The following is a 55,429-nucleotide window of genomic DNA, read 5'->3' as shown; positions in this document are numbered from 1 at the left end:
AGGTCGGCGAAGTCGCCGATCGCGGTGAGCAGGTCGTCCAGTTCGGACCCGGTGAGCGTCCGGTCGCGGTCGGGGGCCTGCTCGAGGGCGGCCGTCCAGACGTCGGCCTCGAGCAGGCCGTCGAGGATTTCCGGTGCGGCACCGGCGAAAGCGGCGACGACGGCGGGGTCGAACCGGCTGCCGCCGCGGGCTTCGGCCATCGCGACGGCGGCGCCGCTCCCGCCGCGCCGCAGGTACACCTCGGCGACTTCGGCGAGGTGCACCACGCGCACCTCGATCGGCAGCCGGTCGCCGCGGACTCCGGCGGGCAGGCCGCTGCCGTCCCAGCGTTCGAAGGTGCCGGCGAGCGCGGTGCCGACGGCCGCGTCCAGCCCCAGCCGGTGGGCGAGCTGCCCGGCCGAGGCGCAGTGGGAGTGGATCAGCTCGGCCATGCGGCCGCGGGCCCTGGCGAGGAACGCGGCGGCCACCACCCCACGGGCGACGGGCCCCCGGTCACGCCCGGCGTGCGAGGCGAGCAGGCGCAGGAAGGGCAGGCCGGTCCAGTCGACGCGGTAGGTGGCGGCGCGGAACGCGAGGTCGTCCCCGAACCACGCGGCCAGCTCGTGGGAGTCGGCGTGGCAGCCGATCCAGGCGACGAGGGTGGCGTAGTAGGTCGTCCCGCGCTGCCGTTCGTCGAGGCCGAGCCGCCCGGCGAGCCGCGTCGCGATCACCGCGGAGCGCAGCATGTGCTCCATCGGCTGCCCGAGTCCGAGATCGATGGCGAGCGACAGCGCGGCCAGCACCTCGGCCCGCCGCGGCCCACCCGGCTCGACGGCCATGGTCACCGCCTCTCGCGCGCCCCTGCGCGTCACTCTACGACTGCTCCTTCCGGGCGACCATCGGTAACGGCGCGGTAGCTCTCGGGGACTGACTTCACGGTTACCCCGACGAAGCGGAGGCCGTGGATGAAGGTCGACCTGTTCACCGAGATCCAGAACCCTCGGCCCTGGCCCGAAGGGCACGAGCAGGTCCGGTTCCGGCAGGCGATCGAACAGGCCGTCCTCGCCGACGAGCTCGGCTACGGGTGCTGGTGGCAGGTCGAGCACCACGGTGCGGGGGAGTTCAGCCTGTCGTCCGCGCCCGAGCTGATGCTGGCCGCGCTTTCCCAGCGGACCAGCCGGATCCGGCTCGGGCACGCCGCGGTGCTCGCGCCGGGGCGGTTCAACCACCCGATCCGCGTCGCCGAGCGGGCCGCGACGCTCGACCACCTCAGTGGTGGCCGGGTGGAGCTGGGCCTGACGCGGTCGACCATCCCCGAGTGGCGGCTGTTCGGCATCGAGCCCGACGAGGCCAGGGCCCAGACGCAGCAGGCGTTCGAAATGGTGCCGAAGATGTGGACGGCCGAGGCGTTCTCCTACGAGAGCGACGCCTACCGCGTCGACGGCGTCCCGATCGGGCCGAAGCCGCTGCAGAAGCCGCACCCGCCGCTGTGGCAGGCGGCCGCGAGCCCGGCGTCGTTCGAAGAGGCCGGCCGCCGCGGGGTCGGCGTGCTGGGCACGACGATGTGGGAGTCGCTGGAGCGCGCCGGGCGGCTGGTCGAGCTGTACCGGGCCGCGGCCGGGCGGTGCACGTCACCGGTCGGGGCGTTCGTGAACAACCAGGTGGGGTTCTTCACGTTCGTCCACTGCGCGGGCACCGACGAGGAAGCGATGCGCAACGGCGCCGCAGCGGCCGCGGCCTGGTACACGGTGACGGCCCTGACGTTCTTCGAAGCGGCGACGGAGTTCGTCCGCGTCAACGCCCGCAACGAGGAGCTGAAGCGGGCGCCGGGCCTCACGGGCGACTTCCTGCGCGGCGAGGCCTCGAACACGCCGTCGGAGGCGAACCTCCTCATCGCCAGCGTCCTGCAGGGCGAGCAGGTCGCGGACGACGAGGTGTTCGAGGTGCTGAGCGCGCAGGACTCCCTGATCGTGGGCAGCCCGGAGACGTGCCGCAAGAAGCTGCGCGCGTACGCGAACCTGGGCATCGACCGGATGATGTGCCTCCAGCAGATCGGCGGCATCCCGCACGAAAAGGTGCTGAAGAGCATCCGCCTGATCGGGGAGCTGATCCCCGACCTGGCGTGATCCCGCTCGAGTCACGCGGTGAAGCCGCCGTCCACGGGGAGGACCACTCCGGTCAGGTGGCCGGCCCGGTCGCTCAGCAGGAACGCCGCCGCCGAGCCGACTTCCTCGCCCGTGCCCGCTTTGCGCAACGGCGTTGCCGCGATCCGGGCTTCCACGCCGCCCGGGATGGTGCGGCGCAGCTCGTCCAGCATCGGTGTCTCCGTCGGGCCCGGGGCGATCACGTTCACCCGGATCCCCTGCGGGCCGAAGTCGTGGGCGGCGGTGCGCGTCAAGCCGATCACCGCGTGCTTCGTCGCCTGGTACGCGCCCATTCCCGAACTGCCGCGCACGCCGCCGATGCTGCTCACGTTCACGATCGACCCGGGGCCCGTCATCGCGCGGACCTCGGCGCGCAGGCACAGCCACGTGCCCTTCACGTTCACCGCCATGATCCGGTCGAAGTCCGCTTCGGACACCGAGTCGAGCCGGCCGCTGCCACCCATCGCCGCGTTGTTGAACGCGCCGTCCAGGCGGCCGAAGCGGGCGACCGTCGCCGCCACGAACGCGTCCACATCGGACGCCGAGGCGACGTCGCCGGTCGTGTAGGCGACGTCGTGGCCGGACAGCTCGGCGGCCAGCTTCGCCAAGGGCTCTTCGTGCCGGGCCACCAGCATCACCGACGCGCCGTCCGCGGCGAACACCCGCGCCGCGTCGGCCCCGATCCCCGAACTGGCCCCGACGACCAGGACCACCTTGCCGGTCAGCAGACTCATGCGTTTCCTCCCCGCAGGCCCAGCATCGCCCGGGCCTCGGCCGGGGTCGCGATCGGCTTGCCCAGATCCTCCACCACGGCCCGGATCTTCCGGACCTGCTGCGCGTTCGTCTCCGCCAGACGGCCCTTCCCGAGCCACAGGCTGTCCTCGAGGCCCACCCGGACGTGCCCGCCGAGCCACGCGCTGTGCGTGCCGAAGCTCATCTGGTCGCGGCCGGCGGCGAACGCCGAGAACGCGTAGTCGGCACCGAACAGCTTGTCCGCGATCCGCACCATGTGCTCCAGGTTCGCGTGGTCGGCGCCGATCCCGCCCAGGACGCCGAACACGCCCTGGATCAGCAACGGCGGTTTCGCCAGCCCGAGCTCGGCGAAGTACGCCAGGGAGTACAGGTGCCCGATGTCGTAGCACTCGTATTCGAACCGCGTCCCGGCCTCACCGAGCGTCCGCAGCGTGTGCTCGATCTTGTCGAAGGTGTTCACGAACGGCTTCGAGTAGGTGTTGAGCACGTACGGCTTTTCCCAGTCGTGCCGCCACTCCGTCACCTTGTCCGCGATGCCGGAGTAGACGAAGTTCATCGAGCCCATGTTCAGCGAGGCGAGCTCGGGCCGCAGCCGGTACGCCGCGGCGAGCCGTTCGTCCATCGTCATCGACGACGCGCCGCCGGTGGTGATGTTGATGACGGCGTCGGCCTCGGCGGTGATCCGCCCGACGATCTTCTCGAACACCTCCGGGTCGGGTGTCGGCCGCCCGTCCGGTTCGCGGGCGTGGAGGTGGACGATGGCCGACCCGGCTGCGATGGCCTCCAACGCCGCGTCGGCGACTTCGTCGGCGGACAGCGGCAGGTACGGGCTCTGGGACGGGATGTTCACCGAGCCCGTAATGGCGGTGGTGATGATGACTTTCTCGGCCGTGCGCATCAATCCTCCTGTGGTGCGAGCGCCCGGTAGGCGTCGAGCTTCGCGTCGTCGAGCGGGCCGACCAGCGTCAACGCCACCTGCGTGGCGCCGGCGTCGTACTGCGCTTGCACGGCTTCACGGACTTGCGAAGGCGTGCCGCACGCGACGAGCGCGTCGAGCAGGCGGTCGGACCCCGGCGGCGCGAGGTCGGCGTCGGTGAACCCGAGCCGCTTCAGCTTCGCGATCTGGTGGGGGAGGGTCAGGTAGTAGGCGAGCCGCTCCCGGGCCACGTCGCGTGCCGACGCCCGGTCCCGGCCCACTACCGCCCATTGGACGACCGAGAGGACCAGGTCCCCGATCGTTTCGCGGGCCCAGCGCGTGTGCTCCGGCGTGACGAGGAACGTGATCAGCCCGTCGGCGCGCTCGGCCGCCAGCCTCGTGATCCCGGCCGAGTACGCGCCGAGCACCCGCGGCACCCCGGGGGCCACCTTGTCCACGCCGTCGAGGTAGTCGCGCAGGAACGGCAGCGGTCCGACCCCGCGTTCGCGGACCGCGCCGCTGACCCCGAGCCCCAGCACGTACCGGCCGGGGTAGCCGGCGGCCAGGTCCCGCGCCGCCGACCCCGCCGACTTCGGCACGCGCTCGAGCGCCCGCGCGACGCCGTTCCCGACGATGATCCGGTCCGTGGCCGCCAGGACCAGCGCGGCGGTGGTGAACGCCTCTCTGCCGTTGACCTCGGGGATCCAGACCATGCGGTGGCCGAACTCCTCCAGCGAGCGCACGAACCGCACCGCGCCGTCGTGGTCGAGCTGGTCCAGCTCGCCGATCGACAACGCGGTGCGGGGCAGGGAAAGCGTCATGCCGTCGCGTCCCGGAACGCCCGGACCAGGCCGCGCGCGGCTTCGGCCAGCATCGTCGTGTCGTTGCTGAGCAGGACGAAGTCGCAGCCGTCCCGCACGGCCTGGGCAGCCCGGTCCGGCACGCCGCCGAACGCGAGCCCGCAGCGCTTCCCGGCGTCGTGCGCCGCGGCCACGGCCGACGCGATCAGGTCGAGCACCTCGGGCGACGCCGGCGTGCTGCCCATCGACATCGACAGGTCCGCCGCCCCGACGAACACCGCGTCCACGGTGTCCAGGGCCAGCATCTCCGGTGCCGCCTTGATCGCCTCGACGCTTTCCAGCTGTGGGATGCAGAGGACGTCGTCGTTGCCCGTCGCCAGGTAGGCGGCGTTCGGGCGCAGGCCCCAGGCACCCGCGCGGCTGGTGCCGCCGGCGCCGCGGACGCCGTGCGGCGGGAACCGGCACGCCCGCCCGACCGCGGCCGCCTCCTCGACGGTGTCGACGTGCGGTACGAGGATGCCCATGGCTCCGGCGTCGAGGATCTTCTGGATCGTCGACGGCGTCTTGTCCGGCACCCGCACGATCGGCGTCATGCCGAGCGCGGCGGCGGTGGTGATCAGCCGGTACGCCGTCACCAGGTCGAGGGGCGCGTGCTCGAGGTCGACGACGACGAAGTCGAACCCGGCGAAGGCCATGATCTCGGCGGGCTCGGTCGAGGCGATCTTCAGCCAGGTGCCCACGGGCGTGGCTTCGCGGGTGAACAGCCCGCCTCCGGTCCGCCCGCTCACGGCTGTGCCACCGGTGGCTCCGCCCCGGGCCGGGGGCCCTGCCACCCGGGGCCCCCGGAAGGCGGCATCGGGTAGTCGCCGGCGTTCAGGACCCAGCCGGGCTTCTCCGAGAAGTCCACCCGCGGCGGGCTGAAGATGTCGATCAGCTGGTTCACGCCGGGATCGCTCGCCGCGGACGTGTGCACGGTCGGCGGCGGGATGACCGTCACCGAAGGGCTGCCGATCCGGACGTGCTCGTCCTCGCGCCAGGTGGTGCTGTCGGGCAGCCACGGCGTGCGGATGTGGTGGACGTACTCTCCCCGCACGGCAAGGGAAAGCTGTTCGAAGTCGTCGTGGTGGTGCGGCGAGAGCTTGCGCGGGTCGCGCGGACCGTCCTGCAGGGGCAGGAAGTTCACCATGAACGACCGGGTCCGGAAGATCCGCCCGAACCGCTTCGGGTCCTGCGGGACGTCGGCGAGCGGGTAGCACCGGACACGTTCTTCGGCGGGCGCGGGCCACCGCTGCAGCAGCGCGACGCGCGGGTGGTCCTGCGCGTAGGCGTCCGCGTTCGTCACCTTGTCCCGCCACGCGGCTTCGGTCGCCTCGACGAGCCGCACGAGCGGGCCGTCGCCGTGGACGCTGATCCGCGACGCGCCGGGCGGGACGACGACGAGCCCCGGCGAGTCCACTTTGGTCGCCCCGTCGCCGGTCAGCACGGTGAAGGCGGGGGAGGCGTCGGTGACGATGATCGCCAGCTCGCCGTCGAGGGTGCCGTTGTCGAGGTCGTCGCCTTCGCGGGCATCGGTGTGGATCAGGATGACGTTCTGCGCCCGGACCACCGGGTTTTCGCGCAGGTCCAGGTACTGGGCGGCGGCGATGCCGTCGCCGCTGTCGGGGCGCGCCGCGGTGGCCAGCGACGAGCGGGGGTCGTCCTTTTCGTACACGGGGAGGCGTCCTTTCAGTCGTCGAGGTTCAGCAGGTAGCCGGGGTTGTCGCGGACCATCCGCCGCAGGTCCTTCTCCGGCAGGCCGAGGTCGAGCAGCGCTTCGCCGACGCGCAGCCACGCGTCGACCGGCTTGGGGTTGGCCTTCTGACCGAAGTCCGACGCCAGCACGGTGTGCTCCGGCCCGAGGGTCTCGATCCAGGTCAGCAGCTGCTTCGGGTCCCACTTCTGCGTGCCTTCGGGGTCGTACATGCCGACCTCGTGCTCGACGAACGCGCCGAGCTCGATCAGTTCGCGGCACAGCGCCGGGTCGGCGCCGATGACGAAGTCCGGGTGGCTGACGGCCATCCGCGTGATGCCGCGCTCCTTGGCCGCCTGGAACAGCGTGCGGATGTACTCGGGGTACATGTGCCCGCCGTTGACGACGGCCCCCTGCTCCTTGATCTCGTCGAGGATCTCGCCGGCCTCGGGCTTGAGGTTCCCGTTCTCGTCGACGATGTCGATGCGCTCCAGGGTCAGGGGCACGGTGGTGGTCGGGAACGCGCCGTCCTCGGGGTGGCAGTCGATGTGCCGGCCGGAGGAGATGGTCGGGAACCAGACGACCTTGCCGCCCATGCGCAGGCACATGCGCACGGCGTGCACGTTCAGCCCGCCGACCGTGCTGTTCAGCGCGATGCCGCCGAAGGCCTGCGCCTTGACGTCCGCGAGACGGCCCTTCATCGCGAGGATGTCCATCTGGGTGTTGTGGTGGTGGGACTTCGCGACCATGGCGCGCATCCCGATGCGGGCGCCGTCCTGCGCGGCTTCGACGTGGTCGAAGCGCCGGGGGAACGGGCTCGGGCCGGAGTGGACGTGCATGTCGGCCAAGCCGTCCAGGACGGTGGCGATCGCGGGGCGCGGGCTCATGAGCAGCCTTTCCGTTCACATTATGAAGTCAAAGTTCACTATAGGACCGCGTGTCAACCCTGTGACCGCTCTTGTGTATCCGGGTAGCCCTATTTAGAGTGGCTTCTGTTCACTTGGTGAACATTCAGTTCGAAGAGGCTGAGCCAACTCCGGAGGACGCCGATGTCCACACCGCCCAGCGCCGCAGAGGCGTCCGCTCGTCCCGGCACCCCGCACGGCCCGGACATGGCCAAGGTCCGGGCCGCGGTCCGCGGGGGGACCCTCGCCTACTTCGTCGACCAGTTCGACATCTACCTGCCGATCGTCGTGCTGGCGCCGGCGACGGTGTACTTCCAGGCGGCGAACCTCAGCGCGAGCACGACCGCGGTGCTGGCGTCCCTGGTGTTCGCCTCCACGCTGATCGGCCGCCCGCTCGGCGCGATCATCTTCGGCCACTTCGCCGACACCGTCGGGCGCAAGCGCACGACGCTGGTCGCGGTCGGCGGCTTCGGCGTCATCACGCTGCTGACCGCGTGCCTGCCCGGGCACGAGACGATCGGGACGTGGTCGGTCGGCATCCTCATCGCCCTGCGGTTCGTCGACGGGATCTTCCTCGGCGGCGAGTACACGACCGCCGTGCCACTGGCGATGGAGTGGAGCCCGAAGCACAAACGCGGTCTGTACGCCTCGATCATCACGTCGACCTCGCCCGCCGCGTACGCGGTGATCGCCGCGATCACGCTGCTGATGCTGCAGCTGCTGCCTTCGGCCGGCCTGCACAGCGCGTACGTCCAGTGGGGCTGGCGGATCCCGTTCTTCGTCGGCGCGCTGCTGGCCGCGGTGCTGTTCCGCTACTACCTCAAGCAGGTCCACGAGCCCCCGGCCGAGCTGACCGGGGAGAAGCACAAGCTGCCGTTCCTCCGCCTGCTGAAGAAGTACCCGCGGGCGCTCGGCCAGGTGTTCGTCCTGATGACCGGCACGTGGCTCGCGACCAACATGGAAGCCGCCGTGACACCGGCGCAGCTCAAGGCCCACCTGGACCTCTCGAGCAAAGAGGTCACGCTGACCATGCTCGTGATCAACGCGGCCGCCGCGCTGTCCTACCCGGTGTTCGGGGTGCTGTCGCAGCGGATCGGGCGCCGCCGGTTCTACATCGGCTACGGCTTCTCGATGGTCGTGATCGGCGCGGGCTCGTACACACTGCTGATGGCTTCGAACGGCGGTTTCGGCGCGGCACTCGGCTTCGGCGTGCTGATCGGCGTGTTCACCGTCGGCACCTTCGGCCCGATCGCCGCGTACCTCACCGAGCGGTTCCCGGCGAGCATCCGGTCGACCGGGTACGGCGTCGGCTACAGCCTCGCGCTGATCGCGCCCGCGTTCTACCAGTTCTACCTGCAGCGCTTCGACGGCGTCCTGCCCGCGCACCTGGCGCCGGCCGTCCTGATCGTCCTGGCCGGCCTGCTGATCAGCCTCGGCGGGTTCCTCGGCCCGGAGACGAAGGACGTCGACATGGCCGACGACAGCACGATCCCGGCGCTGTCCTGAATGGACGTCGGCGGGCTGGCGGCCGCGAACCCGGTGTGGGCCGGCTCGTCCGAGCTGACCATGACCCTGGAAGGGATCGTCGCGTGCGTCGACGCGGGGGCCGGGGCCGTGGTGGCGAAGTCGGTCAACGAGAGCGCCGCGGCCCGGCGTCAGCTCGACATCGCGGACTACGCGTTCGTCGCGGCCGACGGCCGGGTGCGGCCGCCGGGCTCGGGTGCGCCGGGCGACGGCCTGCTCAACCGCTCCGGGCTCGCGGCCGTGGACCTCGACGACTGGCTTTCCGTGCTGGCCGCCGGGGTCGCGCACGGCCGCGCCCGGGGCTGCCCGGTGCTCGGCAGCATCACCCTCGGCGACCCGGCCGCGGCGGCGCGGATCGGGCGGGCGCTGGCGTCGGTCGTCCCGGCGGTCGAGCTGAACATCGGGGCGCCCCACGGCCGTGAGGCACGTGCGGTGCGGCAGCTGACCGAAGTGGACGGTGTGCGCGACGCGGTCCGAGCGGTGCGGGAGGCCGTTGACGTCCCCCTGTTCGTGAAGCTGCCGGGCCAGGCGTCGGACGTCGTCGCGCTGGCCCGGGCGGCGCGCTCGGCGGGGGCGGACGCGGTCGGGCTGGTCGGCCGCTACCCGGGCTTCCTGCCCGACCTCGACGGCGGCGCCGTGCTCGGCTCGTGGGGCGCGTGGAGCTCACCGGGTTGCCTCCCGATGAGCCTTTACTGGGTGAGCAAGGCTTTCCGGCAGCTCGACGTGCCCCTGATCGGCACCAACGGCGCCCGCACGGTGCACGACGTCCTGCGGTTCCTCGCCTCCGGCGCGCGGGCCGTCGAAGTCGTCACGGCGTTGTGGCTCGGCGGCCCGGCGGTCCTGCGCGAACTGGTCGACGGCGTTTCCGGGGTCGGCGAAGACTTCGTCGGCAGTGCGCTGGCCGGCGCGCGCGAGTACGCCGACGTCCCACCGCCGCCGTCGCCGGCGTGGCTGCCCTACACCGCGCGCTGGACGTCGTCGGGCCGGTAGTGCCCGCCCAGCTCGTGGGTGAGCTCGCGTGCGGTGTCGACCACGACCCGCACCTCGGGCGAGTCGTCGCCCATCGACAACGTGTTGTCCGGGCCCACGATCGCCATCGACGCGCAGATGCCGTACTCGTCGAAGACCGGCGCGGCGACCGCGACGATGCCGGGCGTGCTCATCGCCGAGCAGTGACCGAGCGCGCGGACGCGGTCGACGTCCGCGCGCAGCTCGTCGCGCGCGGTGCCGGACAGGGTGCCGATCAGGCGTTCCATCGACAGCTGGTCGGCGTGGTAGGCGAGGAAGACCTTGCTCTGCGCGGTGTCCAGCGGCAGGTGGCTGCCGACCCGCACGGACACGATGACGATCGTCGAGGGGTTTTCCTCGACCCGCGACACCACCGGGCCGGTGAGCCCCCACAGGCTGAGCACGACGCTGGTCTGCGTGGCGCGCGAGAGCGCCTGCATGTGCCGCGGCGCGAGGTTGACGACGCGGCGGTGGCCGATGGCGAACGCGCCGAGCTGCAGCAGCAGCCCGCCGGGCACGTACCCGCCGTCCGCGCTGCGTTCGAGGAGCCCGGCCGCGACCAGGGACGTGCAGTACCGGTACGCGGTGGTGCGGTTGAGCCCGAGCCGCTCGGCTACCTCGGCCGCCGTCACCTCCGGCGTGGCCGGGTCGAACAGCGACAGGATCTGGCTGACCCGGCTCACCGCCTGGATGTCGGCCTGGTCGGCACGGGCGTCCGGGGACCGCGTCGGTTTGGTCACGGTGGCCTCCGCCGGGAGTCTGGAACGGCTGTTCACTTCGTGAACACAGGCTACCGGACGTGGCCGGGCCCGCAGACCCGCCGGATCACCGGCGCGTCGGGGAACCCCCCGGACCGCGGCTCTCCGGCACCGGGGCGTACGGGGCTCGCAACGCACCCGTACGCCCCGAAGCCGTTGTGGCACAAGGGAGTCAGCCGGCCAGGCCGACGTGCAGGAACGCCAGCACGGCGCCGGGCCCGACGAGCACGCAGATGCCGAGCCCGCCGAACAGCGGCTCGTCGTCCCGGACCATCTTCACCAGCAACCCGACGGCCACCACGACGGTGGCCAGCAGCAAGAGCAATACGACAACAGGCACTTCCCGGTCCTTCGCGCAGCAGTGAGCACGACGCCGGGCAACGGCGCCGCGAACGGTCTCAGCTCGCGAAGGAGGGCGGTGCGCGGGTGGAGCGCGACGTCGACGGTGCGACGTCCGGAGGTGCCTCGCCGGTGCGCTCGACCCGCGTCCGCCACGAGGTCGTGGGGGTGAGCGGCGAGGCCGGGGTCAGCGCCCAGGGGACCGGGGCGGTCGACGGCGCGCGCGGTGCGGCCTGCCGGCCCGTGACGAGGTCGTGCGTCTGCAGGGCAGCCACGACCGGGCCGTCGGGACCCGGTGTCCACGAAGGAACCGCGGCCGTCCCGCCGAAGAACAGCAGGACAGCGAGCAGCAACCCGAGGCGGTGGCGCCGCCCCGGGTTGCCGTGCTGTCCGAATCGTCCGATGCGGTCAGGCTACCTCAGCCACCGCCGTAGGTCGCCTGGGTGACCGCGAAGACGTTGCGGCTGCCCGCGCCTTCCTGCAGCGACCACAGCAGGTCGGCGGCGGTGTCGTCCTCCCAGTAGGACAGGCTCTCGCCGCTGCCCACCCACGCGAACGTGGACGGGCCGGCGGTCGGCGTCCAGTAGTAGAGCTGCTTCGAGCCGGACGAATTGAACCACCAGCGCCCGTTGTGGGACGCCACGCCGTTCAGCTTGTACCACGGCAGCTGCAGGGCCTGGCTCGCCGTCGTCGTCGCGGCGAACGTGCCGGACGACGCGAACGGGTAGCGGATCGCCCGCGGCGCGCGGTTCGGGTAGTCCGTGCAGCCGGACGAGCAGGTGTACTCCGTCATGACGATCGACTTGCTCACCCGGTCGAGGGAGATCGACGACCACGCGAGGTTCGTGCCGGAGGTGGTCTTCGACGTGATCGTGCCCACCTGCGGCAGGACGTAGGCGTAGTTGTGGGCGTAGTACGTGCTGCCGCTCTGGTGCCCGATCTGGTCGGCCGTGCCGCCGCTGTCGGTCTTGAGGATCTTGCGCATGTCGAACACGCGCATGCCCTTCCCGGTGTCGGCGACGTACAGGTAGTCGCCGTACCAGGAGACGCCGCCGGCGTGGATCGGGATGTCCTTGAAGTCCGGGGCCGCCGCCGTGCCGGTCGGCTCGACGAGCAGGACCTTCCGGTACTTGTTGGGGTAGGTGGCGTCCCAGTCGACCAGGGTGATCCGGCTGCGGGCCTGGGCGCCGCCGCAGCCGTCCTTGGTGTACCAGCTGACCACGACGAGCTGGTGCCCGTCGTAGTTGCCGCTGTTGGCGGTCCCGACCGCGTCGCGGCTGGTGGTGATGCCCTGCGGGTAGTTCGCGCAGTCGGAGTTGTCGCCGCTGTCGAACCGGAACCCGGTCGACAACCCGGCGACGCCGAACGACGACGGCAGCGCGGTGCGGTCGTGGTTCGCGTTGTCCATGACGGTGTGGACGGCCGCGGTGCCCAGAGCCGAAACGAGAGCGTTGTTGACCGTGTCGAATTGGTTGTAGGTGGCGCTCAGGGTGTACTCGCTCGTGGGCAGGGTGGTCGGCCCGGCCGCGGCCGACGCCGCGGTCGGTGCGGCGACCAGGCCCGCCAGGACACCCGCCGCGACGGCGGCTTGGGTCAATCGGTGGCGCACTGACATGAGACCCCCAGGAGTCCGATGATGCCGGTTCACGCTGGAACCGGGCTGGGTGGATGGGCAACGCTTTCCCGGCGAACGACCGGCGGGCTACCAGCTCGACGGGACGTAGGCCCAGCCGAGGTAGTCGGAACGCTGTGCGTACGTGCTCGTCTGGTACACCGACGGGCCCGTGCTGATCGCGACCCCGCCGCCGAGGGCGAGCATGATGTGCTCGGCGCTGGTGGTGCTGGTGAAGAACACCGCGGCGCCGCCCGGGGCGACCGCCGCCTTGAGTGTGGTTCTCACGGGTCCTCCAGAACGAGTTCGTCCGGCGATCGTCGGTGGCGGCCGTACAAGAGCCGTACAACCCGGCGGGCGGCCTAGTACTTTCCGCCTATCCCGGAGTCCCCGATGATCGGATGTGCGCGCCCGGGGCGGTGGGCGATCTTGGCAGCAAGAGATCGCCCTGCCGTGAGGAGAACACCGATGCACCCGGCCGCCCTGATCCAAGGCCACGAAGAGACCTGGTCGTGGCTCCTGCTCGGCCTGACCGCCGCCGTCCTGCTCGCCTTCGCCGGGTTGTTCCTGGCCGCGCTGGTCAGCATCCTCGGCTCGCGGCTGACCGGCGGCATGAAGCTCGTCTGGGTGATCTTCGCGTTCTGCGCGCCGTTCCTGGGCAGCCTGCTGTGGTTCGTGGTCGGCCGCCGTGACGCGTACCTGGCGGTGCGCCGGTGATCGTCGCGGAAGGGCTCGCGAAGGCCTACCCCGGCGGGGCCGGCGTCGAGGACCTGTCGTTCACCGTGCGGCCCGGCGTCGTGACCGGCTTCCTGGGCCCCAACGGCGCGGGCAAGTCGACGACCATCCGGCTGATGCTCGGCCTGACCCGCGGCCGCGGCCGCACGACGTTCGGCGGCCGGGCCTACGCGGACGTCCCGGGCCCGCTGCGCACGGTGGGTGTGCTCACCGACGCGGCCGCGGTGCACCCGGCGCGGCCGGCCGCCGCGCACCTGCGGATGGTCGCCGCGGGCGGCGGCCTGCCCGTGCGGCGGGTGCGGGAGGTCCTCGCCACCGTCGGCCTGGAGTCCGTCGCCCGGCGCCCGGCCGGCCGGTTCAGCCTCGGCATGAAGCAACGGCTCGGGCTGGCCACGGCCCTGCTCGGCGACCCGGAGTACCTGATCCTCGACGAACCGGCCACCGGGCTCGACCCGGAAGGCGTGCGGTGGATCCGCGACCTGCTGCGGCGCCTGGCGGGGGAGGGGCGCACGATCCTCGCGTCGTCGCACCTGCTGGCCGAGATGTCACTGCTGGCCGACGACCTGATCGTCATCGGCGCCGGGCGGCTCGTCTCGGCCGGGTCGCTCGACGGCTTCGTCCGGCAGCACGCGCACGCCGACGTCGTGGTCCGCGCCGACCAGCCCAGCGTGCTCATGGTCGCGCTGGCGCGAGCCGGGCTGCGCGTGCGGCAAGAGGGCAAGGACGAGCTGGTGATCGCCACCGCCGACACCGAGCGGGTGGCCGCCGTCGCCGGGCACGCGGGCGTCGGCGTGCGCGAGCTGTTCGTGCGGCAGAGCGGGCTGGAAGACGCCTTCCTCGCCGCGACCGCCGCCGCCGTCCGGCACCGGGGGGAGCTGCCGTGAAGCACGCACTGGCCTACGAATGGGTCCGCGTCCGCTCGCTGCGGTCGACGTGGCTGCTGCTGGCCGGCGCGGGCGTCCTGCCGTTCGCGTCGGGCCTCTACTGGGGGCTCAAGCGCGACCTGGGCACGCTCGACGCGTTCACCTCGGCGTTCGGCCTCGTCGACCGGCTCGGGGCGCTGCTGGTCGCCGCGATCGGCGTCGCCGCGTTCGGGCTGGACCACCAGCACGGCACCCTGGCGACCACCCGGCTGGTGCTGCGCTCGCCGGCCCGGATCGTAGCCGCGCGCTCGCTGGTAACCGCCGGGCTCGGGCTGCTCGGCGGGCTGCTGATGGTGGCGCTGACCGCGGCCGGGGTGCGCACCGGAGGGGGTGCCCTGCCCGCCGACGCGGGGGCGGCGGGCAGGGCGGCCGGTGCCGTGGTGCTGCTGACCGTCCTTTCCGGACTCGCCGGCGTGGCGCTGGGCGGGCTTTTGCGTCACCCCGGACTCGCCGTCGGCGTGTTCGCGGTGTGGACGTTCGTCGCGGAGACGGCGTTGGCCACCCTCACCGACGTCCCGGTCGCGGCGCTGCCCTTCAGCGGCACGGCGTTGTCCGCCTGGCCGGGGACCTCGGTGTTCGCGGGCTTGGTCGCACTGGCCCTGGGCGCGACGACGGTCACCCTGGCTCGCCGTGACGGCTGAGGGGCCGCACCCTAACCTGAGCGGGATGAAGCGGTGGCTGAGCTGGTGGGACGGCCGCGTCGTCCTGCTGGCGCTCGACGTCGCGGTGGCGGCGGGCACCATCGCGTTCAGCCTGCTCGGCGGCGACCCGCGCGACCCGCACCCGGCGCTCTACGTCCCGGCGGTGGTCGGCTCCGGGCTCGCGCTGCTGGCGCGGCGGCGATGGCCGTTCCTCGTGCTGCTCGCGGCGGTGTGCCTGCTGGCCGACGTGACGCTGCTGCCGGTGACCATCGCGACGTACTCGGTCGCGGCCCGCCACGGCGTCAGCTGGACCACCGGCGCGGCGGCCGTCGTGGCCGGGCTGACCGGCAACGCCTTCGGCCTGCTGCGGCAGCCCGCGGACCTGATGATGGTCACGATCGTGCTCGGGCTGTTCGTCCTGGGCCCGGTGCTCGGCGGGCTGTGGATGCACCAGCGCGCGGCCCTGCTGGCCGTCCTGCGCGAGCGCGCGGACGAGGCCGAGCGCACCCGGACCCTGCTGGCCGACCAGGCGGTGTTCGCCGAACGGCGGCGGATCGCGCGCGAGATGCACGACGTCGTCGCGCACCGCGTGACCGCCGTCGCGCTGCAGGCCGGTGCGCTTTCGCTGCGGGCTCCGGACGAGAAGACCGAGCAGGCGGCCGAAGCCATCCGCGCCACCAGCGCCACCGCCCTCGACGAGCTGCGCGGCATCCTGCGCGTGCTGCGCGACGACGTTCCGGCCGGCGACGTCGGCCCCGGGGTGCTCGCGTCGCTCGAGGACCTGGTGGCGGAGGTCGCGGCGACCGGCGCGCGGGTGGAGCTCACGCTCCCGGACCCGCTGCCCGCCGTGCCGGACCAGGTCGGCCGGGCCGTGTACCGGGTGGTGCAGGAGTCGTTGACCAACGCGGGGAAGCACGCGCCGCACGCGGCGGTCGACGTCCGGCTGGCCGTCTCGGGCGACCGGCTGGCGGTCGAGGTGACCAACCGGCTGACCCCGCACGGCAGCGCCGTCCCGGGCGCCGGCTACGGCCTGGTGGGCATGCGGGAACGCGTCGAACTGGCCGGCGGCGACCTGCGCACCGGCCCGACCGGCGACGGCCGGTTCCGGGTGCTGGCGGGCTTTTCGGTGGGGGAGGGCGAGTGACGGTCAAGGTCGTGCTGCTGGAGGACGAGGAACTGGTCCGCAGCGGCATCCGGATGATCCTCGAGTCGGCCGACGACGTCGAGGTGGTCGCGGAGGACACGAACGGCGAGCGGGCGGTCGAGCTGACCGACCGCTTCCGGCCGGACGTCGTGCTCACCGACGTCCAGATGCCGAAGGTCGACGGCATCGAGGTGGTCAAGCGGCTGGCCGCCCACCCGGCCGCCCCGGCGGTGGTGGTGCTGACGACGTTCGACGTCGACGAGTACGTGTACGCGGCCCTGCGCCACGGCGCGACGGGGTTCCTGCTGAAGGACACGCCCCCGCGCGAGCTGGTGACGGCGGTCCGGGTCGCGGCCCGCGGCGAGGCGATGCTGTCGCCGAAGATCACCAAGCGGCTGTTGACGGATTTCGCGTCCGGTGGCGGGACTTCGCGAGCGCGGGCGCGGCTGTCGGCGTTGACGCCGCGGGAACACGACGTGGCCGTCCACATCGGACGCGGGCTCGGCAACGCCGAGATCGCGAAGGCGCTGGTGGTCAGCGAGTCGACCGTGAAGGTCCACATCGGGCACATCATGGCCAAGCTGGAGGCGGCGAACCGGACCCAGGTGGCCATCCTCGTCCACGACGCGGGCTTGAGCTAGCGCGCGGCCCGGCGGTCGAGGATCTTCAGCGACTGCTCGCACCAGCGGAGGTTCTCCCGTTCGAACGCCAGCCCGCGCATCAGCGTCAGGTACGGGCCGACGCGCTCGGCCCCGGCGAGGTAGTCGTCCTCGAACCGGCCGTCCAGCAGGCCCGCGCGCAGCCGCTCGTAGCGGGCGATCTTCGTCTCCGCACGGGTCATCCGGTCCTCGAGCGCCCGGCGGACCGCTTCCGCGTCGCCGACGTCGACCGCCTGGACCTGGATCAGCAGCTCGTCGCGGACGACGCCCGGCCGCGGCGGGCCCGCCGTGAACTCGTGCAGGGCCCGCCGGCCCGCTTCGGTCAGGGAGAACAGCCGTTTGTCCGGGCGCTTCTCCTGGTGGACGAGCCGGGCCCGGACGAGGCCGTCCGCCGCCATGCGGTCGAGTTCGCGGTAGAGCTGCTGGGGGGTCGCCGGCCAGTAGTTCGCCACCGACGCGTCGAACCCCTTCGCCAGGTCGTAGCCGGAGGCCTCGCCTTCCAGGAGCGCCGCCATCAGCGCGTGACGCAGGGCCATACTCAACTAGTTGAGTGCTTCGCGCTGGATCCGGTCGAACTGCGCGGCCATCGCTTCCGACAGCGCCTGCGCGGCCGACAGCGGCCGGACCATCACCGTGAACTCGTCGATCAGCCCGTCGGCGTCGAAGTGCAGGAAGTCGCAGCCCTCGACGCGCGTGTCACCGATCCGGGCCTCGAAGACCAGCGCGTGGTCCCGGCCTTCGCCGCCGCTCAGCTCGCGGACGTACCGGAAGTCCTCGAACACGCGCAGCACGCCGCGCAGGATGGCGGCCGTGATCGCCTTGCCCGGGTAGGGCTTGAACGCCACCGGGCTGCGGAACACGACGTTCTCGGCCAGCGCGGCGGCCATGGCGTCGGGGTCGCGTGCCTCGACGGCCTTGCGGAAGCTGCTCATGCGTCACCTCACCTACTCAAATAGTTGAGTAGAGACTACCCGCGGCCGCGCGGGTGGCGCCGGGCCACCCGCACGGCCCCGGGTCACGACCGGGCCAGCCAGTCGGCGAGCTTGGTTTCGCCCAGCCGGGCGCCCGGCCCGGGCAGGAGGTCTTCCGCGCCCGGCACCGCGCCGAAGTACGGCGCCCGCGCGTCCGTGACGACCTCGCGCGGGTCTTCCCGCGCGGCCAGCACCGTGCGCACCCACTCGTCGAGACCGAACACCTCCGGGCCCGCGATCTCCGTGATGCCGCCGACCGGCTTCCCGGCCGCGGTCCGCGCGACGGCGGCCGACACCTCGGCGGCCGCCATCGGCTGCACGCCCGCGCCCGGCAGGCGGACGACGCCGTCGACGGTCGAGGTGTCCGCGATGCCGGCGGCGAACTCGAAGAACTGCGTCGCGCGCACGATCGAGAACGGCAGGCCCGACTCGGTGATCAGCCGCTCCTGCGCGAGTTTGGCGCGGAAGTACCCGACGCCGGGCTGCCGGTCCGTGCCCACCACCGACAGCGCGACGTAGTGCCCGGCGCCGGCTTCCTTCGCCGCGGCGACGAGGTTCCCGGTCGAGGTGCGGAAGAACGCCATGACGTCGTCGTCGGCGAACGACGGCGAGTTCGACACGTCGATCAGGACGTCCGCGCCCAGCAACACCTCCTTCACCCCTTCGCCGGTCACGGTGTTCACGCCCGTGCTCGGCGCGGCGGCGACCGCGTCGTGGCCGTGTTCGGCCAGCCGTGCGACCACTTTCGTGCCGATCAGGCCCGTTCCGCCGATGACGACGAACTTCATGTCCGCACCCTCCGTCCGGAGCCGTCCCGGCCGGTCCGGAACGACTGCACACCACCAGGACAAGACAGCGGGCTCGTTCGTGACGACCGGTCGCTACGCTGCCACCCGAACCCCGCAGCCGGAAGGATCCGCACGCATGGAGGACACCGGCCTCGACGAGGCGGCGGCGGTCTTCGCCGAGGTGCGGCCGCGGCTGTTCGGCATCGCCTACCGGATGCTGGGCAGCGCCGCCGACGCCGAGGACCTCCTCCAGGAGGTGTGGCTGCGCTGGCAGGCCTGCGACCGCGCCGCGGTGCGCACGCCCGCGGCCTACCTCGCCACGACCGCCACGCGACTGGCGATCAACGCGACCAAGACCGCCTACGCGCGGCACGAGACCTACGTCGGCCCGTGGCTGCCGGAGCCCGTGGACACCTCGGCCGACCCGCAGCTCGGCGCCGAACGGGGCGCCGCGCTGGAGTTCGCGGTGCTGCTCCTGCTGGAGAAGCTGACGCCGACCGAGCGCGCGGCCTACGTGCTGCGCGAGGCGTTCGACTACCCGTACCGCGAAATCGCCGAAGTCGTGCGGACGACCGAGGCCGCGGCCCGCCAGCTGGTCAGCCGCGCGCGCAGGCACCTCGCGGCGCAGCGGCGGGCCCCGGCCGGGCCGGCCGAGCAGCGCCGCCTCCTGACCGCCTTCGTCGCGGCGGCCCAGGCCGGCGACTTGTCGACACTGGAGAAGCTGTTCGCGGCCGACGTGGTCAGCTACTCCGACGGCGGCGGCGTCGCCCGCGCGTCCCGGATCCCGGTGCGCGGCGCGACGACCGTGGCGAAGTACGTCCGCGCGTTCCACGACCGCTTCTGGGTGGGCGTCACGGTGACCCCGGCGATGGTCAACGGCGCCCACGCCGTGCTGCTTTCCCGCGACGGCGAGGTGTTCGCCGTGCTCACCGTCACGGCGTCGGCCGAGGGCATCGACCAGGTGCTGTGGATGATGAACCCGGGCAAGCTCGCCGCCGTATAACGCCCTACACGGCGGCGTTCTGCGCCGCGTACCGGGCGCGCAGGGCCTTCTTGTCCGGCTTGCCCAGCCCGGTCATCGGCAGCGACTCGGCGACGATCACCTGCTTGGGTACGTGCACCGGTCCCTTGCGCTCGCGCACTTCCGCCTGGATCTCGGCGGTCATCCGCTCGATCGCGGCCTCGCCGGTGCCGGCGTCCGAGCGCAGCACGACGACCGCCGTCACGGCTTCGCCCCACTTGTCGTCCGGGGTCCCGATCACGCCGACCTGCGCGACGGCCGGGTGTTCGGCCACGACGTCCTCGACCTCGCGGGGGAACACGTTGAAGCCGCCGGTGACGATCATGTCCTTGACGCGGTCGACGATGAACCAGAAACCGTCCTCGTCCTCGCGGGCGACGTCGCCGGTGTGCAGCCAGCCGTCGCGGAACGTCTCGGCCGTCACCTCGGGGAGGTTCCAGTAGCCGCCGGCGAGCAGCGGGCCGGCCACGCAGATCTCGCCGGGCTCGCCGGGCGCGACCGGGTTGCCCTCCTGGTCGAGCAACGCCGTGCGCAGGAACGCCGACGGCCGCCCGCACGAGGACAGCCGCGCGTCGTCGTGGTCGCCCTTGGCGAGGTAGCTGATCGCCATCGGGGCCTCGGACTGGCCGTAGTACTGCGCGAAGATCGGCCCGAACCGGTCGATCGCCTCCTTCAGCCGCACCGGGTTGATCGACGCGGCGCCGTAGTAGACCGTCTGCAGCGAAGACAGGTCGCGCGTGCGCGAGTCGGGGTGGTCCATCAGGGCGTAGAGCATGGTCGGCACCAGCATCGTGGCCGTGATCCGCTGCTCTTCGATGATCCGCAGGACCCCGGCGGGGTCGAACTTCGGCACGACGACCAGCGAGCCGCCCTTCAGCAGCGTCGGCGCGAAGAACGCCGCGCCGGCGTGGGAAAGCGGCGTGCAGATGAGGAACTTCGGCGCCTCGGGCCACTCCCATTCGGCGAGCTGGATCTGCGTCATCGTCGCCATCGCCTGCGCGGTGCCCATGACGCCCTTCGGCTTCCCGGTCGTCCCGCCGGTGTAGGTGATCGAGACGACCTGGTCCGGCGGCAGCTCGGCGGGCGCCAGCGGCCGCGGCTCGAAGGTCGCGGCCGTCGCGGTCAGGTCCTTGCCGACGTGGGCGAGCTCGTCCGGCACCGGCCCGATGGTGAGCACCTGGGTGAGGCCGGGGACCTTGTCGAGCAGGCCGAGCGCGCGCTCGACGAAGGCGGGCACCGGGTCGATGATCAGCGTCGTGATGCCGGCGTCGCCGAGGATGTAGGCGTGGTCGTCGAGCGAGCCCAGGGGGTGCAGCGCGGTCCGCCGCGACCCCTGCATCTGCCCGGCGGCGATGATGAGCAGGACCTCGGGCCGGTTCAGCGACAGCAGCGCCACGGCCGCGCCCGTGCCGGCGCCGAGCACTTCGAAGGCCTGGGCGTACTGGCTGACCTGCTCGGCGGTCCGGCCGCCGGTCATCGTGGTCTCGCCCAGCGTCATCACGGGCGCGTCCCGGTGGCGCTTGAGGGCGGAGACGACCAGATGCCCGAGGTGGTTCGGATACCGCATCGCCTGCTCGTCCATCCCGGTCCCTTCGACGGCGTGATACTAGAACACGTTCTCGTTCTTGGCACTATACCGCCACTGCGCAATGCCTGGTGACCTCGGCGATCAGTGGAACAGGTTTCACTGCCGGTCGCGCTGGTTGAACAGTGTTCACCGAGGTGGTCGCCGTACTGTCCACATCGGACACGGATGGAACCCGTGCCGGAGCGCTCGCCCGCCTGACAAGCCGCGGCCGGGGCCGCCCGGCGCGGAAGAAACCGGGCTTTCGCCCGCCAAGCCTTGCGCGACGCCCGTGGGTGCACCAGGATCGCTGGGCGTTCTGCACGTGCAAGCGCACGGGCAAAGGGGGTGAGGGTGACCGAGGTGGCACCGGCGGTGGCCGAGGCGGCGGACGGCCCGAGCGACGCGGTCCTGATCCAAGCGGTCCGCGGTGGGGACATCGCCGCGTACGGCCGGCTCTACGACCGGCACCTGGTCGCCGCGAAGCGGGTGGCGGCCGCGATCGCGTCGGACGAGGCCGAGCGGGACGACCTCATCGCCGAAGGGTTCTTCCGCGTGCTGCGGATCCTGCGGTCGGGCGAAGGCCCCAACGAAGAACTCCGGCCCTACCTGCTGACGACGATCCGGAACACGATGATCAGCTGGCGCCGGCGCGACTCGGCGCTCTCGCTGGTCGCCGAGGTGCCGGACGTCCTGCCGGGCGAGGGCAGCGACGAGCCCGTCGGCAGCCGGATGCACGCCACCGTCGCGGCGGACGCGTTCGCGAGCCTGCCCGAGCGGTGGAAGACCGTGCTGTGGCGCACCGAAATCGAGGGCGAGTCGCCGGCGCGGATCGCGCAGGACCTCGGGATGACACCGAACGGCGTCGCCGCGCTCGCCTACCGCGCCCGGGAAGGGCTCCGGCAGGCCTACCTCGACCAGCACGTCCCCGCGGCCCGGCGGCGCACCTGCCGGATCGTCTCCGGTCAGCTCGCCCGCTGGGTGCGCGACGGCGTCGGGGACCACAAGGCGCACCGGATCACGACCCACCTGGACCGCTGCCCGGACTGCCGGAAGCTGGCCACCGGCCTCAAGGAGCTCAACGAAGAGCTGCCCGCCACCCTCGCGCCGCTCATCCTGGGCGTCCCGGTCGTGACGCACTGGCTGACCGGCTCGCTCGCCTCGTCCGGGGCCGCCACGAGCACGGGCGCGTCGGTCCTGTCGTGGGCCACGGCGGCGAAGGTCGCCGCCGCGAGCGCGGCGATCGTCACGACGGTGACCATCGGGGCGAGCTCGTCCGACATCGCCCCGCCCACGGCGCCGGGCGCGGAAGGCACGACGGTGCAGCCGGTCTCGTCCCGGCCCGGCACGCGGGCCCCGGCGGCCGGCCAGGAAGAGCCGTCCGGCTCGGCCGCCGGCCTCACGTCGGACGCGCCCGCGCCGTCGTCGGACGCGGCGGGCGCCGCGGCGCAGCCGACGGCCACCGGGGAGAACGCCGCCACGGCCACGAACGACAAGCAAGCGGCCAAGGAGTCGAGCAAGGCCGCGAAAGAGTCGTCGAAGGAAGCCGCCAAGGAGTCGAGGCAGGCGGCGAAAGAGTCGAAGAAGGCGGAGAAGACGCAGCAGCCGACCGGGTAACCCGGTCGGCAGGGTTGCGGCAGCCGGCAGAGCCGGTACTCGGCCTGGTAGGTCGCCTCGGTCGCCGGGGCGACGCTGTTCTGCGTCCGCACCCAGTTGGAGAACGCGCGCTTGGCTGTCGCGTCGCGATCTTCGGGGACGGGCGAGCGGCCCGATGGTTCCGACGGTAACAGATTTCTGCTAGCGTTGGAAATATCATCGATAACACGCCGCGGGAAGGGCAGTGCATGATCGTCATCACCGGGGGAACGGGCAAACTCGGCGCGCAGGTCGCCGACCGGCTGCTGCGACGGGTGCCGGCCGAGCGGATCGGGGTGAGCGTCCGCGATCCCGGGCGCGCGAGCGACCTGGCCGGCCGGGGGATCCGCGTGCGGCGCGGCGACTTCGCCGACCCGGCGTCGCTCGCGGACGCGTTCGAAGGGGCGGCCCAGGTCCTCGTCGTCTCGACCGACGCGACCGGCGAGGCGGCCATCGCGCACCACGTTGCGGCGATCGAGGCCGCGCGAGACGCCGGGGCGAAGCGGATCCTCTACACGAGCCACCAGGCGGCCGCCGAAGACTCGCTCTTCGCGCCGATGCCCGACCACGCCGCGACCGAGCGCCACCTGGTCGCGGCGGGCACGGCGGTCACCGTGCTGCGCAACGGTTTCTACGCGAGCACGGTCCCGCTGCTGCTGGGGCCGGCGCTCGAAACCGGCGAACTCGTCGCGCCCGCCGACGGGCCCGTGTCGTGGACCGCGCACGCCGATCTCGCCGAAGCGGCAGCCGTCGTCCTCGCCGACGAGGGCCGGTTCGACGGGCCGACCCCGCCGCTGACCGCGCCGGTCGCGCTCGACCTGGCCGACGTCGCGGGCATCGTCACCGAGCTGACCGGCCGGACCGTCCGCCGGGTCGTCGCGGACGACGACGACTGGGTGGCCGGCCTGGTCGGGCACGGCGTCCCGGCCGCGCGGGCCGAATTGCTGCTCGGCATGTTCCGGGCCGCCCGCCGGGGCGAGTTCGCCGTCACCGGCCCGGACCTGGAAGACCTGCTCGGACGGCCCGCGACGCCGCTGCGGGCGGTCCTCGCCGAGCACTATGAACGGGGTGTATAAACCCCGGCTATACACCCTGTGTACAGTTGCGGGCATGTCGATCGGACACACCCTGCTCGGGCTGCTGGAAAACGGCCCCCGCCACGGCTACGACCTCAAGCGCGCCTACGACGACCGGTTCGGGCACGACCGGCGCGTCCACTACGGCCAGGTCTATTCGACCCTGGCCCGGCTGCTCAAGCAGGGGCTCGTCGAAGCGGACGGCATCGAGGCGGGCGGCGGTCCCGAGCGGAAGCGCTACGCGATCACCGAGGCCGGGGTCGCCGATGTCGGCAGCTGGCTGGCAACCCCGGAGAAGCCGGACGCGTACCTGCACAACACGCTCTACACCAAGGTCGTGCTGGCGTTGCTGTCCGGCCGCCCGGCCGCCGACGTCCTCGACGTCCAGCGCACGGCGCACCTCGACGCGATGCGCGAGCTGACCCGCCGCAAGACCGGGGGCGACCTGGTCGACCAGCTGGTCTGCGACCACGCGCTGTTCCACCTCGAGGCCGACCTCCGGTGGCTGGAGCTGACCGCGGCCCGGCTCGACCAGCTGGCGGAGGCGGTCGCGTGAGCGCGCCGGGGGACGTCCTGCTGGTGGCCGACGGCGTGCGGAAGGCCTACGGGCCCACGAAGGCGCTGACATCGGCGAGCCTGAGCGTGCGCGCGGGCGAGGTCGTGGCCCTGATGGGCCCGTCCGGCGCCGGCAAGTCGACGCTGCTGCACTGCCTGGCCGGGATCGTCCGGCCGGACGCCGGGACGGTCCGGTACCGGGGTGGCGACCTGGCCGCCCTGACCGACCGCGCGCGCTCGGCCCTGCGCCGCACGGACTTCGGGTTCGTCTTCCAGTTCGGCCAGCTCGTCCCCGAGCTCACCTGCCTGGAGAACGTGGCCCTGCCGCTGCGGCTGAACGGCGAGCGCGGCCGGGTCGCCGCGCGGCGCGCGAAGGAGCTGCTCGCCGAGTTCGGCCTCGAGGGCGTCGCCGGCAAGCGGCCCGGCGAGGTCTCCGGCGGCCAGGGCCAGCGAGTGGCGGTGGCCCGCGCGCTCGTGACCGGGCCGCGCGTCGTCTTCGCCGACGAGCCGACGGGTGCGCTCGACTCGCTCAACGGCGAGCAGGTGATGCAGCTGCTGACCACCGTGGCCCGCGAGCGGTCGACGGCGATCGTCCTGGTGACGCACGAACCCCGCGTCGCCGCGTACTCCGACCGCGAGGTCGTGGTGCGCGACGGCCGGACGCGGGAGCTGGAGGTGATCCGGTGATCCGGCGCTGGACGGCGGATCTCGGGCTCGGGATGCGCCTGGCCCTCGGCGGCGGGGGAGCGCGCACGGCCTTGCTGCGCCTCGCGCTGACCGCCGTCGGCGTCGGTCTCGGCGTAGTCGTCCTGCTCACGGCCACGTCGGTGCCGCACATCCTCGGCGCCCGCGACGACCGGTCGTCGGCACGGCTGGCCGACGTCAGCGCGGTGGTCGACGGCGTCGACCCGGTGTTCGCCCTCGCCCGGCAGGACGAGTTCCGCGGCGTCGGGGTCCAGGGCTACCTCGTCCAGCCGACCGGACCGCGGCAGCCCGCCGTGCCGGGCGTCGAGCGGCTGCCGGGGCCGGGGGAGGCGGTCCTGTCCCCGGCGCTGGCCGAGCTTCTCCGGTCGCCGGAGGGCGAGCTGCTGCGCGGGCGCTTCCCGCAGCGCGTGGCCGGGTCGATCGGGGACGCCGGGCTGACCGGGCCGAACGAGCTGTACTTCTACGTCGGCTCGGATTCCGTGGCGCGGCAACCGGACGCCGCGCCGGTGAGCCGGTTCGCGGCCGCGCCCGCGCGGCGGAGCCTGTCCTCGCTCGAGCTGCTGCTGGTCGTCGTGGGCGCGACGACGTGCCTGGTCCCGGTGTTCGTCTTCGTCGTGACCAGCACGCGGCTGTCGGCGGCGACCCGGGACCGGCGGCTCGCCGCGCTGCGCCTGGTGGGCGCCGACCGCGGCCAGGTGCGCCGGATCGCCGCCGGCGAGGCCCTGCTCGGCTCGCTCGCCGGGCTGCTGCTCGGCGTCGGCCTGTTCCTGCTCGTGCGCGTGCTGGTCCCGATGATCACCGTGTCCGCCTTCCGCGGCGGCATCTTCGGCGCCGACATCGTGCCCGACTGGCGGCTCGGCGTGCCCGCTTTGCTGGCGCTGCCGGTACTGGCCTGCGCGGCGGCGGTGTTCGCGCTGCGGCAGGTCGTCATCGAGCCGCTGGGCGTCGTGCGGCGCGGGACGCGGACGCGGCGGAAGCTGGGGTGGCGCGTGCTGCCGGCCGTCGCCGGGGCCGCGGTGCTGGCCGTCCGCCCCGGCGAGCACGACGTCCAGGATCCGGCGGTGATCGCCGGTGTCGTGCTCGTCCTGGTGGCCGTGCCCCTGCTGCTGCCGTGGCTGGTCGAGCGGGTCGCGGGCCTGCTGCGCGGCGGGTCTCCCGCCTGGCTGCTCGCCGTGCGCCGCCTCCAGCTGGACAGCGCCACGGCCGCGCGTCTGGTGAGCGGGGTCGCGGTGGTGCTGGCGGGATCCATCGCGCTGCAGAGCGTCTACGACCGCGCCGAGCGCGAACAGCCCGCGGCGCGGGACGTCCAGGTGCTCGCGAACCACTTCGCCACCAGCCTCGCGGACGGCCGGGCGTTCACCGCCGCGCTCCACGCGTTGCCCGGGCAGCACGACCTGCCGGTGCGGACCGCCGGCCTGGTCGAAAACGCCGCCGGCGAGCGGAGCTCGGTCGTCGTCGCGACCTGCCCCGAACTGCGCGCCGAGGCCGGGATCGAGGACTGCCGCGAAGGCGAGGTCTACGCGGCGGGAACCGACGGCTACCAGCCGGCGCCGGGGGAGAGCGTGTGGTTCTCCGGCGCCCGGCGCGCCGACCCGAGCGTGCCTCCACAGTGGACGGTCCCGGCGGTGCACCGGGTGCCCGGCGCCGGCCCGGCGACGCTGCTCGTCACCCCGCCCGCGCTGGCGACGGCGTCGGGGGTCGGGCTGAGCCAGTCGGTCAGCATCCCGGCCGCCGACGCGGACCTCGTCGAACGGGTCCGGAACGCGGTGGGGTGGAACGGGACCGCGTTCTCGCTCGGCACCGGGCGGGACGGCACGTACGCGCTGATCACCCGCGTGCTGTCGGTGGGTTCGGTGCTGGTGCTGCTGTTCGTCGCGGGCAGCCTGCTGATCGCCGCGTGGGAGCAGCTGCGCGAACGGCGGCGTAGCCTGGCCACCTTGACGGCGAACGGCGTCGGGCGCGGGGTGCTCGCGCGGTCACTGGTGTGGCAGCTGGCGATCCCGGTGGCGGTCGCGGTGCTCGTCGCCGTGCCCGCCGGGCTCGTCCTCGACTGGCTGGTGCTGACGCTGGTGGTGCACCGGCCGATGGTCGTGGACCTCCCGGCCATCGCGGTCCTGGCGGTGACCGCGATCGCCGCGGTACTGGTCGTGACGGCCTTGACGCTGCCCGCGTTGTGGCGGACCACGAGCCTGGAGAATCTGCGGGAAGAATGAACCGGAACGGTGGCGGGTCCGGATTTTTCCGGATCCGCCACCGCGCGCGAAGTTCTTTCGGGACAACCACTCCGCCCGAAAAGGCACCCTCTTCGACGTTGCGTCGAATTCCGTTCTCGGAGATCGTGAATACGCCGATATTCGCCGATCCACGATTTCGAGGCGATCCGATGCGTATCATGTACGACGCGGTCACCGCGGGCAACATCCTCAAGAAGGACCGGCGGCCCGCCCTGGTGGCGGGATACGTCGACCGGATCAAGCTGGCGCCGTGGAGCGCCGCGGACTGGGCCCTCTTCCCGGACGCGCTGAAGGTGCGGATCGTCAAGAAGCCGTCCACCAACGACGGGCACGTCCTCGACGTGGAGGTGGGCGACGCCACGCCCGCGCAGGCACCGGGCTGGGCCCGGATGCGGCGGCAGTCGGGGTTCGCGCACCCGGTCGTCTACTGCAACCGGTCGACCTGGCCGAAGGTGCGGGCCGCGTTCGCCGAACAGGGTGTCGCGCCGCCGCTCTACTGGATCGCCACGGCCACCGGGCGAGCCGAAATCCCCGACGGCGCGATCGCCGCGCAGTACCTGCTCGACGTCGCGCCCGGCATCGACGTCTCCGTCGTCGCCGACTTCTGGCCCGGCGTGGATTCCGCGTCACCCCAGTCCGTCCAACCGGAAGTGGAAATCATGGAACGCATCACCGTCACGCCGCCCAACGCCGACGAGAACACGGTCCGCCTGAACCTGTCCGGCAGTGCCGGCGCCGCCGTCATCGTCCGCCCGCGGATCAACGGCGACGGCCTGTCGAGGCCCATGTGGGTCGGCAACATCTTCGCGTGGGGCTCGGACAAGACGGGCATCGGCCACAACCCGAAGGCCGACCCGCACTACGACGACCGCCTGACGTCCCACCGCCGGTTCGACCTGCCGGGCGCGTTGTGGGCCGACCTCGAATACAGCGCCGCGGAGGAGTTCGACATCGACGTCGTCGGCTGAAGGCGGCTCAGGCGGTCAGCCAGTCCGTGCACCACCACGCGTTCTGCTTCTGGCACGCGCGGAAGGTGCTGACCGGGTTGGCCGACGTGCCCGGCGTGACCGCGCTGCAGCCGGAGCTGCTGCCGTTCGCGTCGTCCACGTACCCGGACTTCCCGTTGCGGAGCCGGTACTCCGTGCGGAAGCCGTAGCCGTCGCTCGCGGTGTCGCACGAGTAGACGCGGGTGTGGCTGGTGGTCACGCCGCCGTAGCCGCAGCGGAACTGGCCCTGGTAGAGGCAGCCGTAGACCTCGCCGACGGCGTCGTGCGCCGACGCCGCGGGCGCGAAGGCGACCGTTCCGGCGAGGGCGACGAACGCCGCGGCGGCGACGGTGGGCAGGGTGCGGTTCGGCACGGTTCCTCCTGGTGGCTCCGGGGTGTGTGATCCCCTCACTCCGGAGGTACCGAACTGGTTGGGGCCGGGCCGGGGACGTCACCCGGTCGGCGCAGTGGCGCTCAGCCGAGGTGGTTGCGGAGGAAGGCGATGCCCGCGTCCGTGACGTGCTGCAGGTTCCGCTCGCCGTAGAAGTGGCCGGCACCGTGCAGGCGGATGAGGTCCGCGTCCGCGCCGGCTCGCCAGTACGCCGCCACCAGCGCTTCGCTGTGGGCGATGGGGATGCCCGCGTCGTCGGTGCCGTGCGCCAGCAGCAGGGGAGCGGCGGTCGCCGACACGTGGAGCAGTGGGCTGGCGGTCGCGCCGGGACACCAGTCGTGCGGGTCGTGACCGCTGCTGTGCAGGGGAGAACCCGGCGGCGGCGGTGGGATGTGCGTGAAGTCCGTGGGCGGGCTCCACGCGACCGCCGCGCCGACGCCGCTCGACGGCCCCGTGATGCCGAGGTCGCCCTCGAAGCCGGGGTTCTCCGCCGTCACGGCGAGCATCGCGGCCAGGTAGCCGCCCGCGGAGTGGCCCCAGGCCGCGACGCGCCCGGCGTCGAGGGCCAGTTCTCCGGCGTGGTGGCGCACCCAGCGGACCGCGGCCTTGACGTCGTGGACCTGCGCGGGAAACGGCGCCTCGCGCCCGTGCCGGTACTGGGCCCGCGCGACGGCGAACCCCGCCGCCACCAACCGGTCCGTGACGCGGTCGCCGAACCGGCTGTGCTTGTGCGAGCCGGCCGCCGGTGCGCCGCCGTACAGGTACACCACCACCGGGTGACTCCCGGCCCCGGCCGGGACGACGAGGTCCAGCAGCAGCGGCCGGTAGCCGGCCAGGGTCGCCACCAGAGCGTCCTGATAGGACACTCGTGTCTCGGTCCGTTCGGCCCGGGGCAGGACGAGCGGGGCACGCGAAGCAATCACGCGACTACTATCGGGTGGCACGCGCGAGGGGGGCCAGCCGTATCAGGATGCGGGAGAGGCGGCCGCCGTGCCGGGTCACCGGGAGGCAAGGCCGATCGACCCGCGAACGCCGTCTCGCTGGTCACCGCCGTCGGCTCGGCGCTGTGCCTCCCCGGCCCGCGAGGGGGGCGAAGAAGTGACCGTCCGGGTGCGCTCCGTGCCGTGTTGACACGCGCGCCGAGCGGGTGCCAGTATCAGGATTAATCCGATTGGAAACGTTTCCAGCACCGGCTTCCGAGGTTGGAAACGTTTCCAAGACTGCACACCGAGGACGACGATGACGTCAACACGCGCCACGCTGCTCCAGGTCGCCGAGCGCGCCGGGGTTTCGCTGGCCTCGACCTCCCGCGCGCTGCACGGCACCGGGGCGAGCCCGGCGATGGTCGAGCGGGTCCGCGCCGCGGCCGCCGAGCTCGGCTACAGCGCGGACGCCATCGGCCGGTCGCTGCGGCTGAAGAAGACCTTCCAGGTCGCTTTCGCGGTCGCCGACATCGGCAACCCGGTCTACGTCGAGATGATGCGGGCCATCCACGAAGTCCTCGCGCCGCACGGCTACCGCGTCGTCGTGATGAGCACCGGCGACACCGCGACGTCGACGACCGAGCTGGTCCGGAGCCTCAACAGCGGTTTCGTCGACGGCATGATCGTCAGCCCGCTGCGCACCGACGACCGGCTGATCGAAGAGATCCAGCAGGCCCCGGTCCCGGTCGTGGTGATCGGCCGGGCGCTGGACGACCGGGGGATCAGCTCCGTCTCGACGGACTCGGCCGGCGGCATCGGCGAAGCCGTCCGCCACCTGCACGCGATCGGCCGCCGCCGGGTCGGCTTCCTCAACGGCCCGCTCGACACGACGCCCGGCGCGTCCCGCCAGCGCGGGTTCGACGCCGCCACCCGGGAGACCGCCTTCGACCGGGTCGACCAGGAGGTCGCCGGCGACTTCACCGTCACCGCCGGGCTCGAAGCCGCCCGGGCGCTGCTCGCCCGCGGGCCGGTCGACGCCCTGGTCGCGGCGAACGACCTCCTGGCCATCGGCGCGATCCGCGCGGTCCGCGAAGCCGGCCTCTCGGTGCCCGAAGACGTCGCGATCACGGGCATGGACGACACCGAGCTCGGCCGCGTCTTCCAGCCCAGCCTGACCAGCGTGTCGCTCGGCTCGACCGAACGCGGGCGCGCCGCCGCCCGGATCATGCTGCAGCTCGCCGACGAGCCGGACCACGAAGCACAGCAGGTGACCGTCGGGCCGGAGCTGATGGTCCGCGAGTCGACCGGCGGTGTGGCGTGACCGCGACCCTGACGCGGCCCGCACCCGCGGCGCCGAACCGGAAGCCCGCCCTCGCCCGCACGCGGCGGCGCGAGGCGATCGCGCTCGTGCTGCCGTCGCTGATCCCGATCCTCGTGCTCAGCGTCGCGCCGCTGGCCGTCGGGATCTTCCTCGCCTTCACCGACGCGCGCCTGGTCCGGCACCCGGACTACGCCTTCGCCGGCGTCGACAACTTCACGAAGCTCGTCGGCAACGACCTGTTCTGGGACTCGCTGCGGATCGGCCTGATCTGGACCGTCGGCGTCACGCTGCTGCAGCTCGCCGCCGCGATGGGACTCGCGCTGCTGCTCAACTCCGGCCTGCGGCTGCAGGGCCTGACGCGGGTGCTCGCGCTCGTGCCGTGGGCGATGCCGCCGGTCGTCGTGGCGATCATGTGGCAGATGATCTACTCGGCCAACGGCGGCCCGCTCAACGCCTTCCTCGGCAGCGTCGGCCTCCCGGACGACACCAACTGGCTCGGCGACTTCTCGGTCGCGCTGCCCGCGGTGATCGTCGTCGGCGTCTGGGTCGGCATGCCGCAGACGACGGTGACGTTGCTGGCCGGCCTGCAGCAGATCCCGGCCGAGCTGCACGAAGCCGCGGCGGTCGACGGTGCCGGCGCGTGGCGGCGGTTCACCGCGGTGACGTGGCCGAGCCTGCGCCCGATCGTCACGTCGATCACGTCGCTGAACTTCATCTGGAACTTCAACTCGTTCTCGCTGGTCTACGTCCTCACCGCGGGCGGGCCGGGCGGCAAGACGATGGTCCCGGTGCTGTTCGTCTACCTCGAAGCCTTCAAGAACCGCGAGATCGGCTACGCCGCCGCGATGGGCCTGGTGCTCGTCGTCGTGGTCGTGCTCATCCTCGCGGTCTACCTGCGGTCGCAGTTCCGCGACGACCGCACCGCCGGGAAGGGGCGTTGATGCGGGTTCTCGTGCGCCCGGCCCAGTACGGGGCCCTCGCGCTCTACATCCTGTTCCTCGGTTTCCCCTTGCTGTGGCTGATTTCCGCGTCGGTCAAGTCATCGGGGGAATTGAATTCGCTGACGGTGAGCCTGCTGCCCGGCGAATGGCACTGGGACAACTACGCCGAAGCGCTGAACAAGCAGGGCCTGGTCCGGTCCGCGGCCAACAGCCTGATCGTCGCGCTCGCTTCGACCGCCCTGTCGGTCGTGATCGCCGTGCCCGCCGCCTACGTGCTCGCGCGGCTCAAGGGCAAGGTGCGCGCGGCCGGCGTCGGCTGGATCCTGGTCAGCCAGGTGTTCCCGGTCGTGCTGATCATCCTGCCGCTGTTCCTCATCCTGCGGACGCTCGGCCTGGCCGACAGCCTCGTCGGCCTGACGCTCGTGCACACGACGTACATGCTGCCGTTCGCGCTCTGGATGCTGCAGGGCTACGTCGCCGCGATCCCGGTGGAACTCGAAGAAGCGGGCGCGATGGACGGCGCGAGCCGGCTCACCGTGCTGCGCACGATCGTCTTCCCGCTGCTCGCTCCCGGCGTCGTCGCGACGGCGATGTTCAGCTTCGTCTCGTCGTGGAACGAGTTCTTCTTCGCCCTGGTCCTCCTGCAGTCGCCGGAGAACTACACCCTGCCCATCACGCTCACCATGTTCGTCGGCGGGGAGGGCAAGGTCGCCCTCGGCCCGCTCGCCGCGGGCGCCGTGCTCGCCGCCATCCCCAGCATCGTCTTCTTCGGCATCCTGCGGAGAAAGCTCACCAGCGGCCTGATGGCCGGGGCGGTGAAGGGATGAACCCCACCCGGTATCACTCGAAAGGTCGGTCGATGAAGACACGACGCATGCTCGCCGCCACCGCCTTGACGGCCGCCGGCCTGCTGCTCGCCGCGTGCGGGAGCGGCAGCGGCGGCGACGGCGGGGGCGGGCCCGTCACCCTCACCTTCCAGTCCCTGTCCGACCAGCCCGCCGCCATCGCCGCCACGCAGCAGATCGTCGGCGACTGGAACAAGGCCCACCCGGACGTCCAGGTCAAGATCGTCCAGGCGGGCTGGGACGGCGTCTACGACAAGCTGATCACCCAGTTCAACGCCGGCAGCGCGCCGGACATCGTGCACTACGAGGCGGCGGGAATCGCGCCCTTCGCCACCGACGGCTACCTCGCGGACCTGACGCAGTACCTGCCGGAGGCCAAGCGCGCGGACATCCCGAAGGGCGTCCTGGACTCCGTGACGGTCGACGGGAAGGTGATCGCCGTCCCGACCGAGCTGCAGTCCTATGTGGTCTTCGCGAACAAGACCCAGCTGCAGCAGGCGGGCGTCACGATCCCGGCGGGCGCCTCGATGACGTGGGACCAGCTGCGTGACCTCGCGAAGGCGACCACCAAGGACGGCAGGTTCGGCCTCGGCTGGGGCCTGTCGAGCCCGACGGCGGCGTTCGTCGCCCTGGCACCCGGCTTCGGCGGCAAGTACTTCGACGGCACCGGCAAGGACGCGAAGCTCACCGTCGGCCAGGGCGAGCAGGCACTGCCGCAGCTCGTCGACGCGATGGCGCACCAGGACCACTCGATCCTGCCCGTGACACTGACGCAGTCGGGCACCAAGGCGCTCGCGCCGTTCTACGCCGGCCAGATCGCGATGACCGTCCAGGGGTCGTACCAGGCGGCCAACATCGCGAAGGACGCGCCGAAGGGCTTTGACTGGGTGGTGCTGCCGCCGCTGGCCGGCTCGGCCGGGCCCGCGCAGGCGGCCAACCCGCAGACGTTGTCGGTGAACAAGGACTCCCGGCACGTCAAGGAGGCCGCCGAGTTCGTCGACTTCTTCACCAGCACCGAAAACCTCGTCGCGATGAACGAGGCCGACGCGCTGATCCCGCCGACGACGTCCGCGCGCAAGGCGCTGGCCGCCAAGCTCGCCGGGAAGAACGGCTGGGACGCGATCCTGGCTTCGGGGGACCACCTGACCTCGGCGCCCTACCTGTTCGCCGGCAAGTACGCGCAGTGGAAGGACACCGTCGCGACCCCGGCGTACCAGCAGTTCCTCGGGCAGAAGATCGACGCGGCCGGCCTCGCGAAGCAGCTCGAGGACGGCTGGCGGAGCGTCAGCAAATGACAGGAGCGGATTCTTGACCTGGCTGGAAGACCGGGCCGTCGCGGTGATCACCGGCGCGGCCGTCGGGGACGCCCTCGGCGGCGCCACCGAAGGGTGGACACCCGAACAGATCGAAGAACGGCACGGCGGCCGGGTCACCGGCGTCGTCGGGCCGTGGTACCCGGACTGGCGGACCGCGCGCCCGATCGCGCCGTACCACAAGGGCGACGGGCACGTCACCGACGACACCCTCATGACGCGGGCGCTCGTCGAGGTGTACGCGAAGCGCCGCGCGCACCTCGACGCGTACGCGATGGCCGAGGACCTGGTGCCGCTGATGATCGGCGAGCCGCGCTGGGTGCCGGAGCTGGAGTCGACGGCGTTGCTGCTGCAGCGGGTCTTCCTGGCCGAGAAGTGGATCGTCGCGAGACTCCACTATGGACACGTCGACCCGCGGGAAGCGGGCGTGGGCAACGTGGTCAACTGCGGTGCGGCGATGTACGTCGCCCCGGTCGGGGTGGTCAACGCGGGTGACCCGCGCGCCGCGTATGCCGAAGCGATCGACCTCACCGGTGCGCACCAGTCGAGCTACGGCCGCGAGGCGGCGGGCGTGCTGGCCGCGATGGTGGCGGCTTCGGTGGCGCCGGGTGCGACGCTCGACGACGTGGTGGCGGCGGCGTTGGACGTCGCCCACGACGGGACCGCGGCGGCCCTGCGCGCGGTCGTGGAGACGTTCGGCGGCCGGTCCGTTCCCCCGGCCACCGACGGGGAAGAACGCGCGCTGGCGGCGCTCGTCCGCGAGACCGTCGCGCCGTTCGACTCGGTGGGGCCGCACTACCGGGAGATGTCCCTCGACGCGCGGCGTCCCTCGCGGACGAAGGCGATCGAAGAGCTGCCCGCGGCGCTGGCGTTCGTGCTGGCGCACCGGGGCGACTTCCGGGGCGCGGTGCTGGCGGCCGTCAACTACGGCCGGGACGCCGACTCGATCGCCGTCATGGCGGGCGCGCTGTGCGCCGGCCTCGGCGGGACGGCCGCGGTGCCCGCCGAGTGGGTCGACGAGATCGGCGACGCCAGCCGGATGGACCTGCGGGAGACCGGGCACCTGCTGGCCTCGGCGGCCGCGGACATCCTGAAGGCCGACCGCGAGCGGGCACTCGCCCGGGTCGCCTTTCTCGAGGAGACGGCGTGAGGCTGACCTGGGCCCAGCCCGAGGACCTGCTCCCGCACGAGCTGGTGCAGTCCCTCGCGGAGGGGCGCGACGTCGCTTCGGTGCGGGCGCGGTGGGTCGCGGCGGGTGGTTCGCCCACGCCGGCCGTGAGCGGCGCGGGTCCCGCGTTGCCCGCGTTGCGGCCGTTGGCCCGGGAACTGCTGGACGAGCTGGACGCGCCGGGTGCCGAACCTTCGTGGGACTCGCTGGACCTGCCGCCGGCGCCTTCGCTGCCGCGCGGCTCGCGGGGGCGTGAACTCGCCGCGTGGACCGGTCGGGCTGCCGGGTGCCTGCTGGGCAAGCCCGTGGAGAAGATCCCGCGCGAAGGCATCGAAGAAATCCTGCGGGCGACCGGCCGCTGGCCGTTGAGCGGGTGGTTCACCGCGGTGGGACTGCCTGCCGACGTCGCGGCTCGGTGGCCGTGGAACCGCCGTTCGGCGCCGACGTCGCTCGAGGAGAACATCGACGGGATGCCCGAGGACGACGACCTCAACTACCCGATGCTGGCGCTGTCGCTCCTGGAGACGCACGGCCGTTCGTTCACGACGGACGACGTCGCGCAGCTGTGGCTGGACAACCTCCCGGCCGGGCGGGTGTTCACGGCGGAGCGGGCGGCGTACCGGAACCTCCTGGACGCGCGCCCGGACACCGCGACGTACCGGAACCCGTTCCGGGAGTGGATCGGGGCGCTGATCCGCGCTGATGTGTTCGGCTGGGTCTCCCCGGGCGACGTCCGCGCGGCGGCCCGGCTGGCGTGGACGGACGCCCGCCTGAGCCACACGCGCAACGGCGTGTACGGCGCGATGTGGGCGGCGGCCCTCGCCTCGGCGGCCATGGTGTGCGACACGGTGGCGGAGGTCCTCGACGCGGCGGCCACGGTGATCCCGCCGGGCAGCGCACTGGCGTCGGCGGTCTCACTCGGCCGTTCGGCGGCGTCGGCGGGCGACGTCCGAAGTGGACTCGACCGCTTGCACGCGGCCTACGGCGATTTGCACTGGGTGCACGTGCTGAACAACGCGGCGGTGATCGCCTACGCGCTCGCGGCCGGAGGCGGCGAGTTCGGGCGGAGCGTGTCGATCGCGGTGACGGCGGGCTGGGACACCGACTCGGCCGCCGCGACGGTGGGCGGAGTGGTGGGCGCCCTGCACGGGGTGGACGAGTACTGGAGCAAGCCCCTCGACGGCCGCATCGCGACGTCGTTGCCGGGCGGCGAGTGCCGGATCGCGGACCTCGCGGCACGGACGGCGGCGTTGGCGGAGGCGGGCCGATGAGCGGACAACGTGCGGCGATCGGCTGCGCCTGCCGGGTCGGCGGTCGGGCGGCTACGGGCTTGGTCGGGGTGGGCGGCCGGTGCGCGGCGATCGGCTGCGCCTGCCGGGTGGTTCGCCGGAGTGCGCTCAGCCGGGCGAGCCTTGCCCGTCGGATGGGGGTGTTCTCGTGAAGGGGCGGGTGGTCGTCGTCGGCTCGGCCAATGTCGATCTCGCCGTCGACGTGGCCCGGCCGCCCAAGGCCGGGGAAACCGTGCTCGGCGGGCGTCTTCGCCGCAGTCCCGGGGGCAAGGGGGCGAACCAGGCCGTCGCCGCCGCCGTGGCCGGGGGTGCCGATACCAGCTTCCTCGGCGCGCTCGGTGAGGACGAAGCCGCCGACCTCGTCCTCGTCTCCCTCGGGGGTGCCGGCGTCCGGACCGATCTCGTCGAACGGGCCGACGCGCCCACCGGGACCGCCTTCGTCACCGTGTCACCGGACGGGGAGAACGCCATCGTCGTCGCGCCCGGGGCGAACGACCACGTCCGGATCGGGCCCGCCCAGGCCGAGCGGATCGCCCGAGCCGACGTGGTGCTCGCGCAGCTGGAGATCCCCCTCGACGTGGTCGCCGCGGCCGCCGCGGCCCGGCGGGGCGCGCGGATGGTCCTCAACGCCGCGCCGTCGCGGGAACTGCCCGACTCGCTTTGGGAAGTGGTCGACCTGCTCGTCGTCAACGAGCACGAGGCCGCCGACCTCGCCGGTGAGCCCGAGAAGCTGCTGAAGCGGGTACCAGCTCTGGTGGTCACCCTGGGCGGCGAAGGCTGTGTCGTCCTGCAGCGGGACCGCGAACCCGTGCGCATCCCCGGCATCCCCGTCGACGTCGTCGACACCACCGGCGCCGGGGACACCTTCTGCGGCGTGCTCGCGGCCGCGCTCGCCCAGGGCGACGACCTTCCCGTTGCCGCAAGAAGGGCGTCGGCCGCCGGGGCGCTCGCCGTCACCCGGCCCGGTGCCCAGGCCGCCGTTCCCACCGAAGCCGAGGTCGCAGGGATGACGTCATGACCCACCAGTTCGACCCGCTCGTCCCGCGGCCGATCGACCGGCCCACCGAGGTGCGCGGGCCACTGTCCGAATTGGACGACGCGAAGATCTTCGCCGCGCCCGCGGACCCCGCCGACCGCCCCGCGTGGCGCGCCGAGCTCCGTGCGTGGCGTGAGGACGCCCGAAAGCGCCACGGCTACACTGGCGCCGCCTATGAACGTCCACAAGCGACTTGGGCGGCGTCCTGCTTCGCCGTCGCGCAGGTGTGGCTCTGGGACGAACTGCTGTACTCCTTCGAGGACCGCCGGTTCACGCCCGAGCGGTTCCTCGCCGACGCACGCGACCGCTTCGGCGGCCTCGACGCCGTCGTGCTCTGGCACGCCTACCCGGTGATCGGTCTCGACGACCGCAACCAGTGGGACTTCTACCGCGACGTCCCCGGCCTCGGCGAACTGATCGAGACCCTGCACGGCCGCGGGTTGCACGTCTTCGTCGACTACAACCCCTGGGACGTCGGTACTCGCCGCGGCGAGGACGACTTGACCGAGCTGGCCGCCCTCGTGCAGGACCTGCAGGCCGACGGTGTCTTCCTCGACACCCTCAAGAAGGCCGAACCGGACTTCGTCGAGCGGCTGGAAGCCGCGCGACCCGGCATCGTCCTCGAGGGCGAGTCGAAGCTGCCGGTCGAGCGGATCGAGGACCACGCGGCGTCGTGGGCGCAGTTCTTCGCCGACTCGCCGGTGCCCGGCGTCCTGCGCGCCCACTGGTACGAGCGGCGCCACATGCAGCACCACGTCCGGCGCTGGCACCGCGACCACAGCGAAGAGCTGCAGTCGGCCTGGCTCAACGGCGTCGGCGTCATGGTGTGGGAGGTCGTCTTCGGCGTGTGGGTCGGCTGGTCGCCGCGCGACGCCGCCACCGTCCGCCGCATGGTCACGGTCCAACGCGCGGCGGCGGACCTGCTCCTCGACGGCGAATGGACGCCCCTGGCCGAACTCCCGCCCGAGGCGGAGGCCGCGGGGGTCTACGCGTCGAAATGGCAGCGAGCCGATCGGACACTGTGGACGTTCGTCAACCGCGCTAGCACCGACTACCAGGGCCCGCTGCCCGGCACCGACCTCTTCGGCGGGGTCCCGGCCCGGGGCATCGGTGCCGCCGTGGCGGGGTGGCTGCCGGACCTCCCGCCGCTGCCGCACGACCCGGACGCCTCGTTCCCGCACCGGATCGCGACCCGCAAGAGTCCACCGAAGACCACCGGTACCCCCGACGCGGACGCCGTCGTCGTCCCGGCCGGACCGTACGTGCTGACCGTGCGCTACCGCGCCCGAGAAACCGGCATGTACCAGGGAGCGCCCTACGTGGACGAATGGAAACCCCTCCCGCCGCGGCTGCACGACGCCCGCACGCTGCAGCGTGAAGGTGAACTGACCACGGCCGTGGCGGTAGCGGCGACCGAAGTGACCAACGCCCAGTACGCCGAGTTCCTCGCCGCCACCGGCCAGGAGCCGAGACGTCCGGGCCCTCCCGACGCTCCCGTCACCCACGTCGACCTCGACGACGCCCGCGCGTACTGCGCCTGGCGCGGCGGCCGCCTGCCGACCGAGGACGAGTGGCAGCTGGCGGGGGAGCGGCTGCGGCGCGGGATTCCGGCGGTCTGGAACTGGACCGAAAGCGAACATTCCGACGGCCGCACGCGGTTCGTGATGCTCAAGGGCGGCAGCGACTACCACGCCGAAGGCTCCGAATGGTACGTCGAAGGCGGCGTGCAGAAACCGGATTACACCCTGAAGCTGCTCCTGCCCGGCCTGGGCCTGGCGCGGAGCGCGACCGTCGGCTTCCGGTGCGCCTGGGAGGTGACCGCGTGACGGTCTCCCGTGATCCCTCGGACGGCGCGCTGGCCGGGCTGCGCGTCGTCGACGCGTCCACGCTCTTCGCCGGCCCGATGGCCGCGATGCACCTGGGCGACATGGGTGCCGACGTCGTCAAGATCGAGCACCCGCGCAAGCCCGACCCGTCACGCACGCACGGCGCCGCGAAGGACGGCGTCAACCTGTGGTGGAAGACGTTGGGCCGGAACAAGCGCACCATCACCGCCGACCTCGGCAGCGAAGGCGGACGTGAGGTCTTCCTCGCCCTGGTCACCACGGCCGACGTCGTGATCGAGAACTTCCGGCCGGGCACCCTCGAACGCTGGGGCCTCGGCTACGACGAGCTCGCGAGCTGGAACCCGGAGCTCGTGCTCGCCCGTGTCACCGGGTTCGGGCAGGTCGGTCCCTACCGGTCCCGGCCCGGCTTCGGGACGCTCGCCGAAGCGATGAGCGGGTTCGCGGCGGCCACCGGGGAGCCGGACGGGCCGCCGACGCTGCCGCCGTTCGGGCTCGCCGACGGCGTCGCGTCCCTGGCCACGGCGTACGCGATCATGGTCGCGCTCGCGGCGCGCGCGACCACCGGGCGCGGGCAGGTCGTCGACACCGCGATCATCGAGCCGATGCTGGCCATGCTCGGCCCGCAGATCACGCGCTGGGACCAGCTGCGCACCGTCCAGCCGCGCACCGGCAACCGCTCCACCAACAACGCGCCGCGCAACACCTACCGCACCGCCGACGGCCAGTGGGTCGCCGTGTCCACTTCGGCCCAGTCGGTCGCCGAACGCGTCGTCCACCTCGTCGGCCGGCCGGACCTCGTGGACGAGCCGTGGTTCGCCGGCGGGGCCGGCCGCGCGCGCCACGCCGACGAACTCGACGAAGCCGTCGGGAAGTGGATCGGGCAGCGCACGCGCGACGAGGTCGTCGCGGCGTTCGAGGCGGCGCAGGCGGCGGTCGCGCCGGTCTACGACGGCGCCGACATCGTCGCCGACCCGCAGTTCCGCGCGCTCGGCACGGTCCACGAAATCGAGGACGCCGACCTCGGCCCGATGCTCATGCAGGGCCCGCTGTTCCGCCTCTCCGGCCACGACGGCGTCATCGGCTTCACCGGCCGTCCGCACGGCGCGGACACCGACGCCGTGCTGGCGGAGCTGGGGTTCGCGCCCGAGCGAGTGGCCGAACTGCGCGAGCGGGGTGCGGTGTGACCCCGCCGCTGACGTTCCTCTACACGCCCGCCGACCGCCCCGACCGGGTCCGCAAGGCTCTGGCCTCGGCGGCCGACGTCGTGCTCGTCGACCTCGAGGACGCTGTCGCGCCGGCGCGCAAGGCCGAAGCCCGGGACCACCTCGGGCGGCTGCTCGCGTCGGTCACCCGGCCGGTGCAGGTGCGGGTCAACCACCCGAGCACGCCGTGGCACGACGCCGACCTCGCCGCGGTCGCGAGCCTGCCACCCGAGGTGGGCGCGCGGTTGCCGAAGGTCGAGACGCCGGAAGAGATCCTCGCCGTCGCCGCCGTGCTGCCGGGCCGGGCCCTGCACCCGCTGATCGAGTCCGCGCTGGGGGTCGAACGGGCGCTGGCGGTCGCGGCGACGTCGCCGGCGATCGCGTCGATCGGGCTCGGCGAGGCGGACCTGCGCTCGGACCTCGACCTCGCCGACGACGCCGGGCTGACGTGGGCCCGCAGCCGGGTGGTCGTCGCTGCGCGGCCGGCCCGGCTCGCGCCGCCCGCGATGTCCGCGTACGCGAACGTCCGCGACCTCGACGGGCTGGCGGCCTCCTGCCGGGCGGGCCGCGCGCTCGGCTTCCGCGGCCGGACCGCGATCCACCCGAGCCAGCTCGGGACGATCCGGGCCGCGTTCCTGCCGACGCCACAGGAGGTCTCGCGGGCCCGCGAGGTGATCGCGCGGGTCGCGGACGCGACCTCGGCGGGCGTCGGCGCGATCGCGTTGCCGGACGGGACGTTCCTCGACGTCGCCATGGTGGAACAGGCGCGGACGGTGCTCGCGCTGGCCGACTAGTACGCGGCTTGTACGGATTTTGGACCCGCGTGTGGCGCACTGGCGCCCATGCGAATTCCGAAAGCGCTCCTCCTCGTGCTGGCCGTGGTGGCCGGCGCACTGGCCCTGCCCGGCACGGCCAGTGCCGCCTACAGCGATCCGCTGACGACGACGGCCAAGCAGAACCTGGTGTGGCACGCGACGCCGGCCACCGCGTTGACCGCGCTCGACACCGCGCTGCCCAACGTCAGCCTCAACACCGTCGTCAACGACCCCAGCTACGCGATGACCGGCTGCACCACCGCCGAGAAGGCCGCGCTGCCCAAGGCGCCGACGGCGACGAAGTCGCTGTGCTGGGACGCCGACCGCGCGGGCAGCACCACCTGGGTCCCGCAGGGCATCACGACGTCCGGCGACGCCGACGACGACGGCATGTGGGGCGCGGACAAGATCATCCTGTCCGGCTGGCACGGCACCGACGCGCTCGGCCGCTACGACGACGCCCGGATCCAGGCGGTCAACTACGACGACCCCGCCGCGGCCGCGCACCGGATGGTGTACCTGGCCGTGCCGAACAGCACCGGCAGCAGCTTCTCCGCCGCGCAGGCGCACATGGGCGGGATGGCCTGGTACGGCGACAAGATCTACGTCACCGCGGTGGGCAACACCTCGACCGCGATCCGGGTGTTCAGCACCAAGCACATCCTGCAGATGACCGACACGACGGCCAACGCGATCGGCAGGACCTCGGGCGGGTATGCGGCGTACACCTACAAGTACGCGATGATGCAGATCGGCTACTACACCTACGCGGGCGGCACCTGCAGCATGGCCTCCGACACGGGCGTGCCGTGCTTCTCGTCGCTCTCGCTGGACCGCAGCACCACCCCGGCGTCGATCGTCACGACGGAGTACTTCTCCGACCAGAGCCTGCACGGCCGCCTCTACCGCTTCCCGATGGGCACGGACTACCTGCTGACCGGCACCGCGACGGAGGCGTTCCGCAGCTCCGTCGGCAACATGCAGGGCGTGCTGTCCCACAACGGCAAGTGGTACGTCGCGCACAGCTCGGCGACGCTCAACGGCCAGCTCTGGGCCCAGACGACGACGGCCGGCACGTCGGCCACCTGCGGCTCCACGACGGCCTGCTGGGCCGTCCACCCGGAGGCGCTGACGTACGACTGGTCGACGGGGCTGGTGTGGTCGCAGTCGGAGTGGTCGACCGCGGACTGCGCGGCGCAGAACCAGGTCTGCGGGCGGGCGGTGTTCGCGGTGCCGCTGAGCTCGCTGGGCTAGCCGCCGAGCAGGGACGTTCCGAGCGCCGTGGTCACGTAGAGGACCCGGCGCCCGGAACGTTCCCGGCTCACCAGGCCGTTTTCGCGCAGGACGGCCAGGTGCTGCGACACCGCGCCCGGCGTCACGCCGAGCGCGCGGGCCAGCTCGGTCGTGGTGGCGGGGGAGCGGAGGGTCTCGAGGAGCCCGGCCCGGGCCCGGCCGAGCAGCCGGACGGTGCCGGCCGCGGGCGGCCGCGTGCCCGCCGTCCAGAGGGCGCCGCGGCCGCGGGCCGGGTAGCGGACCGTCGTCTGGGTGGACGTGTTCCGCTTGATCAGCACGTGCGGTGAGCCGAGCACGACGGGGATGAGGACCAGCCCGCCCGGACCCCGGTGCACGGGCGGGCGGTCGCCGGTGTGCCAGAGCCGGCCGTCCCGCCAGCGCAGGTCGGGGTGCAGCCCGGCGAACAGCCGTTCGGCGCCGCCCGCGGCGAGCGTCCGGGCGCGGTGGGCGACGTCGGCGTCGAGGACGGCGCGGATCCGCGGCCAGTGCGGGGCGACCAGCCGGTCGTGGGCGCGGCGCAGTTCGGTGGCGATCGCCGTCAGCCCGGCCGCCGGCCGCGCGGCGAGCTCCGCGACCGTTCCGCTCAGGGCGTCGCCGAACACCCGGCCGAGACTGGCCCGGACCTGACGCGCGGTCGTGCCCCGGAGCGCGGCCAGGTCGTCCTCGATGGACGGACCGGAGTCCTTCGGTGCGGGGACGAGGAACTGCGGCCAGCCGGGCCGGTCGTGCACGAGCAGCGGCCAGGTCCACGGGAGGTCGAGCGGCTCGCGGGCCAGTTCGTCCTGGGCCCAGCGCAGCCACGGCAGCGTGGCGGCCTGCCGTTCGATGCCGCCCAGCTGCCGGAGGCACGCGACGGTCTCCGAGAGCGGGGAGATCGCGATCCGGGTCGTCGCCAGCTCGTCGGCGCCCAGTTCGATCGTCAGGGCCATGCCGCCGAGTATGGAGCACCGGGCTAAATGCTGTCCGCCTCGGCGCGGTGGCCGAAGGATCGGAGCATGATCTCGGGGGATTTCCGGCGGCTCTGGTGGGCGACCGGCATCGACAACGTCGGCACCGGCGCGTTCACGGCGGCGGTGCCGCTGCTCGCCGTCACGATCACCCGGGACCCGCGGCTCGTGTCGCTCGTTTCGACGGCGGCGTACCTGCCGTGGCTGCTGCTGAGCCTCCCGGCCGGGGCACTGGCCGACCGGCACGACCGCGCGGGCCTGATGTGGCGGGCACAGGCGTTCCAGGCGGTGCTGGTCGCGACGACCGCGCTGCTGGTGGCGTGCGGCCGCGCGGGTATCCCGCTCCTCGTCGTCACGGCGTTCGGGCTGGGCGCCGGGGACGTCGTGTTCGGCACCGCGGCGCAGGCGATCCTGCCGGACCTGGTCGCGAAGCCGTTGCTGGCGCGGGCCAACGGCCGCCAGCAGGCGATCACGACGATCGGCGTCCAGTTCGCCGGGCCACCGCTGGGCAGCCTGCTGTTCGGCGTGGCGGCGGCGCTGCCGTTCGGGCTCGACGCCGTCTCGTTCGCCCTGTCCTCGGTGCTCGTCGCGAAGCTGCCCCGGCGAGAGCCCGGTGTGCGGGCCCGCTCCGCCGTGCGCGAAGGGCTGGCGTGGCTGCTGCGGCACCGGCTGCTGCGGACGCTCGCGGTCCTGCTGGGCGTCAACACCTTCTGCGGCCAGCTCGCCAACGCGACGCTCGTCCTGCTCGCCACCCAGGTCGTCCGCCTGGACGCGCGCGGCTACGGCCTGCTGCTCGCCGGGGCGGCGCTGGGCAGCGTGCTCGGCGGCCTGGTGAACGCGCGCGTCGTGGCCGCGACCGGCGACCGGGCCGCGCTCGTGACGGCGCTGGCGGTCAACGTCGGCGCGTTCGCCGGCATCGGGCTGAGCCGGGACCCGGTGACGCTCGGCGCGTTCCTCGCCGTGAACGGGTTCGTGACGACGCTCTGGAACATCGTGACCGTCGGGCTCCGCCAGCGGCTCGTGCCGTCCGCACTGCTCGGCCGGGTCACGAGCGTGTACAAGCTGCTCGGCTGGGGGCTGATCCCGGCGGGCGCCCTGACCGGCGGGCTGGTCGCCCACGGGCTGGGGCTGCGGGCGCCGTACCTCGTGGCCGGTGCCGTACGCGGGGTCGCCCTCGTGGCGGCGCTGCCCGTGCTGGTCCGGGCCTGGCGGGACTAGCCGCCGGGGTGGCCGCAGGCGTACACCGACGCCGAGGCCAGCGCCACGCAGGCCGGGCAGGTGTTCACCGGCCGGTCGCGGCGGCCGTGGTACGGGTGCCGGGCACCGCAGAGGGCGGTGAGCACTTCGCCCGGCTTCGGGTCCGGGTGGCACCGCGGGCAGAAGGCGTGTGCCGCGCGTTCGACGTCGGTGCTCATGACCCGCGGGGTACCCGCGCCGCCGGGGTGTCAACCCGGTGGGCTCCGTAGGGTGGGGCGATGAACGTCAAGGCGGCCCGCGCGAGCGCGACGCGGGAGAGCATCCTCGTGACGGCGGAGCGGCTCTTCGCCGAGCACGGGGTGCAGGTGGTGTCCAACCGGCACATCAGCGAGGCCGCCGGGCAGGGCAACAACGCCGCCGTCAACTACCACTTCGGCACCAAGGCCGACCTGGTCCGCGCGATCGTCCGCAAGCACACCGAGCGGATGGAACGGCTGCGCGCCGAGCTCGTCGAGGGCGTCGAAGACGGCGCCGGCCTGCGGGACTGGGTGGCCTGCCTGGTCCGCCCGAGCACGACGTACCTGAGCGAGCTGGGTGCCCCGACGTGGTTCGCCCGGTTCAGCGCCCAGGTGATGACCGACCCGGCGCTGCGGGCGATCATCGCGGAGGAGTCCCTGTCGTCCCCGGCGCTGGCCAAAGCGGTCGAGGGGCTGAACCGCTGCCTCGACGGCCTCCCGCCGGACGTCCGCGCCGAACGCGGCGACATGGCCCGCCAGCTCATGATCCACATGACCGCGGAGCGGGAGCGCGCCCTGGCCGAGGGCACGCCGACCCCGAGGGCGAGCTGGGACGACGCGGGCACGGGCCTGATCGACGCGATCACGGGTCTCCTCCTGGCCCCGGTCACGCCGGTTCGTCCGCGCGGCTGAAGACCGCCGCCCCGGTTCGTCGTCGCGCACCAACGGGCCCGCCGGAAATCCCCCTAACGTCACCTCGATCGGCAACGACGAGGAGGCGGACGGGTGCAGACACTCTTGCGGGGCGGCCGGGTCGTCGACCCCGGGACCGGGTTCGACGGCATCGCGGACGTGCTCCTCGACGGCGGCCTGGTCGCCGCGGCCGGCGTCGGGATCGAGGCGCCGGACGCCACCGTCGTCGACGTCCGGGGGCTCGTCGTCGGGCCCGGGTTCGTCGACCTGCACAGCCACGTGCACTCCATCGCCGGGCAGCGGCTGCAGGCCATGGACGGCGTCACCACGGCGCTCGACCTCGAAGCCGGGCTGATGCCCATCGAGCGGGCCTACGCCGAGGCCGCCGCGGCCGGACGCCCGCTGCACTACGGCTTCTCCGCCTCCTGGGGCGCCGCCCGCGCCCAGGTGCTCGCGGACATCGCGCCCGACGCCAGCATCGCCGGCGGGCTCGCGGTGCTCGGGAACCCGCGGTGGCAGCGCAGTTCCACCCCGACCGAACTCGCCGCCTGGCTGGCGCTGCTCGAAGGTGAGCTCGCGCGGGGCGCGCTGGGCATCGGCATCCTCATGGGGTACGCGCCCGCGACCGAGCCCGGCGAGTTCATGGCCGTCGCGCACCTCGCCGCGCAGGCCGGCGTGCCGACCTACACCCACGTCCGCGAGCTGGTCGAGGTCGACCCGGCGACCCCGGTCGACGGGTCGGTCGAGATCGTCGCGGCCGCGGGGGAGACCGGCGCCGCGATGCACCACTGCCACGTCAACAGCACGTCCGGGCACCACATCGACCGCGTCCTGGCCACTTTGGACACCGCCCGCCGCGAAGGCTCGCGCGTCACCGTCGAGGCCTACCCGTACGGCGCGGGCAGCACCGCCGTCGGCGCGGCCTTCATCGAGCCGGACCGCCTGCGCCTGAAGGGACTCCGGCCGTCGAGCGTGGTCATCCTCGAGACGGGCGAGCGCGTCGCCGACGAAGGCCGGCTGCGTCAGGTGCGGCAGGAAGACCCCGGCACGCCGTGCATCCTGGAGTTCCTCGACGAGACCGATCCCCGCGACCGCGGCCTGCTGCACCAGGCGCTCGCGTTCCCCGACTCCGTCGTCGCCAGCGACGCCATGCCGGTGTACTGGAAGGACGGTCGCACGGAGACGACCGAGTGGCCGCTGCCCGCCGGCGGCACGACCCACCCGCGGACCGCGGGCACGTTCGCGAAGACCCTGCGCCTGATGGTCCGCGAAGCCGGGGTGTGGAGCTGGCTCGAGGCGTTCCGGCGCTGCTCCTACCTGCCTTCGCGGCTGCTCGACGACGTCGCGCCAGCAGCGCGCGGCAAGGGCCACCTGGCCGCGGGGGCCGACGCCGACGTCGTCGTGCTCGACCCCGCCCGGATCACCGACACCGCAACGTATACCGATCCCACCCGGCCGTCAGTGGGCGTCCGGCACCTCTACGTCGGCGGAGTTCCCGTTGTCAGCGAAGGGGATCTGAACACCGATGCACTGCCCGGCAAACCCCTGCGGGGTGAGCCGCGGTGATCGACGACATCGAGACGCTCGTCCGCTGCGAGTCGCCCTCGCACGACCACGAAGCCGTCGCGCGCAGTGCCGAGGTCGTCGCCGGGATCGGCCGCCGGCTGCTCGGCGTCGAACCGGAGCGGCTCGTCACCGACGGCTGCACGCACCTGCGCTGGCGGTTCGGCGGGGAGCCGCGCGTCCTGCTGCTCGGCCACCACGACACCGTGTGGCCGCTGGGTTCCCTGCGGACGCACCCGTTCGAGGTCCGCGACGGCGTGCTGCGCGGCCCCGGCTGCTTCGACATGAAAGCCGGTGTGGTGATGGCCCTGCACGCCGCCGCGGCCCTGACCGACCGGGACGGCCTCTCGATCCTCGTCACCGGCGACGAGGAGATCGGCTCACCGCTGTCCCGCGCCCTGATCGAGGAAGAGGCCAAGAGCTGTGACGCGGTCTTCGTGCTCGAAGCCTCGGCCGACGGCGGCGCGCTGAAGACCCGCCGCAAAGGTGTTTCCCTGTACCGGATCGAGGCCGACGGCCGCGCCGCGCACGCCGGGCTCGAGCCGGAGAAGGGCGTCAACGCCGGGATCGAGATCGCCCACCAGGTCCTCGCGGTGGCCGCGCTCGCCGATCCGGGTAAGGGCACCACCGTCGTCCCGACGGCGCTCACGGCCGGCACCACGACCAACACCGTGCCCGCCACGGCGAGCGTCGCGGTCGACGTGCGGGCCTGGGACGCGGCCGAGCAGGACCGCGTCGACCGGGCGATCAGAAGCTTGACGCCGGTCCTCGACCGGGCACAGCTCCGCATCGTCGGCGGTGTCAACCGGCCGCCCTTGGAAGCGAAGGCGTCTTCGGCCCTCTTCGTCCTCGCGAACGAACTCGGCGGCCCGCTCACCGCAGCCGCGGTCGGCGGTGCCTCGGACGGCAATTTCACGGCAGGACTGGGCATTCCGACGCTCGACGGCCTCGGCGCGGTCGGCGGTGGCGCCCACGCCGACCACGAGCACGTCGTCGTCGGCGAGCTGGCCCGCCGCACGGAGTTGCTCAAGGCCCTCACCGAAACCGTGCTGTCCCAACGGAGTTCGTCCGCGGCGACGAACGCGCGGGGCGATTCCGGTGCGGCACAACGGTGACCCGCCGGACGGGACCGGAGAGGATCGGAGGCGTGACAGAAGTCGTGACGAACACAGCCCCGCTCCTGCGGGACGAGGCGGCCGCCGCCGCGACCGCCGCCGCCACGGCCTCGGGAGTCCGGGTCCGGACCCTGGCCGAGGTCGCCGACCTGACCGCCGTGACCCGGCTCTTCGAGTCGATCTGGCGGCCCGCTCCCGGCAACCAGCCCGTGACGTCCGAGCTGCTGCGGGCCATGGTCTCGGCCGGCAACTACGTGGGTGGCGCCTTCGACGGGCCCGAGCTGCTGGGTGCCTGCTTCGGGTTCTTCGGCGGGCCCGGGAAACGGGGCCTGCACAGCCACATCGCCGGGGTCGCGACCGCCGGGCACGGCCGCGGCATCGGCTTCGCCCTCAAGCTGCACCAGCGCGCGTGGGCGCTGCAGCAGGACGTCACGTCGATCTCCTGGACGTTCGACCCGCTGGTGCGGCGCAACGCGCACTTCAACCTGACCAAGCTCGCGGCCCGGCCCGAGCACTACCTGCCCGACTTCTACGGCCCGATGCACGACGGCATCAACGGCGCGGGCGACACCGACCGGCTGATGGCGGTCTGGGACCTCGCGAGCCCGCCGGTCCGCGCGGCGGCCGAGGGCACCCCGGCCCGGTTCGACGCCTCGGCGTTGAGGACGCAAGGTGCCGCGGTCGCGCTGGCGGCGGGTCCCGACGGCGCGCCGGTCACCGGCCCGGCGGACGCGCCGGTCGTGCTCGTGGCCGTGCCGCCGGACATCGAGGCGCTCCGCCGTACCGACCCGGACCAGGGCCGGGCGTGGCGGGTCGCGCTGCGGGAGGTGCTCGGCGGCCTGATGGCCGGGGGCGCTTCCGTCCTCGGATTCGATCGGGCCGGCTGGTACGTCCTGGCAAAGGAGCACGCGTGAAACTCAGTGGTATCGAACTCCTCCGCGTCCGGATGCCCCTGGTCGCGCCGTTCCGGACGTCGTTCGGCACGCAGGCCGAACGCGAGCTGCTGCTCCTGCGGGCGGTGACATCGGAAGGCGAGGGCTGGGGCGAGTGCGGCGCGATGGCCGACCCGCTCTACTCCTCGGAGTACGTCGACGGCGTCGAGCACGTGCTGCGGACGTTCCTCGTCCCGGCCCTGCTGGCCGCCGAGGACCTCACGGCCGGCAAGGTCGCGCCGCTGCTGGCCAAGTTCAAGGGCCACCGGATGGCCAAGGGCGCCCTGGAAATGGCGGTCCTGGACGCGGAACTGCGTGCCCACGGCATCTCGTTCGGCACCGCGCTGGGGTCCACGAAGGACTCGGTGCCGTGCGGGGTGTCCGTCGGCATCATGGACACGATCCCGAAGCTCCTGGACGTCGTCGGCGGCTACCTCGACGACGGCTACGTCCGGATCAAGCTCAAGATCGAGCCGGGCTGGGACGTCGAGCCGGTGCGCGCGGTCCGCGAGCGCTTCGGCGACGACATCCTGCTGCAGGTCGACGCGAACACCGCGTACACCCTCTCGGACGTCCCGCAGTTGCAGCGGCTCGACCCGTTCGAGCTGCTGCTGATCGAGCAGCCGCTCGAAGAGGAGGACGTCCTCGGGCACGCCGAGCTGGCCCGGCACATCCGGACGCCGATCTGCCTCGACGAGTCCGTCGTCTCGGCCCGCTCGGCCGCCGACGCGATCAAGCTCGGCGCCTGCCGGATCGTCAACATCAAGCCCAGCCGGGTCGGCGGGTACCTCGAGGCGCGGCGGGTGCACGACGTGTGCGCCGCGCACGGCGTCCCGGTCTGGTGCGGCGGGATGATCGAGACCGGGCTGGGCCGGGCGGCGAACGTGGCGCTCGCTTCGCTGCCCGGGTTCACCCTGCCCGGCGACACGTCGGCGTCGGACCGGTTCTACACCGAGGACATCACCGAGCCGTTCGTGCTCGAAGGCGGCCGGCTGCCGGTGCCCTCGGGCCCCGGCCTCGGCGTCACGCCGATCCCGGAACGGCTCGCCGAGGTCACCGTCGCGAAGGCCTGGCTCGCCTCATGACGGCGGTCGACGCGCAAACCGAACTCTGGACGGCGAAGCGGGTCAACCGCACGGCGCTGGTGACGATGGTCGTCATGCTGCTCGCCTGGTCGGTCGACTACATCGACCGCTTCGCGATCAGCATGGCGCTGCCGTCGATCGGGGCGGAGTTCGCGCTGTCGAAGGCCCAGCAGGGCTGGCTGGTCACGATCTTCGCGCTCGTCTACATGGTCTGCCAGATCCCGGCGGGCTACCTGGCCGACCGCTACGGCTCGCGGCGCCCGATGCTCGTCACGCTCGTGCTCTGGTCGCTGTTCACCGCGCTGACGGGCCTGGCCGGCACGTTCGGCCTGCTGCTGCTCGTGCGGGCGCTGTTCGGCGTCTGCCAGGGCTGCTTCCCGGCGGCGTCGTTCAAGGCCGTCGCCGAGCGGACCACCCCGGCCAACCGGGCGACGGCGAGCGGCGTGATGCTCTCGGCCAGCGGGATCGGCGCGGGCCTGGCCCCGCTGATCGTCGGGCCGCTGCTGATGGCCGTCGGCTGGCGGCACACGTTCTTCTGGATGGCCGGCTGCGGGGCCGCGATCGGCATCGCGGTCTGGGCGATCCTGCCGAAGGCGCTGCCCGACCGGCTGAGCAGCCTGCCGGAGGGCAAGGCCACCCCGCGGGTGCCGCGCTCCCGCGTGCTGCGGTCGTTCGTGGTGTGGAAGTTCGCGCTGCTGTTCTGCCTGGTCAACATGCTTTCCTACGGCCTGGTCACCTGGGTGCCGAGCTACCTGGTGGAGGCGCGGCACCTGTCGCTGGCCCAGACCGGTGTGCTCGCCGCGATCCCGATGCTCGTCAGCATCGGCACCACGATCCTCGGCGGCTGGCTGTTCGACCGCTTCTTCCACGACCGGGCCCGCTGGTTCCTCGGCGGCATCCTGCTCACCACGGTCGTCCTGCTCGCGCTGATGGTCACCGCGGGCAGCACGACGCAGTTCACCGTCTACGAAACGCTCTCGCTCGGCGTCGCCGGCCTCGCCACGATGGGCGTGTTCGGCCTGCCGCTGCGGGTGATCCCGCCGGCCGTGATCGGGCTGGGAATGGGGATCATGAACTTCGGCGGCCAGGTCGCCGGCGCCGTCGCCCCGGTGGTGATGGGCTGGCTGGCCGACCGCTTCTCCTACCCGGCCGCGTTCGGCTTCCTCATCGTCACGACCCTGCTCGCCGCGATCGTCGCGTTCTGGGTGCCCCAGCGCGCCGAGCAGTTCACCTTCGCCGGATAGTCCACAACGGACGGAGAGCCCCGTGGAATCAGCCGAAGACGCGATCACCCGCCGCGTGGCCGAGGCCGGCGTCCGGGTCCGGCGGCTCACCGTCGAGGCGGCGGTGACCGCCTCGAAGCTCAAGGTCCTGGCCGCGGTCGGCTGGGCGGCGGCCCGCGCGGCCCTGCCACCGCGGCCGCGCGACGCGGGGGTTCGTCCGCCGCGATGAAAGTTTCCCCGGGTCTCGTCGGTTTCGACGAATCGGCCGCCCCGGCCCCCGGCCTAGCATCCCCGAATCGCCGGTTCCCCCATCTCGGACGAGAGGCAACCATGTCGAAGCTCACCGAACTCTCCGCTTGGCTCGAAACCCGGCTCCCCGCCGTCCTGGCCGACCACAAGGTGCCCGGCGCGTCCGTGGCGGTCTACGCCGGCGGTGAGATCATCGACCACGCGGCCGGCGTGCTCAACAAGGGCACCGGCGTCGAGGCCGACACCGACTCGCTGTTCCAGATCGGCTCGATCACGAAGGTCTGGACGACCACGCTGGCCCTGCAGCTCGTCGACGAGGGCCTGCTCGACCTCGACCAGCCGGTGCGGAAGTACCTGCCCGAGTTCACGATCGCCGACGAAGACGCCGCCGCGCGGATCACCGTCCGGCAGCTGATGACCCACACTTCGGGCTTCGAAGGCGACATCTTCACCGACACCGGCCGCGGTGCCGACTGCGTCGAGAAGTACGTCGCCACCCTGGGCGACGTGCCCCAGCTCTTCGCGCCCGGCGAGATGTTTTCCTACAACAACGCCGCTTTCTGCGTGCTCGGCCGGGTCGTGGAAGTGCTGCGGGGCAAGGCCTACAACGACTGCCTGGCCGAGCACCTGTTCGTCCCCTTGGGACTGACGCACGCCGCCGCGAGCCCGTACGAGGCGATCCGGTTCCGGGCCGCGCTGGGCCACGTCGCGCCCGAGCCCGGCGCCGACCCCGAACCCGCCGGGGTCTGGTCGCTGGCGCCGTCGAACGCGCCGGCCGGCTCGATGCTCGCGATGCGGCCGCGGGACCTCGTGACGTTCGCGGCCATGCACCTGCGCGACGGCGAAGACTCGGACGGCAAGCGCGTCCTGAGCGCCGAGAACGCCCGCGCGATGCGGGAGCGCCGGGTGGAGCTGCCCGACCTCGGCCTGATCGGCGACGCGTGGGGCCTGGGCTGGTCGCTGTTCGACTGGCCGGGCGGCGCGGTCGTCGGGCACGACGGCGGCACGATCGGCCAGTCGGCCTTCCTGCGGCTCGCGCCCGCGCACGGCGTCGCCGTGGCGCTGCTGACCAACGGCGGCGAACCGATCCCGGTCTACACCGAGGTCGTCGGCCACATCCTCAAGGAGCTGACCGGCATCGAGCTCGCCGTGCCGCCGGTGCCGGACCCGGCCGCGCCGCGCATCGACGCCGCGCGGTACGTGGGGGAGTACGCGTCGTCGGTCGCGGACATCACGGTCAGCCAGGACGACGACGGCCGCGTCTGGGTCGAGCGCGTCCCGAAGGGGATCTTCGCCGAGCTGGCCAAGCCCGAGAAGACCGAGCTGGTCGCGATGAAGGGCGACACGCTGATCCTGGCCGAGCCGATGCAGGGGATGTACCTGCCGCACGCGTTCGTCGGCGACGACGGCGAAGGCCACGCGCTGTACCTGCACACCGGCCGCGCCGACAAGCGGGTGCGCACGTGAGCACCGTCGAGGCGGAGATCGCCGACGTCTTCTCCTCGGTCGGCGCGCGGGGCTTCCTGCACGCGCGGGAGATCGGCGGCGGGCCCGAGGTGGCCGCCGGCGCGGACGACCCGGTCGTGCTCGCGTCGGTGTTCAAGATCCCGGTCGCCGTCGCCTACGCCCGGGAGGTCGTCGCCGGGCGCCTGGACGAGACCGGACGCACCCGCGTCGGGAAGCGCTACCGCATCGGCGGGATCGGCACCGCGGGCTGCGCGGACGACGTCGAGATGAGCTGGCGCGACCTCGCGCTGTTCATGCTGACCATGAGCGACAACGCGGCCACGGACGTCATCTACCACCGCGTCGGCCAGGACGCCGTCGACCGCGTCCTCGCCGATCTGGACCTGAAGCGGACCCGGCTGATCGGCTGCTGCGAAGACCTGTTCGCGTCGGTGCTCGCCGACCTGGGGGCCGCCGATGACGCGGACCTCGACACCGTTCTCGCCGAAGCCCGGCCGGAGCAGATCCGGAAGCTCGCGGTGCTGGACCCCGAGCGCACGACGGCGTCGACGCCCCGCGAGATCACCACGCTGCTCGAAGCGATCTGGACCGACCGCGCCGCCGACCCGGCCGCGTGCGAGCGGGTGCGCTCGATCATGGCGCACCAGATCTGGCCCCACCGCCTCTCCGCCGGCTTCCCCGCCGACGTCACGATCGCGGCCAAGACCGGCACGCTGCCCGCGGTCCGCAACGAAGCCGGTGTCGTGTCCTACCCGGACGGACGCCGGTTCGCCGTCGCGGTCTTCACCCGGGCCGAATCCCTGGCCGAGCGGCAGCCCGCCGTCGACGCCGCCATCGGCGAGGCGGCCCGCCTCGCCGTGGACCACCTGCGGAAGGAAACCCCATGACCAAGACACGGACCGCCGCGGTCCTGCTCGGGGTCCTCGCCCTCGCCGCGACCGCCTGCGGGGGACCGGGCGGCGGCGCCGCGGCCGGGGACGGGACCCCGGTGGACGGCAAGACGTTCAACGTCGGCGTCGGCTCCGACCCCGGCAGCCTCGACCCGCACATGACCGTGCTGTCGGTCGCCCTCCAGGTCGACCGGTTCCTCTACGACCCGCTGCTGAACCTCGGCGCCGACGGCAAGCTGGTCCCGGGGCTCGCCGCGAAGTGGGAGGCGACGACCACCACCGCGTCCTTCACCCTGCGCCCCGGCCTCACCTGCGCGGACGGGTCGCCGCTGACCGCGGCCGACGTCGCGGCCAACGTGAACTTCATCGGCGACCCGGCGAACAAGTCACCCATCGCCGGGCTCTACGTCGCGCCGGGCACGAAGGCGACCGCGGACGAGGCGACGCGCACGATCTCGGTCACCAGCGGAAAGCCGGACGCGTTCCTGGCCCGCAACGTCGGCGGCGTGCCGATCGCCTGCGCGAAGGGACTCGCGGACCGCAAGCTGCTCGCCAAGGGCGAAGCCGGCACCGGGATGTTCACGGTTTCGGAGTCCGTGCCCAACGACCACTACACCTTCACCCGCCGCAAGGACTACACGTGGGGCCCGGGCGACTGGAAGGCCGAACCGGGCCTGCCGGAGAAGATCGTCGTGCGGGTCGTCCCGAACACCACGACCGCGACGAACCTGCTGCTGTCCGGCGAGCTCAACGCGGCCCAGATCATCGGACCGGACCGGCAGCGGCTGGACGCGCGCAAGCTCTTCCACGCCGACTACACGGCCCCGATCGGCGAGGTGTTCTACAACCAGGCGGACGGGCGGCCCGGACAGGACGAAGCCGTCCGCCGGGCGCTGACGCAGGCACTCGACCTGCCGCAGCTCGGCAAGGTGCTGACCAGCGGCGCCGGCAAGCCGTCGCGGGGCATGGTCACGAACGAGCCGGCGATGTGCCCCGGCGACTCCGTCACCGGCAACCTGCCGGCCCACGACCCGGCCTCGGCCGCGTCCGGGCTGGACGCCGCGGGCTGGAAGAAGGGCGCGGACGGCGTGCGCGCCAAGGACGGCAAGAAGCTCTCGCTCACCGTCCTCTACGGCACCCAGCTCGGCCCGACGATGGCGCCGACCGCGGAGCTGGTCCAGCAGCAGTGGAAGTCCCTCGGCGCCGAGGTGACGCTCAAAGCGGTCGACAGCCCCGGCCTCAGCCAGGTCCTGTTCGGCACCGGCGAGTGGGAGGTCTCCCTCGGTCCGGTCGGGTTCACCCTGCCGAGCCAGCTGGTGCCGTTCGTCTCCGGCCCGGCCGCGC

57 protein-coding genes (2 of these 57 only partly in view) are annotated in these 55,429 nt (G+C 72.9%); 37 read left to right on the top strand and 20 right to left on the bottom strand.

Annotated features, from left to right (window positions below; all coding sequences use genetic code 11):
• On the bottom strand, window positions 1-851 hold the 5' portion of the coding sequence (locus ACYVLJ_RS34045) for an HD domain-containing phosphohydrolase (protein WP_460441750.1). Its footprint begins 739 nt before the window's first position; only the first 851 of its 1,590 coding nucleotides appear in the window; the start codon lies at window positions 849-851; its stop codon lies off the left edge, out of view.
• A 93-nt stretch (window positions 852-944) separates the two neighbouring features.
• Here ACYVLJ_RS34045 and ACYVLJ_RS34040 point away from each other — a divergent pair, with 93 nt between their 5' ends.
• Window positions 945-2,105 (top strand): LLM class flavin-dependent oxidoreductase, encoded by a 1,161-nt coding sequence (locus tag ACYVLJ_RS34040; RefSeq protein ID WP_460441749.1) that lies wholly within the window; start codon window positions 945-947, stop codon window positions 2,103-2,105.
• Between the two features lie 11 nt (window positions 2,106-2,116).
• Here the strand turns inward: ACYVLJ_RS34040 and ACYVLJ_RS34035 are convergent, their stop codons facing one another.
• The 6 genes from ACYVLJ_RS34035 to ACYVLJ_RS34010 are packed head-to-tail and all read right to left on the bottom strand — an operon-like array spanning window position 2,117 to window position 7,208.
• Complete coding sequence (locus ACYVLJ_RS34035; RefSeq protein WP_451985261.1) at window positions 2,117-2,857, bottom strand: SDR family NAD(P)-dependent oxidoreductase; 741 nt, start codon at window positions 2,855-2,857, stop codon at window positions 2,117-2,119.
• A complete protein-coding gene (locus ACYVLJ_RS34030) occupies window positions 2,854-3,774 on the bottom strand; it encodes a beta-keto acid cleavage family enzyme (protein ID WP_460441748.1) in 921 nt (306 codons plus the stop codon). The genes ACYVLJ_RS34035 and ACYVLJ_RS34030 overlap by 4 nt, the downstream gene beginning before the upstream one ends.
• Window positions 3,774-4,613 (bottom strand): LLM class oxidoreductase, encoded by an 840-nt coding sequence (locus ACYVLJ_RS34025; protein WP_460441747.1) that lies wholly within the window; start codon window positions 4,611-4,613, stop codon window positions 3,774-3,776. The genes ACYVLJ_RS34030 and ACYVLJ_RS34025 overlap by 1 nt, the downstream gene beginning before the upstream one ends.
• On the bottom strand, window positions 4,610-5,380 hold the full coding sequence (locus tag ACYVLJ_RS34020) for an HpcH/HpaI aldolase family protein (protein ID WP_451985267.1): 771 nt from the start codon (window positions 5,378-5,380) through the stop codon (window positions 4,610-4,612). The genes ACYVLJ_RS34025 and ACYVLJ_RS34020 overlap by 4 nt, the downstream gene beginning before the upstream one ends.
• On the bottom strand, window positions 5,377-6,303 hold the full coding sequence (locus ACYVLJ_RS34015; protein WP_460441746.1) for a cupin domain-containing protein: 927 nt from the start codon (window positions 6,301-6,303) through the stop codon (window positions 5,377-5,379). The genes ACYVLJ_RS34020 and ACYVLJ_RS34015 overlap by 4 nt, the downstream gene beginning before the upstream one ends.
• Window positions 6,304-6,317: 14 nt before the next feature.
• Window positions 6,318-7,208, bottom strand: a complete 891-nt coding sequence (locus tag ACYVLJ_RS34010; RefSeq protein ID WP_460441745.1) for a DUF6282 family protein — start codon at window positions 7,206-7,208, stop codon at window positions 6,318-6,320.
• Between the two features lie 162 nt (window positions 7,209-7,370).
• On the opposite strand from ACYVLJ_RS34010, the gene ACYVLJ_RS34005 reads away from it, so the two are divergent.
• Both ACYVLJ_RS34005 and ACYVLJ_RS34000 read left to right on the top strand, forming a co-directional pair.
• Window positions 7,371-8,732 (top strand): MFS transporter, encoded by a 1,362-nt coding sequence (locus ACYVLJ_RS34005; RefSeq protein WP_460441744.1) that lies wholly within the window; start codon window positions 7,371-7,373, stop codon window positions 8,730-8,732.
• On the top strand, window positions 8,733-9,740 hold the full coding sequence (locus tag ACYVLJ_RS34000) for a hypothetical protein (RefSeq protein ID WP_460441743.1): 1,008 nt from the start codon (window positions 8,733-8,735) through the stop codon (window positions 9,738-9,740). It begins immediately after the preceding gene.
• Here the strand turns inward: ACYVLJ_RS34000 and ACYVLJ_RS33995 are convergent.
• The 5 genes from ACYVLJ_RS33995 to ACYVLJ_RS33975 form a co-directional block, all read right to left on the bottom strand.
• Window positions 9,707-10,498, bottom strand: a complete 792-nt coding sequence (locus tag ACYVLJ_RS33995) for an IclR family transcriptional regulator (protein WP_451985277.1) — start codon at window positions 10,496-10,498, stop codon at window positions 9,707-9,709. The two genes, ACYVLJ_RS34000 and ACYVLJ_RS33995, sit on opposite strands and share 34 nt — an antisense overlap.
• Window positions 10,499-10,688: 190 nt before the next feature.
• Window positions 10,689-10,856 carry a hypothetical protein gene (locus ACYVLJ_RS33990; protein WP_451985279.1) on the bottom strand — a complete coding sequence of 56 codons (168 nt, stop codon included), beginning with the start codon at window positions 10,854-10,856 and terminating at the stop codon, window positions 10,689-10,691.
• 58 nt (window positions 10,857-10,914) lie between these two features.
• Complete coding sequence (locus tag ACYVLJ_RS33985; RefSeq protein WP_460441742.1) at window positions 10,915-11,208, bottom strand: hypothetical protein; 294 nt, start codon at window positions 11,206-11,208, stop codon at window positions 10,915-10,917.
• 65 nt (window positions 11,209-11,273) lie between these two features.
• Window positions 11,274-12,470, bottom strand: a complete 1,197-nt coding sequence (locus ACYVLJ_RS33980; RefSeq protein WP_460441741.1) for a hypothetical protein — start codon at window positions 12,468-12,470, stop codon at window positions 11,274-11,276.
• 87 nt (window positions 12,471-12,557) lie between these two features.
• Window positions 12,558-12,755, bottom strand: a complete 198-nt coding sequence (locus tag ACYVLJ_RS33975) for a hypothetical protein (RefSeq protein WP_460441740.1) — start codon at window positions 12,753-12,755, stop codon at window positions 12,558-12,560.
• A 180-nt stretch (window positions 12,756-12,935) separates the two neighbouring features.
• Here ACYVLJ_RS33975 and ACYVLJ_RS33970 point away from each other — a divergent pair, with 180 nt between their 5' ends.
• From ACYVLJ_RS33970 to ACYVLJ_RS33950, 5 genes are read left to right on the top strand one after another with little or no spacing between them, the layout of a single operon-like run.
• Window positions 12,936-13,184 carry a PLD nuclease N-terminal domain-containing protein gene (locus ACYVLJ_RS33970; RefSeq protein WP_460441739.1) on the top strand — a complete coding sequence of 83 codons (249 nt, stop codon included), beginning with the start codon at window positions 12,936-12,938 and terminating at the stop codon, window positions 13,182-13,184.
• Window positions 13,181-14,086: an ABC transporter ATP-binding protein gene (locus ACYVLJ_RS33965; RefSeq protein ID WP_460441738.1), complete on the top strand. Its 906-nt coding sequence runs from the start codon at window positions 13,181-13,183 to the stop codon at window positions 14,084-14,086. The genes ACYVLJ_RS33970 and ACYVLJ_RS33965 overlap by 4 nt, the downstream gene beginning before the upstream one ends.
• Entirely contained in the window at window positions 14,083-14,766 is a 684-nt protein-coding gene (locus tag ACYVLJ_RS33960) for a hypothetical protein (RefSeq protein WP_460441737.1), read from the top strand. Before ACYVLJ_RS33965 ends, ACYVLJ_RS33960 begins: the two co-directional genes overlap by 4 nt.
• 25 nt (window positions 14,767-14,791) lie before the next feature.
• Window positions 14,792-15,910: a sensor histidine kinase gene (locus tag ACYVLJ_RS33955; protein WP_460441736.1), complete on the top strand. Its 1,119-nt coding sequence runs from the start codon at window positions 14,792-14,794 to the stop codon at window positions 15,908-15,910.
• The gene (locus tag ACYVLJ_RS33950) at window positions 15,907-16,551 is read left to right on the top strand and encodes a transcriptional regulator (RefSeq protein ID WP_460441735.1); all 645 of its coding nucleotides are present in this window, start codon (window positions 15,907-15,909) and stop codon (window positions 16,549-16,551) included. Before ACYVLJ_RS33955 ends, ACYVLJ_RS33950 begins: the two co-directional genes overlap by 4 nt.
• Here ACYVLJ_RS33950 and ACYVLJ_RS33945 read toward each other — a convergent pair.
• The 3 genes from ACYVLJ_RS33945 to ACYVLJ_RS33935 all read right to left on the bottom strand — a co-directional run bounded on the left by ACYVLJ_RS33945 (window position 16,548) and on the right by ACYVLJ_RS33935 (window position 18,328).
• Window positions 16,548-17,105 (bottom strand): PadR family transcriptional regulator, encoded by a 558-nt coding sequence (locus ACYVLJ_RS33945; RefSeq protein ID WP_460441734.1) that lies wholly within the window; start codon window positions 17,103-17,105, stop codon window positions 16,548-16,550. The two genes, ACYVLJ_RS33950 and ACYVLJ_RS33945, sit on opposite strands and share 4 nt — an antisense overlap.
• A gap of 6 nt (window positions 17,106-17,111) precedes the next feature.
• A complete protein-coding gene (locus ACYVLJ_RS33940; RefSeq protein WP_451985299.1) occupies window positions 17,112-17,501 on the bottom strand; it encodes a nuclear transport factor 2 family protein in 390 nt (129 codons plus the stop codon).
• Between the two features lie 83 nt (window positions 17,502-17,584).
• A complete protein-coding gene (locus ACYVLJ_RS33935; RefSeq protein WP_460441733.1) occupies window positions 17,585-18,328 on the bottom strand; it encodes an SDR family oxidoreductase in 744 nt (247 codons plus the stop codon).
• A 136-nt stretch (window positions 18,329-18,464) separates the two neighbouring features.
• On the opposite strand from ACYVLJ_RS33935, the gene ACYVLJ_RS33930 reads away from it, so the two are divergent.
• A complete protein-coding gene (locus ACYVLJ_RS33930; RefSeq protein WP_460441732.1) occupies window positions 18,465-19,331 on the top strand; it encodes an RNA polymerase sigma-70 factor in 867 nt (288 codons plus the stop codon).
• Between the two features lie 4 nt (window positions 19,332-19,335).
• Here ACYVLJ_RS33930 and fadD8 read toward each other — a convergent pair whose 3' ends face one another.
• On the bottom strand, window positions 19,336-20,931 hold the full coding sequence (gene fadD8, locus ACYVLJ_RS33925; protein WP_460441731.1) for an AMP-binding protein: 1,596 nt from the start codon (window positions 20,929-20,931) through the stop codon (window positions 19,336-19,338).
• Window positions 20,932-21,267: 336 nt separating this feature from the next.
• On the opposite strand from fadD8, the gene ACYVLJ_RS33920 reads away from it, so the two are divergent.
• The 6 genes from ACYVLJ_RS33920 (at window position 21,268) to ACYVLJ_RS33895 (ending at window position 28,086) form a co-directional block, all read left to right on the top strand.
• On the top strand, window positions 21,268-22,530 hold the full coding sequence (locus ACYVLJ_RS33920; protein ID WP_451985307.1) for a sigma-70 family RNA polymerase sigma factor: 1,263 nt from the start codon (window positions 21,268-21,270) through the stop codon (window positions 22,528-22,530).
• A gap of 227 nt (window positions 22,531-22,757) precedes the next feature.
• Window positions 22,758-23,624 carry a Rossmann-fold NAD(P)-binding domain-containing protein gene (locus ACYVLJ_RS33915; protein ID WP_460441730.1) on the top strand — a complete coding sequence of 289 codons (867 nt, stop codon included), beginning with the start codon at window positions 22,758-22,760 and terminating at the stop codon, window positions 23,622-23,624.
• A 34-nt stretch (window positions 23,625-23,658) separates the two neighbouring features.
• Entirely contained in the window at window positions 23,659-24,180 is a 522-nt protein-coding gene (locus ACYVLJ_RS33910) for a PadR family transcriptional regulator (RefSeq protein ID WP_451985311.1), read from the top strand.
• Entirely contained in the window at window positions 24,177-24,866 is a 690-nt protein-coding gene (locus tag ACYVLJ_RS33905) for an ABC transporter ATP-binding protein (protein ID WP_460441729.1), read from the top strand. The genes ACYVLJ_RS33910 and ACYVLJ_RS33905 overlap by 4 nt, the downstream gene beginning before the upstream one ends.
• A complete protein-coding gene (locus ACYVLJ_RS33900) occupies window positions 24,863-27,097 on the top strand; it encodes an FtsX-like permease family protein (protein ID WP_460441728.1) in 2,235 nt (744 codons plus the stop codon). The genes ACYVLJ_RS33905 and ACYVLJ_RS33900 overlap by 4 nt, the downstream gene beginning before the upstream one ends.
• Before the next feature lie 170 nt (window positions 27,098-27,267).
• Entirely contained in the window at window positions 27,268-28,086 is an 819-nt protein-coding gene (locus ACYVLJ_RS33895) for a hypothetical protein (RefSeq protein ID WP_460441727.1), read from the top strand.
• A gap of 7 nt (window positions 28,087-28,093) precedes the next feature.
• On the opposite strand, the gene ACYVLJ_RS33890 is transcribed toward ACYVLJ_RS33895, so the two are convergent.
• Together ACYVLJ_RS33890 and ACYVLJ_RS33885 are read right to left on the bottom strand one after the other, a co-directional pair.
• On the bottom strand, window positions 28,094-28,477 hold the full coding sequence (locus ACYVLJ_RS33890) for a hypothetical protein (RefSeq protein ID WP_460441726.1): 384 nt from the start codon (window positions 28,475-28,477) through the stop codon (window positions 28,094-28,096).
• A gap of 101 nt (window positions 28,478-28,578) precedes the next feature.
• Window positions 28,579-29,418, bottom strand: coding sequence for an alpha/beta hydrolase fold domain-containing protein (locus tag ACYVLJ_RS33885; RefSeq protein WP_460441725.1), 840 nt, complete (start codon window positions 29,416-29,418; stop codon window positions 28,579-28,581).
• Between the two features lie 316 nt (window positions 29,419-29,734).
• Between ACYVLJ_RS33885 and ACYVLJ_RS33880 the strand changes: the two genes are divergently transcribed.
• The 11 genes from ACYVLJ_RS33880 to ACYVLJ_RS33830 all read left to right on the top strand — a co-directional run bounded on the left by ACYVLJ_RS33880 (window position 29,735) and on the right by ACYVLJ_RS33830 (window position 42,449).
• The gene (locus ACYVLJ_RS33880; protein WP_460441724.1) at window positions 29,735-30,739 is read left to right on the top strand and encodes a LacI family DNA-binding transcriptional regulator; all 1,005 of its coding nucleotides are present in this window, start codon (window positions 29,735-29,737) and stop codon (window positions 30,737-30,739) included.
• Complete coding sequence (locus ACYVLJ_RS33875; RefSeq protein ID WP_451985325.1) at window positions 30,736-31,680, top strand: carbohydrate ABC transporter permease; 945 nt, start codon at window positions 30,736-30,738, stop codon at window positions 31,678-31,680. The genes ACYVLJ_RS33880 and ACYVLJ_RS33875 overlap by 4 nt, the downstream gene beginning before the upstream one ends.
• The gene (locus ACYVLJ_RS33870; RefSeq protein WP_460441723.1) at window positions 31,680-32,507 is read left to right on the top strand and encodes a carbohydrate ABC transporter permease; all 828 of its coding nucleotides are present in this window, start codon (window positions 31,680-31,682) and stop codon (window positions 32,505-32,507) included. The genes ACYVLJ_RS33875 and ACYVLJ_RS33870 overlap by 1 nt, the downstream gene beginning before the upstream one ends.
• Window positions 32,508-32,539: 32 nt before the next feature.
• Complete coding sequence (locus ACYVLJ_RS33865; RefSeq protein ID WP_460441722.1) at window positions 32,540-33,820, top strand: ABC transporter substrate-binding protein; 1,281 nt, start codon at window positions 32,540-32,542, stop codon at window positions 33,818-33,820.
• Between the two features lie 13 nt (window positions 33,821-33,833).
• Window positions 33,834-34,988 (top strand): ADP-ribosylglycohydrolase family protein, encoded by a 1,155-nt coding sequence (locus ACYVLJ_RS33860; protein ID WP_460441721.1) that lies wholly within the window; start codon window positions 33,834-33,836, stop codon window positions 34,986-34,988.
• Window positions 34,985-36,277: an ADP-ribosylglycohydrolase family protein gene (locus ACYVLJ_RS33855; protein WP_460441720.1), complete on the top strand. Its 1,293-nt coding sequence runs from the start codon at window positions 34,985-34,987 to the stop codon at window positions 36,275-36,277. Before ACYVLJ_RS33860 ends, ACYVLJ_RS33855 begins: the two co-directional genes overlap by 4 nt.
• 166 nt (window positions 36,278-36,443) lie before the next feature.
• Window positions 36,444-37,313 carry a ribokinase gene (locus tag ACYVLJ_RS33850; RefSeq protein WP_460441719.1) on the top strand — a complete coding sequence of 290 codons (870 nt, stop codon included), beginning with the start codon at window positions 36,444-36,446 and terminating at the stop codon, window positions 37,311-37,313.
• Window positions 37,310-39,157 carry a formylglycine-generating enzyme family protein gene (locus ACYVLJ_RS33845; protein ID WP_460441718.1) on the top strand — a complete coding sequence of 616 codons (1,848 nt, stop codon included), beginning with the start codon at window positions 37,310-37,312 and terminating at the stop codon, window positions 39,155-39,157. Before ACYVLJ_RS33850 ends, ACYVLJ_RS33845 begins: the two co-directional genes overlap by 4 nt.
• Window positions 39,154-40,362 (top strand): CaiB/BaiF CoA transferase family protein, encoded by a 1,209-nt coding sequence (locus ACYVLJ_RS33840; RefSeq protein WP_460441717.1) that lies wholly within the window; start codon window positions 39,154-39,156, stop codon window positions 40,360-40,362. Before ACYVLJ_RS33845 ends, ACYVLJ_RS33840 begins: the two co-directional genes overlap by 4 nt.
• Window positions 40,359-41,174, top strand: coding sequence for an HpcH/HpaI aldolase/citrate lyase family protein (locus ACYVLJ_RS33835; RefSeq protein WP_460441716.1), 816 nt, complete (start codon window positions 40,359-40,361; stop codon window positions 41,172-41,174). The genes ACYVLJ_RS33840 and ACYVLJ_RS33835 overlap by 4 nt, the downstream gene beginning before the upstream one ends.
• A gap of 48 nt (window positions 41,175-41,222) precedes the next feature.
• Window positions 41,223-42,449 carry a hypothetical protein gene (locus ACYVLJ_RS33830; RefSeq protein WP_460441715.1) on the top strand — a complete coding sequence of 409 codons (1,227 nt, stop codon included), beginning with the start codon at window positions 41,223-41,225 and terminating at the stop codon, window positions 42,447-42,449.
• Here ACYVLJ_RS33830 and ACYVLJ_RS33825 read toward each other — a convergent pair.
• Window positions 42,446-43,417, bottom strand: coding sequence for an ArsR/SmtB family transcription factor (locus ACYVLJ_RS33825; protein ID WP_460441714.1), 972 nt, complete (start codon window positions 43,415-43,417; stop codon window positions 42,446-42,448). The two genes, ACYVLJ_RS33830 and ACYVLJ_RS33825, sit on opposite strands and share 4 nt — an antisense overlap.
• Window positions 43,418-43,483: 66 nt before the next feature.
• Between ACYVLJ_RS33825 and ACYVLJ_RS33820 the strand changes: the two genes are divergently transcribed.
• Window positions 43,484-44,653, top strand: a complete 1,170-nt coding sequence (locus ACYVLJ_RS33820) for an MFS transporter (RefSeq protein WP_451985345.1) — start codon at window positions 43,484-43,486, stop codon at window positions 44,651-44,653.
• Here ACYVLJ_RS33820 and ACYVLJ_RS33815 read toward each other — a convergent pair.
• Window positions 44,650-44,850, bottom strand: a complete 201-nt coding sequence (locus ACYVLJ_RS33815; RefSeq protein ID WP_460441713.1) for a hypothetical protein — start codon at window positions 44,848-44,850, stop codon at window positions 44,650-44,652. The genes ACYVLJ_RS33820 and ACYVLJ_RS33815 overlap by 4 nt on opposite strands.
• 60 nt (window positions 44,851-44,910) lie before the next feature.
• Here ACYVLJ_RS33815 and ACYVLJ_RS33810 point away from each other — a divergent pair, with 60 nt between their 5' ends.
• The 10 genes from ACYVLJ_RS33810 to ACYVLJ_RS33765 all read left to right on the top strand — a co-directional run.
• Window positions 44,911-45,561: a TetR/AcrR family transcriptional regulator gene (locus tag ACYVLJ_RS33810; RefSeq protein ID WP_460441712.1), complete on the top strand. Its 651-nt coding sequence runs from the start codon at window positions 44,911-44,913 to the stop codon at window positions 45,559-45,561.
• Window positions 45,562-45,654: 93 nt separating this feature from the next.
• Complete coding sequence (locus ACYVLJ_RS33805) at window positions 45,655-47,127, top strand: amidohydrolase family protein (protein WP_460441711.1); 1,473 nt, start codon at window positions 45,655-45,657, stop codon at window positions 47,125-47,127.
• Window positions 47,124-48,239, top strand: a complete 1,116-nt coding sequence (locus ACYVLJ_RS33800; RefSeq protein ID WP_460441710.1) for a M20 family metallopeptidase — start codon at window positions 47,124-47,126, stop codon at window positions 48,237-48,239. Before ACYVLJ_RS33805 ends, ACYVLJ_RS33800 begins: the two co-directional genes overlap by 4 nt.
• 32 nt (window positions 48,240-48,271) lie before the next feature.
• Entirely contained in the window at window positions 48,272-49,153 is an 882-nt protein-coding gene (locus tag ACYVLJ_RS33795) for a GNAT family N-acetyltransferase (RefSeq protein ID WP_460441709.1), read from the top strand.
• Window positions 49,150-50,256 (top strand): o-succinylbenzoate synthase, encoded by a 1,107-nt coding sequence (gene menC, locus ACYVLJ_RS33790; RefSeq protein WP_460441708.1) that lies wholly within the window; start codon window positions 49,150-49,152, stop codon window positions 50,254-50,256. The genes ACYVLJ_RS33795 and menC overlap by 4 nt, the downstream gene beginning before the upstream one ends.
• Window positions 50,253-51,500: an MFS transporter gene (locus ACYVLJ_RS33785; protein ID WP_460441707.1), complete on the top strand. Its 1,248-nt coding sequence runs from the start codon at window positions 50,253-50,255 to the stop codon at window positions 51,498-51,500. Before menC ends, ACYVLJ_RS33785 begins: the two co-directional genes overlap by 4 nt.
• Window positions 51,501-51,522: 22 nt before the next feature.
• Window positions 51,523-51,708 (top strand): hypothetical protein, encoded by a 186-nt coding sequence (locus ACYVLJ_RS33780; protein ID WP_460441706.1) that lies wholly within the window; start codon window positions 51,523-51,525, stop codon window positions 51,706-51,708.
• 101 nt (window positions 51,709-51,809) lie between these two features.
• A complete protein-coding gene (locus tag ACYVLJ_RS33775) occupies window positions 51,810-53,195 on the top strand; it encodes a serine hydrolase domain-containing protein (RefSeq protein WP_460441705.1) in 1,386 nt (461 codons plus the stop codon).
• Window positions 53,192-54,082 carry a serine hydrolase gene (locus ACYVLJ_RS33770; protein ID WP_451985363.1) on the top strand — a complete coding sequence of 297 codons (891 nt, stop codon included), beginning with the start codon at window positions 53,192-53,194 and terminating at the stop codon, window positions 54,080-54,082. Before ACYVLJ_RS33775 ends, ACYVLJ_RS33770 begins: the two co-directional genes overlap by 4 nt.
• A protein-coding gene (locus ACYVLJ_RS33765) for a periplasmic substrate-binding domain-containing protein (RefSeq protein ID WP_460441704.1) crosses the window boundary here: on the top strand, window positions 54,079-55,429 show its 5' portion. 242 nt of this gene lie beyond the right edge of the window; the window shows 1,351 of its 1,593 coding nt (coding positions 1-1,351); the start codon lies at window positions 54,079-54,081; the stop codon falls past the right edge of the window. Before ACYVLJ_RS33770 ends, ACYVLJ_RS33765 begins: the two co-directional genes overlap by 4 nt.

The organism is Amycolatopsis stemonae, from assembly GCF_054781455.1.
The sequence above is the reverse complement of the archived record's forward strand: the minus strand, read 5'-3'. Positions and strand labels throughout refer to the sequence as shown.

Coding starts and splice junctions, on each gene's coding strand:
- ACYVLJ_RS33825 (WP_460441714.1), bottom strand. CDS start 43,417: ATGGCCCTGACGATCGAACTGGGCGCCGACGAGCTGGCGACGACCCGG.
- ACYVLJ_RS34010 (WP_460441745.1), bottom strand. CDS start 7,208: ATGAGCCCGCGCCCCGCGATCGCCACCGTCCTGGACGGCTTGGCCGAC.
- ACYVLJ_RS33915 (WP_460441730.1), top strand. CDS start 22,758: ATGATCGTCATCACCGGGGGAACGGGCAAACTCGGCGCGCAGGTCGCC.
- ACYVLJ_RS33940 (WP_451985299.1), bottom strand. CDS start 17,501: ATGAGCAGCTTCCGCAAGGCCGTCGAGGCACGCGACCCCGACGCCATG.
- ACYVLJ_RS33955 (WP_460441736.1), top strand. CDS start 14,792: ATGAAGCGGTGGCTGAGCTGGTGGGACGGCCGCGTCGTCCTGCTGGCG.
- ACYVLJ_RS33865 (WP_460441722.1), top strand. CDS start 32,540: ATGAAGACACGACGCATGCTCGCCGCCACCGCCTTGACGGCCGCCGGC.
- ACYVLJ_RS33980 (WP_460441741.1), bottom strand. CDS start 12,470: ATGTCAGTGCGCCACCGATTGACCCAAGCCGCCGTCGCGGCGGGTGTC.
- ACYVLJ_RS33785 (WP_460441707.1), top strand. CDS start 50,253: ATGACGGCGGTCGACGCGCAAACCGAACTCTGGACGGCGAAGCGGGTC.
- ACYVLJ_RS33910 (WP_451985311.1), top strand. CDS start 23,659: ATGTCGATCGGACACACCCTGCTCGGGCTGCTGGAAAACGGCCCCCGC.
- ACYVLJ_RS33895 (WP_460441727.1), top strand. CDS start 27,268: ATGCGTATCATGTACGACGCGGTCACCGCGGGCAACATCCTCAAGAAG.
- ACYVLJ_RS34005 (WP_460441744.1), top strand. CDS start 7,371: ATGTCCACACCGCCCAGCGCCGCAGAGGCGTCCGCTCGTCCCGGCACC.
- ACYVLJ_RS33970 (WP_460441739.1), top strand. CDS start 12,936: ATGCACCCGGCCGCCCTGATCCAAGGCCACGAAGAGACCTGGTCGTGG.
- ACYVLJ_RS33845 (WP_460441718.1), top strand. CDS start 37,310: ATGACCCACCAGTTCGACCCGCTCGTCCCGCGGCCGATCGACCGGCCC.
- ACYVLJ_RS33775 (WP_460441705.1), top strand. CDS start 51,810: ATGTCGAAGCTCACCGAACTCTCCGCTTGGCTCGAAACCCGGCTCCCC.
- ACYVLJ_RS33870 (WP_460441723.1), top strand. CDS start 31,680: ATGCGGGTTCTCGTGCGCCCGGCCCAGTACGGGGCCCTCGCGCTCTAC.
- fadD8 (WP_460441731.1), bottom strand. CDS start 20,931: ATGGACGAGCAGGCGATGCGGTATCCGAACCACCTCGGGCATCTGGTC.
- ACYVLJ_RS33815 (WP_460441713.1), bottom strand. CDS start 44,850: ATGAGCACCGACGTCGAACGCGCGGCACACGCCTTCTGCCCGCGGTGC.
- ACYVLJ_RS33830 (WP_460441715.1), top strand. CDS start 41,223: ATGCGAATTCCGAAAGCGCTCCTCCTCGTGCTGGCCGTGGTGGCCGGC.
- ACYVLJ_RS33880 (WP_460441724.1), top strand. CDS start 29,735: ATGACGTCAACACGCGCCACGCTGCTCCAGGTCGCCGAGCGCGCCGGG.
- ACYVLJ_RS33820 (WP_451985345.1), top strand. CDS start 43,484: ATGATCTCGGGGGATTTCCGGCGGCTCTGGTGGGCGACCGGCATCGAC.
- ACYVLJ_RS34040 (WP_460441749.1), top strand. CDS start 945: ATGAAGGTCGACCTGTTCACCGAGATCCAGAACCCTCGGCCCTGGCCC.
- ACYVLJ_RS34035 (WP_451985261.1), bottom strand. CDS start 2,857: ATGAGTCTGCTGACCGGCAAGGTGGTCCTGGTCGTCGGGGCCAGTTCG.
- ACYVLJ_RS33935 (WP_460441733.1), bottom strand. CDS start 18,328: ATGAAGTTCGTCGTCATCGGCGGAACGGGCCTGATCGGCACGAAAGTG.
- ACYVLJ_RS34030 (WP_460441748.1), bottom strand. CDS start 3,774: ATGCGCACGGCCGAGAAAGTCATCATCACCACCGCCATTACGGGCTCG.
- ACYVLJ_RS34025 (WP_460441747.1), bottom strand. CDS start 4,613: ATGACGCTTTCCCTGCCCCGCACCGCGTTGTCGATCGGCGAGCTGGAC.
- ACYVLJ_RS33945 (WP_460441734.1), bottom strand. CDS start 17,105: ATGGCCCTGCGTCACGCGCTGATGGCGGCGCTCCTGGAAGGCGAGGCC.
- ACYVLJ_RS34000 (WP_460441743.1), top strand. CDS start 8,733: ATGGACGTCGGCGGGCTGGCGGCCGCGAACCCGGTGTGGGCCGGCTCG.
- ACYVLJ_RS33810 (WP_460441712.1), top strand. CDS start 44,911: ATGAACGTCAAGGCGGCCCGCGCGAGCGCGACGCGGGAGAGCATCCTC.
- ACYVLJ_RS33930 (WP_460441732.1), top strand. CDS start 18,465: ATGGAGGACACCGGCCTCGACGAGGCGGCGGCGGTCTTCGCCGAGGTG.